At 37.0% G+C, this 43,496-nt stretch carries 42 protein-coding genes and 1 pseudogene; 21 read left to right on the forward strand and 22 right to left on the reverse strand.

What is annotated here, in order from left to right:
• Positions 1 to 26: 26 nt before the first annotated feature.
• Positions 27 to 461 carry a globin domain-containing protein gene (locus C6H22_RS01665; RefSeq protein ID WP_104693604.1) on the forward strand — a complete coding sequence of 145 codons (435 nt, stop codon included), beginning with the start codon at positions 27 to 29 and terminating at the stop codon, positions 459 to 461.
• A gap of 154 nt (positions 462 to 615) precedes the next feature.
• Here the strand turns inward: C6H22_RS01665 and C6H22_RS09150 are convergent.
• Both C6H22_RS09150 and flgG read right to left on the reverse strand, forming a co-directional pair.
• Positions 616 to 687 (reverse strand): annotated as a pseudogene (locus tag C6H22_RS09150) (flagellar basal body rod C-terminal domain-containing protein); the annotation flags it as partial.
• Positions 688 to 1,470: 783 nt separating this feature from the next.
• Positions 1,471 to 2,259, reverse strand: a complete 789-nt coding sequence (flgG, locus tag C6H22_RS01680; protein ID WP_104693645.1) for a flagellar basal-body rod protein FlgG — start codon at positions 2,257 to 2,259, stop codon at positions 1,471 to 1,473.
• A gap of 138 nt (positions 2,260 to 2,397) precedes the next feature.
• Here flgG and C6H22_RS01685 point away from each other — a divergent pair, with 138 nt between their 5' ends.
• From C6H22_RS01685 to C6H22_RS08590, 6 genes are all read left to right on the forward strand, one after another.
• Positions 2,398 to 3,051, forward strand: a complete 654-nt coding sequence (locus tag C6H22_RS01685; RefSeq protein WP_104693605.1) for a trimeric intracellular cation channel family protein — start codon at positions 2,398 to 2,400, stop codon at positions 3,049 to 3,051.
• A gap of 18 nt (positions 3,052 to 3,069) precedes the next feature.
• Entirely contained in the window at positions 3,070 to 4,686 is a 1,617-nt protein-coding gene (locus tag C6H22_RS01690) for a DNA polymerase III subunit gamma/tau (RefSeq protein WP_104693606.1), read from the forward strand.
• A gap of 23 nt (positions 4,687 to 4,709) precedes the next feature.
• Positions 4,710 to 5,147, forward strand: coding sequence for a tRNA (adenosine(37)-N6)-threonylcarbamoyltransferase complex ATPase subunit type 1 TsaE (gene tsaE, locus C6H22_RS01695; protein ID WP_158654583.1), 438 nt, complete (start codon positions 4,710 to 4,712; stop codon positions 5,145 to 5,147).
• On the forward strand, positions 5,119 to 5,841 hold the full coding sequence (gene lptB / locus C6H22_RS01700; RefSeq protein ID WP_104693608.1) for an LPS export ABC transporter ATP-binding protein: 723 nt from the start codon (positions 5,119 to 5,121) through the stop codon (positions 5,839 to 5,841). Before tsaE ends, lptB begins: the two co-directional genes overlap by 29 nt.
• Positions 5,838 to 7,184: an RNA polymerase factor sigma-54 gene (locus C6H22_RS01705; RefSeq protein ID WP_104693609.1), complete on the forward strand. Its 1,347-nt coding sequence runs from the start codon at positions 5,838 to 5,840 to the stop codon at positions 7,182 to 7,184. The genes lptB and C6H22_RS01705 overlap by 4 nt, the downstream gene beginning before the upstream one ends.
• 63 nt (positions 7,185 to 7,247) lie before the next feature.
• Positions 7,248 to 8,444 (forward strand): ATP-grasp fold amidoligase family protein, encoded by a 1,197-nt coding sequence (locus C6H22_RS08590; RefSeq protein WP_158654584.1) that lies wholly within the window; start codon positions 7,248 to 7,250, stop codon positions 8,442 to 8,444.
• Between the two features lie 15 nt (positions 8,445 to 8,459).
• Here the strand turns inward: C6H22_RS08590 and C6H22_RS01720 are convergent, their stop codons facing one another.
• Positions 8,460 to 8,912, reverse strand: a complete 453-nt coding sequence (locus C6H22_RS01720; RefSeq protein WP_104693610.1) for an ATP-grasp fold amidoligase family protein — start codon at positions 8,910 to 8,912, stop codon at positions 8,460 to 8,462.
• An 84-nt stretch (positions 8,913 to 8,996) separates the two neighbouring features.
• Here C6H22_RS01720 and C6H22_RS01725 point away from each other — a divergent pair, with 84 nt between their 5' ends.
• Complete coding sequence (locus C6H22_RS01725) at positions 8,997 to 9,224, forward strand: hypothetical protein (RefSeq protein WP_104693611.1); 228 nt, start codon at positions 8,997 to 8,999, stop codon at positions 9,222 to 9,224.
• A 244-nt stretch (positions 9,225 to 9,468) separates the two neighbouring features.
• On the opposite strand, the gene C6H22_RS01730 is transcribed toward C6H22_RS01725, so the two are convergent.
• The 13 genes from C6H22_RS01730 to C6H22_RS01790 form a co-directional block, all read right to left on the reverse strand.
• Positions 9,469 to 10,020, reverse strand: a complete 552-nt coding sequence (locus tag C6H22_RS01730) for an ATP-grasp fold amidoligase family protein (protein WP_104693612.1) — start codon at positions 10,018 to 10,020, stop codon at positions 9,469 to 9,471.
• Entirely contained in the window at positions 9,971 to 10,621 is a 651-nt protein-coding gene (locus C6H22_RS01735) for an HAD-IB family hydrolase (RefSeq protein ID WP_104693613.1), read from the reverse strand. Before C6H22_RS01735 ends, C6H22_RS01730 begins: the two co-directional genes overlap by 50 nt.
• 82 nt (positions 10,622 to 10,703) lie before the next feature.
• The gene (locus C6H22_RS01740) at positions 10,704 to 11,873 is read right to left on the reverse strand and encodes a pyridoxal phosphate-dependent aminotransferase (protein ID WP_104693614.1); all 1,170 of its coding nucleotides are present in this window, start codon (positions 11,871 to 11,873) and stop codon (positions 10,704 to 10,706) included.
• 166 nt (positions 11,874 to 12,039) lie between these two features.
• Complete coding sequence (gene hisC, locus C6H22_RS01745; protein ID WP_233706987.1) at positions 12,040 to 13,212, reverse strand: histidinol-phosphate transaminase; 1,173 nt, start codon at positions 13,210 to 13,212, stop codon at positions 12,040 to 12,042.
• Positions 13,213 to 13,285: 73 nt separating this feature from the next.
• A complete protein-coding gene (locus C6H22_RS01750) occupies positions 13,286 to 14,239 on the reverse strand; it encodes a sugar-transfer associated ATP-grasp domain-containing protein (protein WP_104693615.1) in 954 nt (317 codons plus the stop codon).
• Complete coding sequence (locus C6H22_RS01755; RefSeq protein ID WP_104693616.1) at positions 14,223 to 14,426, reverse strand: hypothetical protein; 204 nt, start codon at positions 14,424 to 14,426, stop codon at positions 14,223 to 14,225. The genes C6H22_RS01750 and C6H22_RS01755 overlap by 17 nt, the downstream gene beginning before the upstream one ends.
• 104 nt (positions 14,427 to 14,530) lie before the next feature.
• Positions 14,531 to 15,262 carry a fumarate reductase iron-sulfur subunit gene (locus C6H22_RS01760; RefSeq protein WP_104693617.1) on the reverse strand — a complete coding sequence of 244 codons (732 nt, stop codon included), beginning with the start codon at positions 15,260 to 15,262 and terminating at the stop codon, positions 14,531 to 14,533.
• A complete protein-coding gene (locus C6H22_RS01765) occupies positions 15,262 to 17,244 on the reverse strand; it encodes a fumarate reductase flavoprotein subunit (protein ID WP_104693618.1) in 1,983 nt (660 codons plus the stop codon). Before C6H22_RS01765 ends, C6H22_RS01760 begins: the two co-directional genes overlap by 1 nt.
• An 11-nt stretch (positions 17,245 to 17,255) precedes the next feature.
• Positions 17,256 to 18,017 (reverse strand): fumarate reductase cytochrome b subunit, encoded by a 762-nt coding sequence (locus tag C6H22_RS01770; RefSeq protein ID WP_104693619.1) that lies wholly within the window; start codon positions 18,015 to 18,017, stop codon positions 17,256 to 17,258.
• Positions 18,018 to 18,111: 94 nt separating this feature from the next.
• Entirely contained in the window at positions 18,112 to 19,830 is a 1,719-nt protein-coding gene (locus C6H22_RS01775) for an ABC transporter ATP-binding protein (protein WP_104693620.1), read from the reverse strand.
• Positions 19,831 to 20,028 (reverse strand): copper ion binding protein, encoded by a 198-nt coding sequence (locus C6H22_RS01780; RefSeq protein WP_095627065.1) that lies wholly within the window; start codon positions 20,026 to 20,028, stop codon positions 19,831 to 19,833. It lies immediately after the preceding gene.
• A 23-nt stretch (positions 20,029 to 20,051) separates the two neighbouring features.
• Entirely contained in the window at positions 20,052 to 22,277 is a 2,226-nt protein-coding gene (locus tag C6H22_RS01785) for a heavy metal translocating P-type ATPase (RefSeq protein WP_104693621.1), read from the reverse strand.
• Between the two features lie 64 nt (positions 22,278 to 22,341).
• Complete coding sequence (locus tag C6H22_RS01790; protein WP_104693622.1) at positions 22,342 to 23,769, reverse strand: mannose-1-phosphate guanylyltransferase/mannose-6-phosphate isomerase; 1,428 nt, start codon at positions 23,767 to 23,769, stop codon at positions 22,342 to 22,344.
• Between the two features lie 111 nt (positions 23,770 to 23,880).
• On the opposite strand from C6H22_RS01790, the gene C6H22_RS01795 reads away from it, so the two are divergent.
• The 9 genes from C6H22_RS01795 to C6H22_RS01835 all read left to right on the forward strand — a co-directional run bounded on the left by C6H22_RS01795 (position 23,881) and on the right by C6H22_RS01835 (position 33,691).
• Positions 23,881 to 25,269 carry a M20/M25/M40 family metallo-hydrolase gene (locus tag C6H22_RS01795; RefSeq protein ID WP_158654585.1) on the forward strand — a complete coding sequence of 463 codons (1,389 nt, stop codon included), beginning with the start codon at positions 23,881 to 23,883 and terminating at the stop codon, positions 25,267 to 25,269.
• On the forward strand, positions 25,266 to 26,291 hold the full coding sequence (gene argC / locus C6H22_RS01800) for an N-acetyl-gamma-glutamyl-phosphate reductase (protein ID WP_104693624.1): 1,026 nt from the start codon (positions 25,266 to 25,268) through the stop codon (positions 26,289 to 26,291). Before C6H22_RS01795 ends, argC begins: the two co-directional genes overlap by 4 nt.
• Before the next feature lies 1 nt (position 26,292).
• Positions 26,293 to 27,036: a metallophosphoesterase gene (locus C6H22_RS01805; protein WP_104693625.1), complete on the forward strand. Its 744-nt coding sequence runs from the start codon at positions 26,293 to 26,295 to the stop codon at positions 27,034 to 27,036.
• 16 nt (positions 27,037 to 27,052) lie between these two features.
• Positions 27,053 to 27,997, forward strand: coding sequence for a chemotaxis protein CheV (locus C6H22_RS01810; RefSeq protein ID WP_104693626.1), 945 nt, complete (start codon positions 27,053 to 27,055; stop codon positions 27,995 to 27,997).
• A 55-nt stretch (positions 27,998 to 28,052) separates the two neighbouring features.
• Positions 28,053 to 30,443 carry a chemotaxis protein CheW gene (locus C6H22_RS01815; RefSeq protein WP_104693627.1) on the forward strand — a complete coding sequence of 797 codons (2,391 nt, stop codon included), beginning with the start codon at positions 28,053 to 28,055 and terminating at the stop codon, positions 30,441 to 30,443.
• A gap of 4 nt (positions 30,444 to 30,447) precedes the next feature.
• On the forward strand, positions 30,448 to 30,948 hold the full coding sequence (locus C6H22_RS01820) for a chemotaxis protein CheW (protein ID WP_095627057.1): 501 nt from the start codon (positions 30,448 to 30,450) through the stop codon (positions 30,946 to 30,948).
• A gap of 106 nt (positions 30,949 to 31,054) precedes the next feature.
• Positions 31,055 to 31,330, forward strand: coding sequence for a DUF362 domain-containing protein (locus C6H22_RS01825; protein WP_104693628.1), 276 nt, complete (start codon positions 31,055 to 31,057; stop codon positions 31,328 to 31,330).
• Positions 31,331 to 31,667: 337 nt separating this feature from the next.
• The gene (locus tag C6H22_RS01830) at positions 31,668 to 32,354 is read left to right on the forward strand and encodes a chemotaxis protein (protein WP_104693629.1); all 687 of its coding nucleotides are present in this window, start codon (positions 31,668 to 31,670) and stop codon (positions 32,352 to 32,354) included.
• Between the two features lie 8 nt (positions 32,355 to 32,362).
• Positions 32,363 to 33,691 carry a peptidase U32 family protein gene (locus C6H22_RS01835; RefSeq protein WP_104693630.1) on the forward strand — a complete coding sequence of 443 codons (1,329 nt, stop codon included), beginning with the start codon at positions 32,363 to 32,365 and terminating at the stop codon, positions 33,689 to 33,691.
• A 6-nt stretch (positions 33,692 to 33,697) separates the two neighbouring features.
• Here C6H22_RS01835 and C6H22_RS01840 read toward each other — a convergent pair whose 3' ends face one another.
• The 3 genes from C6H22_RS01840 to C6H22_RS01850 are packed head-to-tail and all read right to left on the reverse strand — an operon-like array spanning position 33,698 to position 35,731.
• Entirely contained in the window at positions 33,698 to 34,513 is an 816-nt protein-coding gene (locus C6H22_RS01840; protein ID WP_104693631.1) for a DUF58 domain-containing protein, read from the reverse strand.
• A gap of 20 nt (positions 34,514 to 34,533) precedes the next feature.
• Positions 34,534 to 35,472: an AAA family ATPase gene (locus tag C6H22_RS01845; protein WP_104693632.1), complete on the reverse strand. Its 939-nt coding sequence runs from the start codon at positions 35,470 to 35,472 to the stop codon at positions 34,534 to 34,536.
• Positions 35,473 to 35,521: 49 nt separating this feature from the next.
• Complete coding sequence (locus C6H22_RS01850; RefSeq protein WP_104693647.1) at positions 35,522 to 35,731, reverse strand: helix-turn-helix domain-containing protein; 210 nt, start codon at positions 35,729 to 35,731, stop codon at positions 35,522 to 35,524.
• Between the two features lie 160 nt (positions 35,732 to 35,891).
• Between C6H22_RS01850 and C6H22_RS01855 the strand changes: the two genes are divergently transcribed.
• Together C6H22_RS01855 and htpG are read left to right on the forward strand one after the other, a co-directional pair.
• Positions 35,892 to 36,095, forward strand: coding sequence for a hypothetical protein (locus C6H22_RS01855; RefSeq protein WP_095627051.1), 204 nt, complete (start codon positions 35,892 to 35,894; stop codon positions 36,093 to 36,095).
• A gap of 114 nt (positions 36,096 to 36,209) precedes the next feature.
• Positions 36,210 to 38,078, forward strand: coding sequence for a molecular chaperone HtpG (gene htpG / locus C6H22_RS01860; RefSeq protein ID WP_104693633.1), 1,869 nt, complete (start codon positions 36,210 to 36,212; stop codon positions 38,076 to 38,078).
• On the opposite strand, the gene C6H22_RS01865 is transcribed toward htpG, so the two are convergent.
• The gene (locus tag C6H22_RS01865) at positions 38,053 to 38,265 is read right to left on the reverse strand and encodes a hypothetical protein (protein WP_104693634.1); all 213 of its coding nucleotides are present in this window, start codon (positions 38,263 to 38,265) and stop codon (positions 38,053 to 38,055) included. The two genes, htpG and C6H22_RS01865, sit on opposite strands and share 26 nt — an antisense overlap.
• A 122-nt stretch (positions 38,266 to 38,387) precedes the next feature.
• Here C6H22_RS01865 and C6H22_RS01870 point away from each other — a divergent pair, with 122 nt between their 5' ends.
• The gene (locus C6H22_RS01870) at positions 38,388 to 39,152 is read left to right on the forward strand and encodes a pseudouridine synthase (protein ID WP_104693635.1); all 765 of its coding nucleotides are present in this window, start codon (positions 38,388 to 38,390) and stop codon (positions 39,150 to 39,152) included.
• Positions 39,153 to 39,223: 71 nt separating this feature from the next.
• Here C6H22_RS01870 and C6H22_RS01875 read toward each other — a convergent pair whose 3' ends face one another.
• Positions 39,224 to 39,718, reverse strand: coding sequence for an NAD(P)H-dependent oxidoreductase (locus C6H22_RS01875; protein ID WP_104693636.1), 495 nt, complete (start codon positions 39,716 to 39,718; stop codon positions 39,224 to 39,226).
• Positions 39,719 to 39,834: 116 nt separating this feature from the next.
• Here C6H22_RS01875 and C6H22_RS01880 point away from each other — a divergent pair, with 116 nt between their 5' ends.
• Positions 39,835 to 41,787, forward strand: coding sequence for an Lnb N-terminal periplasmic domain-containing protein (locus C6H22_RS01880; RefSeq protein WP_104693637.1), 1,953 nt, complete (start codon positions 39,835 to 39,837; stop codon positions 41,785 to 41,787).
• Here the strand turns inward: C6H22_RS01880 and C6H22_RS01885 are convergent.
• A partial coding sequence (locus tag C6H22_RS01885; protein ID WP_104693638.1) for a tetratricopeptide repeat protein occupies positions 41,784 to 43,496 on the reverse strand: 1,713 nt, incomplete at its 5' end. The genes C6H22_RS01880 and C6H22_RS01885 overlap by 4 nt on opposite strands.

Here is a 43,496-nt window from a genome sequence, read left to right on the forward strand (position 1 = left end):
AAATTTTAAGTTAGGAAAGGAATTTTATGTTAGAAACTCATACAAAAGAAATTGTAAAAAGCACAGTGCCACTCTTGAAAGAATATGGAGAAGACATCACCAAGGTATTTTATAGGGAGCTTTTTAGTCGCTATCCGGAAGTAAAGGGTATGTTTGATATGGAGAAACAAAAAAGTGGACAACAACCGAAAGCCTTGGCAATGGCTATCTTGAATGCTGCAAAGAATATTGATAATCTTGAAAAGATTCGCCCCTCTGTGGAGTCGATTGGTAAGATACATGTGGGATTGCATGTATTGCCAGAGCATTATCCATTAGTTGGAGAATGCCTACTTATTGCTATCAAAGAAGTCTTACAAGATGTGGCTAGTGATGAGGTTATAGAAGCGTGGGGCAAAGCTTATGGAGCGATTGCGGATTTTTATATCAATATAGAAGCAAAGATATATCAAAATACATAAGATATTGTGCCTTACACGCCACATACATTCATAGCGTATGTGGTTTTTAGGTTTTGTGAGGATAGGGTGTTGTATGGACACAATCAAAAGCTAGAATCTTTGATTGTGTAGAGTTTATGTAAGTATCAATTACTTATAAGGTTTTGTGCTATGCCTAGCGTTTTAATCCATTGACGGTTTGTAGCATAGCATCTGCTGTTTGGATTGTCTTAGAATTTGCCTCATGATGCTTAAGAGAAGCAAGATATTCTCTTGCTTTTTGTTGATTAGGCTTTCTACACGATAGATGAGTATAAAGTGAGAGTTCATCACTTATCCCAAAAAGAGATTTTTTGACAGAATCAAAGAAATAATGACATACCATAATGATTTCTGCTTGTGTATTGACATGCTCATAATTCATAATTACATCATAGTCTAATTTGTATTTTGTCCTGAATGCGATACCTGTTGATAATTTATATGCCATCGTCCATAAGAATCTACCCTGACTTGGAATAGCTGCTGAAAATACGCCATTATCCTTTAAGAGCAGACATGAATGTGCTACAACTTCTGGCAAATTTGTTATATGTTCTAATACCGCACAGGATATGATTCGGTCATAAAGTGTATTTTCATTAGTAATATATCCCCCCCCCCTTGTTGAATACGTGTTTTCTGTAATTTGTGTAATATCTTGATAGATTGCATTTACATATTGTAGCTTTGGGGAATCTTGATATAGCGTTTCGAATGGTTCAATAATATCATAATGGCTTAAATTATGCTCGTATGATATTTGATTTAGTGTTCCAGCGCCTATTTCTAGCGTTCTGTATCCACCTATGTCTTTTGTATCTTTTGCTACTTTATGGTGCAACCAACGTTCAAGTTTTTGAGCCATTCCGTTAGCTACTCCTTCTCCTGATCTATTGCTTTTGTAGTGTTCTTCATAGATGGCTTGATAAGCATCTGGTAGTGGATTTTTTACTTTTGGAAAATTATGAAACATTTACTCTCCTTTGTTTTAGCGTTTTAATCCATTGACGGTTTGTAGCATAGCATCTGCTGTTTGGATTGTCTTAGAATTTGCCTCATACGCTCTTTGACCTGTGATAAGATCTGTCATTTCCTCTACAAGTTTGACATTACTCAATTCTATAAAGCCTTGCCGTAGTTGTCCAAAGCCATCTATGCCCGGCACACCTGCAATAGGTTCTCCTGAGGCATTGGTATTGATAAGTAAATTATCACCAAGCGCGTGTAATCCAGCAGGATTGACAAAATTTACAATCTCAATTTGTCCTAATACGTTAACTTCTGTTTGATTGCCTTCTAGCACGCTCACCGTGCCATCTGTGCCTATGTTGATTTGTGTGGTATTTTCGGGAACTGCAATATTTGGAATGAGTTGATAGCCTTCAGGTGTTACGATATTGCCCTCGTTATCGAGCTTGAAACTTCCAGCGCGTGTGTAAGCGATATTGCCATCAGGGAGTTGGATTTGAAAAAATCCATTACCCGTGATTGCTATATCTAGGTTATTTTCTGTTTCTTTTGGGTGTCCTTGAGAAAACATTTTTTGCACCGAAATCGGACGCACACCAATGCCCACTTCTATACCTGTAGGAGAGATGGTTGTTTCACTCGTTGAAGTCCCAGCATATTGGAGCACTTGATGAAATAAGTCCGCAAATTCTGCGCGTTGTTTTTTAAAGCCTATGGTATTGACATTGGCGATATTATTAGAAGTTGTATCGATTTGTAATTGCTGTCCTAGCATACCTGTGGTAGCGGTATAAATAGACCTCATCATAGGCAATCCTTTGTTGTTTGTTGCGTCTTGGACGACATAAATACAGAATCTAAAAGCAAAAGTAATTCCTTTAATATCTTGTAAGAGAAAATACATTATAATCCTCGCCCATAGATTTACAACCAAAAAGGCACGGAAATGTCCTATCCTATCAGTGATACCACATTATTGCATACACTCTTTGTTGTTGGGATTATTGTTGAAGCAATAACGGGTGCTTTGGCTGCAGGTAGGCATAAAATGGATCTTTTTGGCGTGATGTTTATCGCACTTGTTACTGCCATTGGTGGAGGTTCTATCCGCGATGTATTGCTTGGGACTTATCCGCTTACATGGGTAGAGAATCCATCATATGTGATTATTATTTGTGTAAGTGCGATTCTTACGACACTTATTCCCAAAAAACTTGTGCGATTTGAAAAAGTTTTTTTAAGCCTTGATGCGTTGGGATTGGTGGTATTTAGTATTATTGGTGCGCAAGTAGCGATGAAAAATGGTCATGGTTTTATTATCGCTGTGAGTGCAGCGTGTATTACAGGGATTTTTGGTGGAATTTTGCGCGATATTTTTTGCAATCGCATTCCGCTTGTGTTTCAAAAGGAATTATATGCCGGGGTGAGTATGATTGCAGCGACTTTATATTATGTGCTCGTGGTGGGTGTTGGAGTGGATTCATTGCTTGCAGTGCTTATCACGCTTGTATTTGGCACACTTTTGCGCTTGTTTGCGATCGGTTATAAGCTAAATCTCCCCACATTTTCCTATGAAGATACGCATAGATCACATAAATAAAAAATAAAAGGAATTGCAATGTCATTAGCTCTTGCTTTGAAATATCGCCCCACTACCTTTGAGGATCTCATCGGACAGCACGCGGTTTCTCAAACACTTTCTCTCGCGCTAGATTCTAAACATATTTCACATGCCTATCTTTTTAGTGGTTTGCGTGGCAGTGGAAAAACGAGTTCAGCTAGAATCTTTTCACGATCGTTGCAATGCGATAAGGGACCTACTTCAAAGCCCTGTGGTGAATGTCAAAATTGTAAGGCTGCATTAGAGGGTAGGCATTTGGATATTATTGAAATGGATGCGGCTTCTAGTCGCAAGATTGATGATATTCGTGATCTTATCGAGCAGACTAAATATCGCCCAGCATTTGGACGATACAAGATTTTTATCATTGATGAAGTGCATATGCTTACACGCGAGGCGTTTAATGCTTTATTAAAAACGCTTGAAGAACCACCTGAGTATGTAAAATTTATTTTGGCTACGACAGATCCGCTCAAACTCCCACCCACAATTTTAAGTAGGACACAACATTTTAGATTTAAACAAATCCCACAAAGGCTTGTAGTAGAGCATATCGCCCATATTTTGGATAAAGAACAAGTGCGATATGACACACAGGCATTAGATATTATCGCACGTAGTGGATCTGGAAGTTTGCGAGATACATTAACGCTTCTTGATCAAGCAATCATTTTTTGTAAAAATGATATTGATACAAGTGGCGTTACGGATATGTTAGGTATCGTTGATCCACAGATTTTTAGTGAGCTCTTTAGCAATCTTTTAACAAATAATCTTAGCGATATTCAAGTAAGTATAGAGGTATTGCAAGAATACGAAAGTGAGATGATTATAGATGAAATGATACTTTTCCTTAAAGATAAGCTTTTAGCAAATGACAAAGCTTATCCGCCATTGCTTTTGGATAGATTTTTTAGAATCCTAACAGATTCTAAAATCCTTCTTGCACATAATACTGATGGGAGTTTTGTTCTTTTGCTAACCTTGCTCAAAATGCAAGAAGCCCTAAAAATAAAAGAAATTGATGCGATGATTGTGGATTTGGAACATCAAATTTTTGGTGCTTCAACTCCAAATGTTACACATACCACAGCAAATATTGTACCAAACCAACCTGCACACAGCCAATCTGCACAGAATCTAGCACAAAATTCCGCACAAGCAACCATTCCAAAGATCCAAAGTCCCTTTGAAATCCTTACGCAAAAGCTATATGATAGAAATTATGAGTTAGGGGAATGTTTTGCGCGGTGTGTGAAGTTTGTGAGTTTTGAAAGTGATACGCTTACTTGGTATTCAAGTGCGGATGGTGAGGACAAAGAGAGACTTACACGACATTTTGAGATTATAAAGGCATTTGTAGCACAAGTTTTTGGTGCGCATACCAAGATTAGTGTGCAAAAATCACAACCACAAACCACCAAGGCACAAGAAAATGGGACAAATCAAGATACTTTGATGAGCAAAGACACTCAAGCAGATCAAAATATGCCCACAAACCAAAACACTCCAAACAGCCAAAAAACTCAAGATAGAGAGTTTATACAACACAATAAAGAGATTGTGGCAAGTTTGGAGGAACACTTGGGGATTAAAGATTATTTTAAATCCTAAATATCACGCAACAAGGAGAAATGATGACATTTACACTAGGAGAAGAAGGTTTGGAGCCACTTTGTGGTTATCTAGATTCATATACAAAGGGACAAAAGCGAGTCTTTTTTTTGCTTAATGGTGATTTGGGGAGTGGCAAGACGACACTTGTGAAAAATTTCGTGCATTTTAGGGGTGGTAGAGATGATGTAACTTCGCCTACCTTTAGTCTTTCACAAGATTATGATGATGTATTTCATTATGATTTTTATCAAAAAGAATATAATCACCTCTTAGAACTTGGATTTATCGAGCTTTTTGAGCGTGAGGGTATACATTTTATCGAATGGGCTGATACTGGTATCAAAGATCTTTTGCAAAAATGTGGTTTTGCAATCGTGCGCGTGGATATTGTGCCTTTAGATTCTGGAGAAAGGGAGTATATAATCAACGATGAATACATTACAAGCACACAATCTTAGTAAGCAAATCAAAAAAATAAAAATTGTTAATGATATTTCTTTGGAAGTCAATAGCAAGGAAGTTGTGGGACTTTTGGGACCAAATGGTGCTGGAAAAACCACGACTTTTTACATGATATGCGGACTTTTACACCCAACCTCTGGGGCAGTGCATTTGAATGGATCTGATATTACAAAGCTTCCGTTACACGCACGATCTAATATGGGTATTGGCTATCTTCCGCAAGAATCAAGTATTTTTAAAGATTTAAGTGTAGAGGAAAATCTTCTTTTAGCAGCAGAGGCGAGTATAAAAAGTGTCAAAGATCGTAAGATCCGCATAGAAAAAATGCTAGAGGAATTTAATATCGAGCCAATTCGCACAAGAAAGGGCGTGAGTTTGAGCGGTGGGGAGCGTCGGCGTGTAGAAATCGCAAGAGCATTGGTAAAAAATCCTAAATTTGTTTTGCTTGATGAGCCATTTGCTGGAGTGGATCCCAAAGCGGTGGTAGATATCCAAAATATTATTTTGAAGCTTATTGAGCTTGATATAGGTGTGCTTATCACAGACCACAATGTGCGTGAGACGCTATCGGTTTGTCATAGAAGTTATGTTATCAAAAGTGGTGCGCTTTTAGCGAGTGGTAATGCGCAAGAGATTTATCAAAATGCCCTTGTGCGTAAATATTATTTGGGAGAGAATTTTAAAGCATGAGTGCAAGATCGGGTTTAGGAGGGAGATTACGCACCAATGTCGCTATCAAACCAAAGCTTTCGGCGACACTAAAAAATTGGCTACCTATCTTGCAAAGTGGAGCTGATAGTATAGAAGAAATTGTGCAAGAGTTTGCCCAAGAAAACCCTTATGTGCAGATTCAAAGCCAACGCACACAATCTCTGTCGCAAAAATCTAAGGTTACCTCCAAATCTCAATCGCAAAAAAATTCTATCACAGACAAGATAGAATCTCTAAGTACTACCACGCAGGATTTATATGAGAGTTTGCTTACACAAATAACACCACGCCTTTTCCCAAGCCAAACTTCTCAAGATATTGCCTATAGTATCATCGAAAATATCAATAATGAAGGATATTTGGATTGTGAAGTGGTAGAACTTGCAGAGGAAGTGGGTGTGAGCGTGGAGGAATTTGAGCGTGTGCGAGGGCGATTTGTGTATCTTGAGCCTTGTGGTGTGGGTGCAAAAGACATGAGAGAATCTTTGCACTTTCAGTTACAAGAGAGTGATTTACATGATGAAGCCTTTACTTTGGGATTAGAGATTATTAGTAATCTTCAAAACCACGCAATACACAAAAATCATCCATGTTATGATGAAGTAATGCGCACCATAAAACGCTTTAGAAATCCACCAACTTGTGATTTTGGTGTGAAGATTCCAGAGGTCATACCAGATATTTTTATTTTTGAGCGTCTAAAGGAAGATTCACTGCAGCATACTTATGAGCTTGAAGTGCGTGTGAATGATATGTATTATCCTAAAATCATTATCGAACATCAAGAAACATTAAACAAGCAGACAAAATCCCAAAGTGATGCACAAAAACAAGCCCAAAGTTTTATCCGTGATAAACTTAAAGAAGCAAAAGATCTTGTTGATGCGCTAGATATGCGTAAGGCTACAATTTTAAAAATCGCTTTGGCTTTGCGCGAAAATCAATATGATTTTTTTATGGGTGGAGAAATACGCCCAATGAAGCTTAAAGATATTGCCCAAGATTTGGGCTATGCACCTAGCACAATCTCTCGCGCTATTGCCAATAAATACTTAGAATGCGATCGGGGAATTTTCCCTATCAAGAGCTTTTTTACTGCAGCAGTAGATGGAGAAACTTCCAATGCTTCGATTAAAGATTTTATCCTTGATCTTGTCAAAAATGAAAATAAGAAAAAACCTTTAAGTGATGTGAAGATTCTAAAAAGTGTTGAAGAGAAGTTTGGTGTCAAAATGGTGCGTCGAACGATCACTAAATATAGGCAACAACTTAATATTGCAAGCTCCAGTGAGCGCAAGAAATTGTATGAAATGAGTGTGTAAGTCAGCCTTTAGCAAGTATGTGCGATAATATAGGAATTTTTGTAGAATGAATAAGGAGATGTAATGTCATTTAAATCTTTTGTACGTGAAAACCCCATATATCAACACTATATTTTACCCATGCGTAAAAAGTATAATGCTTATATAGAATCTAAGCTTGATGATGAAGCATATTTCATACGTAGACATAAAAAAATCTTCGGCTATACACCAGATTTTAGGAATCCACAAACATTTAACGAAAAAATCGTGCACAGAATCCTCTATGATAGAAATCCTCTTTATACTGCACTTGCCGATAAACTTAAGGCAAGGATTTACATTGCCGCAAAACTTGCAAATCTTGATTTAGAGAGTGAAGTAGCATGTGTGTCTCAAAATGCTACATCTAAGGAGCTTGAACAAAAATTTCAGGCTCTTGCAGATTCTCCGACATTTTTAGATTCTAAATCTTCTTCGCCATTATTTGCGCCCATCGATACCCTTACGGATCTTCTTTTTGATACTAATGTTTGCCCATTTTTACCAAAACTCTATGGTATTTATAAAGAAGTAGAAGATATTAACTTTGATGAATTACCCAATTCTTTTGTGCTTAAGACAAATCATGATGGAGGTGGGGTAGTTATTGTTCCGAATAAGGAAGCATTTTTGGGAGATTCCCAGGCATTTGGTGAAGCTATGGAAAAACTTACCAAACACCTTAACACAAATTTTTATACTCTTTTTAGAGAGTGGCATTACAAAGATATCGAACCTAGAGTTTTTGCCGAAGAGCTCTTGGGGGAAAGTGTGCAGATTCTACAACCCCAAGGCTTAGATTCACCAAAGATTGAAAATGGTAATTTTCATACATCCCTACAAAATTTCAAAGTGCCTGATGATTATAAGTTTCATTGTTTTGGGGATGAAATATTTTCTGAAACAATTATCGATAGAGGCATTAATACGCGATGCACATTTTTTGATAAAAATTGGAAATCCATACCTGTAAATATTACTTATGATTTTGCCCAAAGAGATATCCCAAAACCGCCATTCTTTAATACAATGTTTGCGATAAGCACAAGTTTTTATGAAAATATAGGTTATTTTAGGTGTGATTTTTATGTGCTAGATCGGCAACTTTACATTGGAGAGCTTACAATGACACCCGGTGGTGGTTGTTTACCTATTAGACCATATAAGTATGATGCGATTTTGGGAAATTTTTGGAGTGGTATTGATAACACATTAGAATCTAAATTTAACAAATATTGACAAATAAATATCATGTTATAGTCCCGAGTTAATTCCCATATGCCACAAACTTCCTAGCTTTGCATCCCATTCGTTTGGAGTAAATTTACCAGTCCCACCCTCTGGCGTAAAAGTTAGTTCGCCAACAATAATTTTCTGCCGTTTATCAAAAGGTATATGATACAAATCAATACGCACATAATCAAATATTTTAGCGAGTATAAAAGATATATTTTCTAGATATTCCAAAACATTAGGTTTTGGTGGAATAGGGCGATTTGTATTGTCATAAAAAAGACCAAATGGGGCAAGTTTCCATTCTTTGTTCAAGATAGTACGCCTATGATTTGTGAATCTATCAGTAGTTAGTTGGACATAATACTCTCGTAATCCATGAAAACAATGAAACTTATAATCATCAGGCACTTTGAAATTTTGTAGGGATGTATGAAAATTACCATTTTCATATAATTCCGAAATACTAATCATAAAAATTCTGCAAGAGAAATAACAAAAGCATTTAAATTAAAATTTAATTTAATAATCGGTCATATTTTATGCTATCATTTCATCATGGCAAAGATAGATGAACTTAAGGAACAATTAGGAATTTTAAAGTTTTGGCTTGGGATATTTGTCGCCACTTTTTTGGCTGTAATTGGTTGGGGAATTACAAATTATCAGAAGGCAGAGCTTTTTATACTTGTGGGTGCGGGAGTAGTTGCTGTTCTAGCACTTTTTGCTATTTACTTTCTTAGCAAAATGATTAATGCAAAGATTAAGCAAATCGGTAAAGAATAAAGGAAGTTAATATGGAGTATATTATTTTTGCAATAGCCTTTCTAGGAATTTTGACAATCCTTTATCTCGGTGTTAAAACAGCTTTGGAGTTTTCAGAAAAGTAGCATTGGGGTTTTCCATAGTATTCCTATTAGACCATATAAGTATGATGCAATTTTGGGAAATTTTTGGAGTGGCATTGATAAAGTATCAGAATCTAAATTTAAAAAATATTGACAAACAAATACAATGTTGCATTTCTAAGTCAATTTTCAATGTGCCACAAACTTCCTAGCTTTGCATCCCATTCATTTGGAGTAAATTTGTCAGTCCCACCAGCAGGAGTAAAGGTAAATTCACCTATATAAATTCGTGTTTTGATACAATATAAATCTATACGCACATATCTAAAGACTTGGGCTAAACGTAGTGATATTATAATCATTTTGTCTAGAAGCACAGGTTTTTGTGGAATTTTTGAAGCCTTTTTCTCATAATCAAAAGGTATTTTTTGCCATTTTGTATCCATTGCAATCTCTTGTTGCATCGTATACCTATTAGTAATGACCTCAATATGGCTAATATTGTTTTGCATCACATGCATCTTATAATCATCAGGCACTTTGAAATTTTGTAGCGATGTATGAAAATTACCATTTTCAATCTTTGGTGAATCTAAGCCTTGGGGTTGTAGAATCTGCACATTTTCGCCCAACAGCTCTTCAGCAAAAACTCTAGGTTCGATATCTTTGTAGTGGGAAAACTTATTATAAAATCTTATATCCCATGATTTTTGCCCATTGTATATCTTTCCCACATTCTATAGCTACACCATTTCCTACAAAAGAAAGCAATGGTATATCACTAGGGCAGTCACTGTATACATAGGAATTTTGGAGGTCAAACATATCCATATCAAACATTTGTGTAAGCTTATAGAGCTTGCGATGCTCCATGGTATGAATACCATCCATTTCACCATTTAAAATTCCATTTTGTTCTTGCAGACTAATTGCTACGATATTTTTTATACCAAAAAGCTTGGCAAATTCTGTGATATATATTTCTAGTCCCCCGGAAACTATAATGATAGTATGCCCACTTTCTTGATGAAATCGTAATCGTTTTAACACTTTTTCGTTAGTTTTATATATAAGCTCCTTTTGCACATATTCTTTTGCTAGTTCTTGAGCGCGCAACATATCCATTCCTTTTAATTGAGGATATCGAGGAGCTTTGAAATCAAATAAGGGGATTTTTGTGTATCTATGAAGGCGTGGCAATATTCTTTGCTGTAAGCGTAACATTCTCGCATTGTAGTGAGGATTTTCCTTACCAACCATTTCTAAATATGGCGGAATGCTTTGAATAGAAACTAGTGTCTCACAAAAATCAAAAATAGCTAATATTGTTTGCATTTTTATTCCCTATAGTACCAAGATAATAATTGAATGTTCTCTATATAGATTAGTATAGCAAAGATATGATAAATTTTTCTACTTAAGTATATCGAAAAATATCAGCTAGAGCCTGTATAATTTGGTTATTTTCACTTTTGCTTCTTGAAGCTAGACGTATAAATGATTCATTAAGTCCCACCTTATCACTACATGTGCGTATATAGACTCCATATCTGATAAGCATTGCCATTACAAAGTCTAAATCTTCTTTCCAATCCAAGATTTCTACAAGAGCAAAATTTGCTTTGCTCGGATAAACTTTAAGTTGAGGAATTTGAGAAAGACGCATAAAGAAATCTTGTGTTTGTTGAATATAGAGCTTTCTAACATTTTCGTATTTGTTTGTAAATGTGTCTTGTGCGTAGAGTCTGAAGAAATATTCACTAAGTCCATTTGAGTTCCATAAGTAGCCATTATTGAGAAGTTTGGAAACTTTGTTTCTTGCCATAACCCCATATCCTGCACGAATACCAGCTATACCAAAATCTTTTGACATGCTTTTTATTAAAATTACATTAGGAAATTCTGAAAAAAGTGTCCTATATGAAATGAACTTATATTCATCATCTTCAAAAGCAAAGTGTAGAAAACTTTCATCAATGATAATATTCTCTACTTCTGGTAGGTTTGCAATAATTGTTCGTAGATCTTCATAAGGTATGTAGCCACCATTTGGATTATTGGGATTGATGATAACGATACTTTGTGGTTTTTGAGTCTTTACAAATTCAATATAGGATGATATGTCTAGCATAAAGTTTTTATCTTTTTCTAATTGGTAGAATACCACTTCAGTTTTAGAATTGCTAAATTCATAGTAGGATGAAAATGTAGGGATGTTAACTATAATTTTGTGTTCCACAAAATTATGTAAAATAGCTTGGATAACTTCTATAGCCCCATTTCCGATAAATAAATATTCTTTATCAATTCCTAAGCGTTGTGCCAAGATCTCAGCAATCACATCATTTTGTGATGGGTAAAATTCCAATACATTTCTGATTGATTGTGTGCTAATTAGATCATGCTTCATGTAATCCATAAAAAGATCTGTAGCATATGGATTGGATAAAAAACATGCATCAATATTAATGGTCAGATTTGGTATTTGCTGTGTAAGCGTTAAGATACTTGGACTATGACTACCAGCAGCATGTTTTAATGTTTTAATGTTTTCTGCAATAACTCTCTGTTCTTTAGTGAATTGCATAAAATCTCCTTAGTATGGATTTCTAGATATGTGATTGGGCATAGAAGCTGTAGAATATACGTGATATAAATAAGAAACACTAATAAGATTTTTGAGGTAAAAAAATAGTATAAAATGGGGGTTTGATGTGTGGATAGATAGTAAAAATATTACATAGATGGTTTTGTTATCCCCCCCCCCTTAATACTTTAATGACTTTTTCCATTTGCATGCGTGTGCCAATAGTGATTCGAAAGTGATTAGGAATAATATGACGGTAGTCTCGTATAAAGATTTGATGTTGCCCTAAAAGTCTATAGAGATCCTCTGTGTGTGAGATGAGTATAAAATTTGCCGATGAAGGGTAAGTTTTAATATCGAGATCATAAAGTTGTGTACTAAACCACTCTCTAGCGTTTTTTATTTCTTCTACATATGCCCACATGTATTGTTCATCTTTAAGAGCATATGTTGCTGCTATTTGTGCAAATGCAGAGAGACTTTTGGGGTTGCGTAATTTGTTGATCAAAGCTATATTTTGTGCATGACTTATGCAATAGCCAATACGAAAGCTTGCTAAACCAAATGCTTTAGAAAATGTTCGTGTAACAATAAGGTTTTTATACGTGGTTGTGAGATAGGATAAAGTTTGACCACAAAATTCATAGTATGCTTCGTCAATAAGAAATATCGTATAAGGATGGGCTTGGATTAGATTTTGTAACTGAATACTACAATAGGTTGTTCCTGTAGGATTGTTTGGATTGCAAACATAGACCATCTGTGGAGCATAGTTTATAATGGCTTCATTTAAGGCTTCAAGGTTTAAACTAAAATCTGATGAGAGAGGGAAAAAACATGTGTTAATTCCAATGCCTTGTGCTCTGGCTCGGAAATTATCATATGTAGGGGAGACTATTAGAACTTTTGTATTCGCATCCAAAAAGACTTGAAGGATATACTCATGTGCACAATCTGAACCACCAAAAACTTCGATTTGATCCGAATCGACACCAACATATTGGGCGAGAAGTGTGTAGAGTTCTGTATTTTTTGTGTCAGGATACCACTGCAAAATACCTGTATTGAGATGCTCTTGTAAGGCTTGTGTAACCAGAGGTGATGGTGGTAGTGTGGATTCATTCCAATCAAGTTTTAAGATTTTTTCCTTATGTGGTTGCTCCCAAACTTTGTGTGAAGTAGGAATATATGGTTTGAGAGTTTGAACATAGTGATTAGAAGGTAGTGATGTATTTTTAGAATCTTGTTCCTGTAAATCCTCATCAAAGTGAGAATTCCTGTGTTCTTGTATTGTAACACGACTACCACTTATTATTCGAGATTTATAAGGTTTCATCATACTTAAGATCCTTAATGAATGATACAATTCTAGGTTTTTGCACGCTGATATTCTGCCTAGGGAAACACAGTTTTCAAAATCTGGTCTTTTGAGTGACTTCTGCAAAAATTTCATCGCTCAAATCACCAAATAATGGGGTATTACAAAGCTCTATAATTTCACACCCAGGATACATAGGATTAAACTCTATAAAAATAGGATTACCAACTTTATCAAGACTAAAATCCCAACCAACAAGCCCAATATGTGGAATACACATATGCATAGATCTAGCCATATCTAGGACATCTGAAAAGTGTGGAATTTGTGCATCAAAATCCCCTTTTATATTAGGCAGGGATGATATTGCCTCTCCCTTGCCCTTGATAATAAAGTTTCGTAAACTACCAGATTTATCAATACCAATTCGAAAAAATCCGCCATTAGATGTTGGACGCGTATCTCCTACAAGAAGACTACTAGGAAGTGTATGAATTTTACCCTTGTATAAAAGAGTCATAATTCTAAAGGTGTTAACTGAATTTTCATTGAGATTGCTAAGATAGGAGTGTTGTTGTATAAACTCTTGCACAATATAATCATTTTTGTAGTCTTGTAGGATTTGTATGAGTAGTGCTTCATCTTGTTGAGTATTAAGAATCTGCACATTTTTACCCGACCCTGTTGTATTAGATTCGGTAGGTTTCACTACCACCTTTTCATAGGGTTTCATAAGTTGTATGACAGAGTTTTTGTCTATTGGGATAAATATATTAGGATTATTGTCGTGTGGTTGGTAGAAATTGCCTCGAATATTTTTTATAATGCTTTTTGGTTTGTGGTGGTGTGGAAAAAGTGTGTCGTAATAGTTCTTATCGGCAAAAGCCGAAGCATAATTTTGAGGGTTGAAGTATGGAAGTATGTTGAGATAGTAAAATGGATTATCTAGATAACGGACATCTAATGGATGTGATTGATTAACATTATAGATGATCGTATGCCAATCCAGAGTGAGTTTAAGCCTTTGGGCATTACTCCCCCCCCCCATTTATAAAGTTGCTCCAATAACCCAACACAGATTCTTTGTGTTCCAAAGGTAAGGGTTTTAAGTTTTTGTGAAGAGCTATATATTGAGTAGTTTTATCAAAGAAATATTTTAATGATTGTGCTTGGTGATATGAATATATCATGCGTTTTGCATAAGTCTTAATTTGAGATTTGAGTCCTTCGAACATATAAATCCTTCGTGATAAAAATTGCGATATTATACGATATTTTTTGAAAAATCAAAAGTATTGGAGTTTCACTTCTCCTGCGTTACAAGAGAAGTGAATGGGGGCTATTTCATACCTACAGCTACCATTTTGCGTCTGAGATAGGCTATTTTACTTTGTAGTGGAAGCTCTTTTGGGCAGACATCATGACAAGCAATAAGACTCATACACCCAAAGACACCATTATCATTTCCTACGAGTTCATAATAGTCTTCATCGCTACGCTCATCATGTGGATCAATCATAAATCGCATGACGCGATTCATGCCAGCAGCTCCCAAGAAATCTTCACGCATTACTTTTGTTGCGCAACCAGCTATACAGCAACCGCATTCAATACAGCGATCAAGTTCAAAGACTTCTTGTGCGACTTCAGGCTCCACACGCTCCTCTAATACAGAGATATCTACTTCTTTTTGAGAATGTATCCAGCTTTCCACGCGTTTTGTCATTCCCTCAAACCACTCACCGGTATTAACACTCAAGTCTTTAATGAGCTTAAATGCCGGTAGAGGCATAAGCGTGATGATTTCAGGTAGATCTTTGGTGAGTGTGCGACATGCAAGGCGTGGGCGTCCATTGATCATCATACCACAGCTTCCACAAATCCCTGCACGACACACAAAGTCAAAACTCAAATCCGGATCTTGGTGTTCGCGAATGAGATTGAGCGCGATAAAAATAGTCATAGAATCTGTTTCTTGAAGTTTATATTCTCGAAAATGTGGCTTAGAAACAGCACTTTGTGGATCAAACTTTAATGCTTTAATAGTTAAGGTTCTTGCTTGTGTGCTCATTATTTATCTCCTAATCGTTGGTTTCTTGCCTTAAATTTGCTTTGTAGCTCAAAAGGCATTAGTGCTTCTTGGATAGCGTATCTATCACCACCTTTGCTTTGAATCTCTTGCGTGATAGCATCTATTTGTGTTTGTCTTTGTGCAGAGAGAGGGTTTTCTATCATATTGTCTTTGGCCCCATATCCGCGGAATCCAGGTGCAAGTTCCATGTTCATAATATCCAAATCTTCATAGGTAATGGTTGGTAGCGTTTGGTTTGGATCTTCCCAACTTGCAAGCGTGCGCTTAAGCCAATTAAGGTCATCTCGTTTTGGATAGTCCTCACGACTATGTGCACCTCTAGACTCTGTTCTTTGTAATGCTCCAAGTGCTACGCAAAGTGCTATTTTTAGCATTCTTGGCACACGATATGCATCTTCAAGTTCTGGATTGTCGTGAAGTTTTTTGTTTTTGACTTGGATATTTTTGCTACGTTTATAGAGTTCCTCTAGTCGTGTTACTGCATCTTGCAAGCCTTTGCCTTCGCGGAAAATCCCTACATCTTCTTCCATAATTTCTTTCATTTGGTTTTTGATGACATATACATCTTCATTACCAGAATTATTAAGAAGATTTTCAAGATAGCTTTGTTGCTTATTAAGAAAGGTCTCTACAACATTTGTAGAAATATCTGTTTGTGCGCTTTCACAGAACTGAGCAAAATAATCACCAATAATCATACCACTTACCACAGCTTCACTTACGGAGTTTCCACCTAAGCGGTTAAAGCCGTGTAAATCCCAACACGCAGACTCGCCAGCAGCAAAAAGCCCTTGTAGATATGTGTGCCCCTGGTAATTTGTCCGAATCCCACCCATTGAGTAGTGTTGCATAGGCTTCACAGGTGCCCAGCCTTTTCTTCCCTCATCAGCAGGATCGATACCAGCAAATACCTTACAAATATCTTGGACATCACGGAGATTGCGTTCAATATGTTCGCGTCCAAGAATAGAAATATCAAGCCACAAATGTTCTCCATATGGGGATTTAACGCCCTTACCCTCGCGAATTCTTTGAATCATTCTGCGTGAAACTACATCACGGCTTGCTAGTTCTTTTTTTTCAGGTTCATAATCAGGCATAAAGCGATACCCATCTACATCACGCAAGATCCCGCCATCACCGCGACAACCTTCGGTGAGCAAGATTCCAGATGGGAAAAGCGGGGTTGGGTGAAACTGCACCGCTTCCATATTACCGAGTTTTGCAACACCTGTTTCCATAGCAATCGCTAAACCTGTTCCCTCACAGATGACGGCATTTGTAGTGTTTTTGTAGATTCTGCCATAGCCACCAGTGGCGATAAGTGTGCCTTTAGAAATATACGCACTTAATTCACCACTCACAAGGTCGCGCACGATTGCACCATAGCATCTTCCATCTTTGTGGATAAGGCTTAATGCTTCTTTTCTATCTTGAATCTCTACACCATTTTTGTATGCCTCATTTGCCACAGCATAAAGCATTGTATGCCCAGTAGCATCAGCAGTGTAGCAAGTTCGCCATTTTTTTGTACCACCAAAGTCGCGTGAATGGATATAGCCATGTCTAAATTCTTCTTCGGTAATGGTAGTTTTTTGCGCATTGATGATAGCTGTTCTATCACCTTTTTTAATTCTTGTCCAAGGCACACCCCAAGATGCTAGTTCTCTAATAGCTTTTGGTGCAGTGGTTACAAACATTCTTGCCACATTTTGATCGCAACCCCAATCGCTCCCTTTTACTGTGTCGGCAAAATGCAAATCTTCATTATCCCCATCACTCATTTTTGAATTTCCAAGACTGGCTTGCATACCGCCCTGTGCTGCTGCGGAGTGCGATCTTTTTACAGGTACGAGGGATAAGACTATTGTATTTAAGCCTTTTTGTTTTGCTGCAATTGACGCTCTAAGTCCAGCCAATCCACCACCTATTACAAGTGCATCACAATATGTTATTTTCATCTGCTCTCCTTTTATTTACCAAAATCTCGCACATCTTGCGCTTTGTAATCTTGTATGCTTTTTTGTGGATCTAATTCTAAACCAATGGATACATATGCAATATATGTGCATATACCAAGTGCAAGGAAGAAAATTGTCATGCCCATTTTGATAGTGCGAAGTGTTTTGATACTGAGTCCTTCAAACCAACCCCATTTAATACAAAGTCTATACAGACCTACGGATCCATGAACTTCTACTGCAATAAGAAGCACTAAATACAAAAGCCAAAAATGATCTTGCACAAAGCGATATGATGAAGTACTTGGACCAATGGTTTCTGGTTTGGTAAGCATGATGTAGAGGTGAATGCTCCCCAAGAAAAAGAGTGCAAAGCCTGTAAGAACTTGTAAGCCCCAATAACTTGTATCCCCGTGTTTCATAAGGTTTTTATGCACCTTGAAAGACAAAAGTTGTCTGTAGTTAATAGGGAATTTTCGCACTGCCAAAAATGCGTGTGTAACAAATGCAATGATAACAATTGCAACTACGATACTGACGATAATCGTGTTGCCACCCTCAAATAAAAAATCTGCCTCAAAAAATTTGGTTACGGCATACATTGCTTCTTTGCCAAGCAAAATGCTTGAGACAAAAAACATATGCGCTATCATAAATAACGCCAAAAACAAGCCCGTAGCACTTTGGTAAAAATCCAGTTTTGCTGGAATCTTGCTATGCTTGCGTTCTGAAGTTACGCCTGTGTAACTCTCAATCACTTTTTCTTCTTGCATACTTTCTCCTTAGCATTATGTTATATTCCTCATTAAGTGAATATGCTCTGATTTTAGGACAAAATACTTTTAAAAAGATTAAGAAGCCAAAATGTTATAAGAAAGTTTTTTCTTGCTCGTGTATTTTTGTTACTTTTCCTTCACCAATTTCTACGACTTTATTAGCAAGTTCAATCGTGCTTGGTCTGTGAGCAATAAGAATAATAATTTTATCCTTGCGAATGAGATGAATAGCCTCTTTGATTAAATCTTCGGTTTGTGAATCTAGCGCACTTGTTACTTCATCAAGTATGAATACATCGGGATTTTTATACATTGCCCTAGCTATGGCTATGCGTTGGCGCTGACCACCACTTAAATTCGTGCCAAATTCATCTAATATCGTGTGAATCCCTTGAGGCATAGCTTGGACATATTCATACATTTGTGCATTCTTTAGGGCTTCTATTACGCGATTTTCATCTACTTCCATACCATAGGCGACATTTTTGGCAATCGTATCATTAAAAATAAAGATTCTCTGCGTCACAATGGCAATATTTTCTCTCAAACTCTTTTGTGTGTAATCTTTGATATTTTTATCATTAATGAGAATCTCACCACTATCGCATTCATAAAGACGCAGTATGAGATTTACCAATGTGCTTTTACCACTGCCACTTTTGCCTACCAAGGCGATGATTTCATTGCGTTTAAAGTCTAGGCTAACGCCTTGCAAGGCGTGTGTTTGCTCATATGAAAAAGTTGCATTTTTGATCTTTATAGAATCTACTGGTTTATGGAGGATGTGTGTACCATCTGTAATGTTTGAAGTTTTATTAAGAATTTCAAAGATTCTATCGCTTGCAACAATAGCATTTTGCATATTACCCCAAAGATTGACAAGTTTTTTAAATGGAGTAAAGATCATAAAAAGTGCAGCAGCAAATGATCCAAACTCTTCGGCGCTAAGATTCCCAGCATGAATTTCTATTGTCGCCATATAGATGATTACAGCCAATGCTACTGCCCCAAGGAATTCCATAAGTGGAGAGGTAAGTTCTCCTACGCGCACAGATTTCATACTGATTTTAAGAAATTGTTTGTTTTGTTCTTTGAAATGTTGCGCCTCAAGAGCTTCGCCATTGCTTACTTTGATAATTTCGATATTATTAAAAATTTCTGTAAGTTTGGAGGTAATGTCTGCATTTTTTTCTTGCAAGGATCGTGCATATCTTTTCATTTTTCGGATAATGATATTTATTGGTATGATTGCCAGAGGAATGACAATAAGTCCTATAATGGCAAGTTTTGGGCTTTGATAAAAGACAACAAAGATGAGTCCAATTATCGTGCTAAATTCTCGAATAAAATCAGTAATATAGTTGGACACTGCCATACGAATGATGCCAATATCATTTGTGATTCGAGACATAAGCTCCCCACCACGCATTTTATTAAAAAAGTTTAGCTCAAGACTTAGCATATGCGTAAGCATTTTATCGCGCACTTGGCGGACAATATCTTGCCCAATAAAATTCATAAAATAAGATTGGACATAGGTGCCACCAGCTTTACCAAAATAAATAAGGATAATCAAAAGTGGCATAGCAATCGCAAGAAGATTATTTTTTGCCATATTTTCAAAGCTAAAAAATGGCGTATCTTTTGGCACTTTTCCCATAAGTGTGCCTAGCAATGGTTCAATCATATAAGTTGCCCCTGCTGTGCAGAGTGCTGCCAACAACGATGCGCCAACAGCGATTAAAAATGAAGTGTAGTGCCCCTTGATGTAGGGCAAAAAGCGTCTAAAAAATTGAATAAGAGTTTTCACTTATAGCTCAAATCCAGCATCTAAGATAGCTTCACAAATTTGCTCTTTTGTAGCAGGAGCATTAAATTCTACTTTCACGCTTTTAGCAGGTAAATCTACTTGTATGCGTTCTATACCTTCTAACTCGCCTACAAACTTTTCAAGCTTATCGACACAACCTTGACATTTCATACCATTTACACTTAATGTGATTTCCATAATCACACTCCTTTAATAAAACTTTACAGAATTGAGAATCTTCGTAACCTCGAGGCATTAAGCACAACACTTATAGAGCTAAGACTCATAGCTAATGCACAAAACATCGGATCTAAGAATATTCCAAATCCTCCCAATGCCCCGCAAGCAATGGGAATAAAGACAATATTATACCCAAAAGCCCAAAATAAATTTCCTTTTATGTTTGCAATTGTCGCTTTGCTTAGGTTGTAGGCGTTGAGGATTGCCTTTGCATTGCGATTATAGATAATAATATCAGCACAATTTTGCGCTACATCATTGCCACTTGCATATGCCATACTAACATCTGAGCTTTTGAGTGCGGCAGCATCATTGACCCCATCACCAATCATAAGAATCTGTGCGTTTGGGTTTTGTGCTTTAGTGTGCGTGATAAAGTCTAGCTTATCTTTGGGTTTTGCCTGTGCTATAACTTCTTTAATACCTAGAGTTTGTGCGCTTTGTATCGCGCTTTGTTTGGTATCGCCACTTAGCATAGTGATATGAAGATTTTGTGTGCGTAATGAATCTAGTGTAGGGATAATGTCTTGGCGTAGTAAATCGCGTAAATACAACACTCCAATAATATTATATGAATCTGCTAGATATACAATGAGTTTGGCGGATTGTTGGTAGTTTTGGTACGGATTGTGGAGGTTTGGTATGTGTTGTTGGATATATTCGAGATTGCCCAAAAGATAGGTGTTATTTTCTATTTTGCCCCGTATCCCAAATCCAGTTACAGAGTTAAATTCTTGCGCCACTTTATATGTGGCATTGTGGGTTTTGGCATATGTAATAAGTGCTTGAGCGATGATATGAGTGCTATTAGATTCTAAGCTATATACAAGCGAGAGAAATTCTTGCCTATCTATGTGAGTTTGGATATCAAAAACTTCTAGCCCTTCAGAGAGTGTGCCAGTTTTATCAAAAACGATATGTGTGATTTTACTAAGAGATTCTAGGCAACTCGCGGTTTTAAAAAATACGCCCATTTTGAGAGCTTTTGCCTTAGCATGCAAAAATGCCATAGGCGTAGCCAGTCCAAGCGCACAAGGACAAGAAATTACAAGCGTAGCAATGCATATGTCAAGTCCAAAACTAAAATCACGCATAATCCACCAAAATATTCCAGCCACAAGCGCGATACATATCACAAATGGCACAAAGACCCCAGCAATTTTATCGGCTAAAATTCCAATTGGGGCTTTAGATTGTGTGGCATTGTTGATGAGCGTAAAGATTTGGCTTAGGATTGTTTGTGCACCTACTTGCGTGGCTTGTATGATAAGTGCGCCATCAAGATTGATAGAGCCAGAAGAGAGTGAATCTCCAGCTTTTTTAAGCACAGGGATACTTTCACCATTGATGCTACTTTCATCAACGCTACTTTGCCCCTCCAACACAAACCCATCTACTACCACGACATCACCAGGTAGAATTTTAATTACATCATCTTTTTGTACCTCTTGTGCCAAGACTTCTATCCATTCATTATCTTGTGTGTGTTTAAGAATCTTTTTTTGGTTGATTTCAAGTAAAAAATTCGCACTCTTTTTAGCCTCGTCTTTGGAGGTATTTTCGATATATTTTCCAATCATCACAAAGCATAAAATCACGCTCACGCTTTCAAAATACAAATGCGCGTGAATCCCTAAGCCAAAAATATCAATCATGCCTTTGAGACTATATAAAAATGCTGCACTTGTGCCAAGTGCGATGAGTGAATCCATAGTGGGATTTCTCGCGATGAGAGCCTTAAAGCCTTTGAAATAAAAGTTTCGCCCCATATGCATAACAATGAGTGTGCTAATAAGCATAATAAGAGAATCTGCATTTATGGAAATAAGAAAATGTGAGTTAAGAAATCCAAACATCGCATTCAGCGCAAATATAAGTGTGATAAGTGTAAAAATACTAGCAAAAATGAGACGCCTTTTAGGTGGCAATAATGCAGAATCTAGAGCATTAAAACGCGCAAATATACCTTGCGGAGAATCTTGTACGCTATGGTTTGGAAGCATGCTAGGTGTATAACCAAGCTTAGCAATAAAGGTAAAAATCTCTTCTAAGCTTATTTGGGTTTCATCATAGGTAATTTGTGCTTGTTGGCTAACAAGATTAACTTGTATATCTTTGCAATAAGGTTTGCGTGAAAGTGCGCGCTCAATACCACTACTACACGCTGAACAACTCATGCCATCAATATAAAAATGTGCTTCTTTCATAATACGCCTCTAACAATATGATACATGGATATAAATTATATATAAGAGTATATAATATTACATTTTAGGAACGTTTATAATCATCTTCTAAACGCACAATATCATCTTCACCTAGATATTCACCCATTTGCACTTCTATAAGCACTAGAGGGATTTTACCCGGATTTTCTAGTCTATGTGAAGCACCCATAGGGATATATGTGGATTCATTAGCTTTTAAAAATACTTCTTTATCCCCAATTTGCACGAGCGCGCTACCACTTACTACAATCCAATGTTCGTTTCTGTGAAAGTGTTTTTGTAAGCTTAGTCTATGTTTTGGCTTAACGATAATTTGCTTGATTTTATATGTGTGAGATTCTAAAAGCACACTATAGGTTCCCCAAGGTCTGTGTGCTGTATTGTGAATCTGTGTAGATTCTGGATATGTTGTTTTGAGGATCGGGATAAGTTCTTTAATGCGTTGTGTTTGGTTTAGTGGGGCAATGAGCAAACAATCTCCACTATTGACTACCGCGAGGTTATCTATACCAATAGTTGCTACGAGTTTGTCAGAAAGAATAAAATTGTTTGTTGAATCTAATTGGACATACGCTCCTTTTGTAGCATTCCCTTTTTCATCGCTTTGCCACTCTTGTTTTAGTGCTTCAAATCCTCCCACATCATTCCATACAAAAGTCCCATCCACGCAAGCCACTTTTGTGCTTTTTTCCATGAGTGCATAATCTATACTAATTTCTTGTATATCCTCACATACTTTAGGCTCTAGGCGGATTGTGTGTGCATTTGGTGCAGTGTGTTTGCTTTGGATATAGGCTTTCGTGCAAGATTCAAGGAGTTTTGGTTCGTGGGCTTGTAATTCACGCAAAAATACATCAGCACGAAAACAAAACATACCACTATTCCAAAAATATTTACCACTTTGCAGATATTTTTGTGCTGTGGGAAGATCAGGTTTTTCGACAAATTGTTCTACAATACCATTTTGTGCCTTGATATAGCCATAGCCTGTGTGTGGTGCAGTGGGTGTAATCCCAAACGTCACAAGAAAACCTTTTTGTGCCAAATCCAAAGCTTTATATATGCATGCAAGATACTGATCTTCATCTTTGATGAGGTGATCGCTTGGCAGGGCAAGAATTATCTCATCTTCTTTTTTTTCTGTGGCTTGTAATGCAGCAAAACAAAGGGCAGGAGCAGTATTTTTGGCAAGAGATTCTAAAATATAAGAATCTATAGATATGCCAACTTCTTGTGCAATATCTTTGGCTAAAAAAAAGTGCTTGTCATTTGTGATGACACTAAAGGCGGCATTATGGGTTTTTGTGAGAATCTGATTGCGCTTTAGTGTGTGCGCAAAAAGTGTATTGCGTGAATCTGTAGCATCTTTTTGAGTGTTTGGAAGGATTGGTGCGAATTGTTTGGGAAGCAGTTCTCGTGAAAGTGGCCAAAGCCTCGTGCCAGATCCGCCACAAAGTATACTAATAGTCATAAAAAGTCTCCTTAAGATAACCGATATTGAGATACTCAATATTGCTTGAAGTTAAGTTATAATGGCAAAAATTATAGCAAACTTAGCGATAAAACGCCTTAAGGGGAGATGATGTATCAAAAAGTGTTGGCGTATTTTTCACAGATCTGTGCTATTCCTCATGGGAGCTTTCATACTCAAGAGCTTTTTTTGTATCTCACAAAGACTTTAGAAAACCTCGGATTTATAGTAAGTAGTGATGAGGCATATAATATCTATGCAAAAAAAGTAGATTCTCAAAGTACAAAGCCAGTGTGTTGTTTGCAGGGACACTATGATATGGTGTGTGTGGGTCGTGCAGCACAGAATCTAGCTATACAAACTTATGAGGAGGATATAAAAGGAGTGTCATATCTGTGCGCAAAAGATTCGAGTTTGGGCGCAGATAATGGGATTGCTTTGGCATGTATGTTGGCTCTTGGTGAGAGAATGAGTAATTTTGAAGTCCTCATCACTAGTAATGAAGAGGTAGGTATGCTAGGAGCAAAAAATCTCCATATGCTTATAGAATCTGATGTGCTACTAAATTTAGATTCTGAAGATATACATGAGATTGTGCTAGGGTGTGCAGGTGGTGTGGATATAAATGCAACGCTTCATTTAAACCCTTGTATGAGGACTTTTGATGAGATGTTTGTGATACGATCACATGGCTTTGTGGGTGGACATAGTGGTGTGGATATACACAAAAATATCCCTAATGCGATTGTGGAATTTGCGCATTTTCTTATGGACAAACCAGTGCAGATTCTTGCGTTGCATGCAGGAGAGAAGCGAAACTCTATCCCTGTGGGTGTGGAATGTGTGGTATATGGAGATAAAGATTTGTGTGCTTATGCAAATGCGCATTTTTCTATCACACGTATAGAATCTACAGAGGATTTGCAGCCTTTAGGCATTTCTATTCAAATGACACACAAAGTTTATGAAAGTAAAGACATTCTTTCGCCCATTATTGCGTTACATAGCGGAGTGTATGAAATAGAATCTAGCACCAAAAGTGTGGTAGATTCACTCAATCTCTCATGTGTGCATTTACAAGATGGGGTATTAACATTTGAGCTTTTTGCTCGTGCAAATGATGATACGAAATTAGTGCGTATGCAACGGCGTATTCACACGCTTTTAGGTGCATTTGGGTTTGGTGTGGCATATAGTGATTTTTATAGTGCGTGGCAACGCAGCATTAGCGATGATGATGCACTTTTGGCTGTACTTTTAAAGCTGTATAAGGCAAATGGGATTGCGCCATACATCACACAGATTCATGCAGGATTAGAATGTGGGATTTTGGGACAGAGGTTGCAAGAGTTACAAAAACCAAATGCTACAAAGATTCTTTCCATTGGTCCAACTATTGAGTTTCCTCATAGCACAAAGGAGCGATTGAATCTTGAAAGTTTAAGGGCTTTTGTGGCAATTTTGGAAGGGACATTACAAGCATTAGGATTGAGAGTATGAAAACATTGCGTGCAGGGATTGTTGGGGTAAGTGGCTACACAGGGGCAGATTTGGTAAAAATTCTTTATAAGCATCCTTATTTTAGATTAATCTATGTAGCAAACACCCAAGGTGGCATGCCATTAAGTGAGGTGCATAAAGAATTTTATAATGTCTTAGATTTAGAAGTTTCTAAGGCTTGTGTGCAAGATGTATGTGCGCAATGCGATGTAGTATTTTTGGCTTTACCACACAAAAGTGCTATGGAGTTTGTCAAGGCACTAAGGGCTTATGAGGGAGATTCTCAAAGGATAAAAATAGTGGATTTGAGCGCGGATTATCGTTTGAGTGCTAAGCATTATGAGGCAGTGTATTGTCCGCATATCGATATAGATGGGCTTACACATGCTGTATATGGGCTACCAGAATATGCACATAATGAAATTACTAAAGCTTCTTTGGTGGCAAATCCAGGTTGTTATCCCACTGCGACACTTTTGGCATTATTGCCATTTTTGGATTATATTGAGGGTGAGATTTTTGTTGATGCAAAAAGTGGTGTGAGTGGTGCGGGTAAAAAACTCACAGATGATACACATTATCCAAATATCAATGAAAATATTTTTAGTTATGCGCCCCTTACGCATCGCCATCAAATAGAGATTGAGGAAAAATGTGAGCGTTTTGGTAGGAAATGTGTGCGGGTGAATTTTATCCCGCATTTATGTCCCTTTACGCGCGGTATGCTTGTGAGTGTTTTTGCAACACTAAAGGAGGAATGTATGGATATAGAGCCTTTGGAGATTTTGAAGCAAACCTATAAAGATTCGCCATTTGTAAGAATCTGTTCTGAAAGTGTACGCATAAGTAATGTGCGTGGGAGTAATATGTGTGATGTGTATGCCCTCAAACGGGGTCGTGCATTGTATGTCAATAGTGCGATTGATAATCTTATGCGTGGAGCGAGTTCTCAAGCGGTAGTGAATGCAAACATAATGTGTGGTTTTGCGCCAGAATCTGGCATACCACAAGTGGGATGGTGAAATGAAAAGTGACATAAAGCCTATAGTGCTTCATGATGATGTGGTGTGCATTGCAGATTCGCATTGGAAAAATGGCGATGTAGAGCTTTTGGAATGTCTGAATGCTTTGCAAAATTCACAGGTGTTACTTATGGGTGATATTGCCCAAATGCTTGTAGGCAATCTCGCAACAAGCATAGAATCTAACAAAGCCTTGCTTGAGTGCATACAAAGACTTAGTGAACGCAGTTGTGTCTATTGGCTAGAGGGCAATCACGATTTTGGGTTACAAGCATTAGCACAGATTTTGCCACAAGTGATATTTGTGCCACGCAAACATCAGCCACTTATAGCGACTTATAAAGGTATGATAGTGAGTTTAGCACATGGCGATTTGTTTTTGAATGTCCGATATAGGTTGTATATTAATGTGCTAAATTCATGTTTTGGGTTATGGGCGTTGGGGTGTGTGGATTGGCTTTCGAATGGTTATGTATATCGCACTCTCCAAAAAAGTATAGATTCTAAGCGTATTCGTGGATTTTATGGAGAGTATGAAGCGTTTTGTGTGCGACGGGTAGAGGCTTATAAGAAATATTTTTGTAAGCGCAATGTGATGCCTCAAGCGATTATCGAGGGACATTTTCATTTGGATCATAGCACCTATGTCAATACAAAAGAAGAGAATACTTTATATGTGTGCTTACCTTCATTTTATGTTGATAGAAGAATTTTTGAGTTAGAATCCAAGATAACAGATCGTTAATGTTTTTGGAGTAGAAATGGCTAAGAAGAATCTTTTAAATCTTGCAACAAACGAAATGGAATTGGTAGATTTTCGAATCTATGAAATGCATAATAGCGAACATTATGAGGGTGTGTATGGAATTAATGTTTCTAAAGTTGATGGGGTAGTAGAATTCCCTGATCACATCTTTGATCTTCCTGCTGCACCCGATTATGTAGTTGGGACATTTGATTTGCGCGGAGAGATTCTGCCGTTAGTGGATTTGGGTAAATGGATGTGCGTGCAGACAGACCCATCACGAGTGCATAAAAAAGTGATTATAGCGAAGTTTAATAATATCAAGATTGGTTTTATTATCCACGAAGCAAAGAGAATCCGCCGTATTAATTGGAAAGATATCGAAGGTGCAGCATTTAGTGTGAGTAATGATAATCAGCGTGGGAAAATCACAGGAACAACGCGCATAGAGGATGGCAGGACATTGCTTATTCTTGATTTGGAGGGGATTTTAGATGATTGTAACTTCTATGATCCGATGAAAGCGATGATAAACGAAGATGGTAGCCAAAGAGAAGTACCAAAATTTAGCGGTACAGCTTTAATCTTAGATGATAGTCTCATAGCGCGTAAGCTTTTGCGAACCTCGCTTAAAGATGTTGGATTTGACATTGTGGAAGCTGTGAATGGTGAGGATGGCATAGAGAAATTAGAGCAGCTTTATGGGCAATATCATGATGAACTTGGTGAGCATCTAAAGATTATCGTTTCAGATGTGGAAATGCCAAAAATGGATGGCTTTCATTTTGCTGCACAAGTTAAAAACGATGATCGCTTTAAAAATATCCCAATTGTCTTTAATTCTTCTATTTGTGATAAACTTAGTGAGGAAAAAGGAAAAGAAATTGGGGCGGAGGCGTATTTGGTAAAATTTGATGCCGGATTATTTTATGACGAAATATCGCGGATTTTATCAAAATAAAAAAATTTTTTTGTTAGAATGGGAAAAGTTTAATTTTTGAAAGTGAGGTTTGGCAATGGATGATATGCAAGAAATAATGGAAGACTTTCTTATAGAAGCTTTCGAGATGGTCGAACAACTTGATCAGGATTTGGTAGAATTGGAGAGCAATCCTGAAGATTTAGATCTTCTCAATAGAATCTTCCGTGTAGCACACACAATCAAAGGCTCAAGTTCATTTTTAAATTTTGATATTTTGACAAGCCTAACTCACCATATGGAAGATGTGCTAAATAAGGCACGTCGCGCAGAATTAAAAATCACTCCCGATGTGATGGATGTAGTGTTGCAGTCTGTAGATCTTATGAAAGCGCTTTTAAGTGCGATTAGAGACAATGGGACAGATGCAAATAGTGGCATTGATATCACAGACATTGTTAAACGACTTCAAGAGGTTTCAGGAGATGGGGGTGAGCAAGAGGCTCCAGCACAAGAAGCAAGTAAGCAAGATTCTAAACCGGCCGATCAAGCACCACAAGCACCAAGTGCGCAAGCATCAGAGAATCCACTTTCTGATGAACCGGATTTAGATTATTCATCAATGAGTACTCAGCAAGTAGAAGCAGAGATTGAGAGACTTTTGAAAAAACGACAAGAAGCCGATAAGGCACGTCGAGAGGAACTCAAAAAACAGGGCGTAGCACCTAAGGTGCAGGCACCAAGTGAGCCTCAAGAAGCTCCAAAGACTGCTACTCCACAGACGCCAAAACCTGCCCCGCAAGTAGCTCCAAAAGTAGCCAAAAAAGAAGATGGTGGTGCTCCAGCAACCAATGTTGAACAAACAGTTCGCGTTGATGTGCGTCGCTTAGATCATTTGATGAATCTCATCGGAGAATTGGTGCTAGGTAAAAATAGGCTTATCCGAATCTATGGTGATGTAGAGGAACGCTATGATGGTGAAAAATTTCTCGAAGAGCTTAATCAAGTAGTGTCCTCTATATCTTCCGTGACTACGGATTTGCAACTTGCAGTTATGAAAACAAGAATGCAGCCAGTAGGCAAGGTATTTAATAAGTTTCCACGTATGGTGCGCGATCTTTCTAGAGAGCTTAATAAGAATATCGATCTCATTATCACAGGTGAAGAAACAGAGGTAGATAAGTCTATTGTGGAGGAGATTGGTGATCCATTGGTGCATATCATTAGAAACTCTTGCGATCATGGTATTGAATCTCCAGAGGATAGAGAGGCATTGGGCAAGTCTGCTATGGGAACTGTGCAACTTAAGGCTTACAATGAGGGCAATCATATTGTGATTGAAGTAACTGATGATGGTAAGGGTCTTGATGCACAAATACTTAAACAAAAAGCGATTGAAAAAGGTTTGATTAGCGAAAGAGAAGCGGATTCTATGTCGGATAAAGAGGCATTTGGAATCATTTTTAAACCAGGATTTTCTACCGCCAAAACTATCACTAATGTCTCTGGACGCGGTGTAGGAATGGATGTGGTAAAAACCAATATAGAAAAACTCAGTGGTATTATTGAAATAGAATCTGAAAAAGGCGTAGGGACAACACAGAAGCTAAAAATTCCTTTGACACTAGCAATTATGCAAGCATTGCTTGTTGGTGTGCAAGAAGAATACTATGCTATTCCGCTTTCATCAGTGATTGAAACGGTTCGCATTAGTCAAGATGAGATTTACACCGTTGATGGCAAGAGTGTGTTACGACTTCGTGATGAGGTTCTTTCGCTTGTCCGATTGGCAGATATTTTTAAGGTAGATTCTGTGCTTGAAGCGATGAGTGATGTATATGTGGTTATTATCGGATTAGCTGATCAAAAAATTGGTGTGATTGTGGATTATCTCGTAGGGCAAGAGGAAGTGGTGATTAAATCTCTTGGATATTATCTCAAAGGCATTGAAGGTATTACAGGGGCTACGGTGCGAGGCGATGGTAAGATCACATTGATTGTTGATGTTGCTGGTATGATGACGATGGCTAAGAGTGTGAAAGTGAGCATTAATAAATTGCTTGATGAGGTAGAGGCACAAAAAACCAAAAACTCGCCAAGCGACTATGTTGTCCTTGCTATTGATGATAGTAGCACCGATCGTGCTATTATGAAAAAATGTCTCAAAAAATTGGGTGTTACAGTGCTTGAGGCTTCAAATGGTTTGGAAGCCTTAGATATTGTTAAAAATGGCGATAAGCAACTTGATGCTGTGCTTGTTGATATTGAGATGCCAAAAATGGATGGTTACACATTTGCTTCAGAGGTTCGTAAATATAATAAATTTAGAAACTTGCCACTTATTGCTGTGACAAGTAGAAGTAGCAAAACTGACAGAATGCGTGGTGTAGAATCTGGTATGACAGAATATATTACAAAGCCATATACACCTGAATATCTTGCGAATGTGGTGAAGCGAAATATTAATCTTGTAACGGATGGGGAGTAAGATTATGAATGAAGAATTAAAAGAAGTATTTGAAAAACAACAAAAGAAAAAAACACAAGGCGAGGACAATACATTTTATGATGATACACTCCAAGCTATAAGCTTTATGGTAGGGAGTGAGGAGTTTGCGGTGCCTATTCTTAATGTTAAAGAAATCATTAAACCTATGGAATACACGAGAGTGCCAGGGACTCCAAATTATGTTATGGGTGTGTTTAACTTGCGCGGTGGCGTATTTCCACTTATAAACTTGCGTCTAAAATTTGGATTATCAGCTATCAAGCAAGATCAAGACACACGCTATCTTGTGGTAACATATAAAGATGAAGTTGCAGGTTTTGTGATAGACAAACTCAACGAGGCAGTGCGGATTAATCAAAGTGATATAGATCCTGTACCAGAGACTATTGGAGAAGGTGAGAATTTCATGCAAGGTATTGGTAAGCGTGAAGATAGGCTTATTACAATTTTGCGAGTTGAGAATCTTTTGAAGAAAGCTTTTTAGATTAAATAATATTTAACTTTCTTATTATTTAGTTTATTTTAAGATGAATGTTTTTATACTTTGATTTTGGTTACACCAAAATATAATACATGTAAGGGAGAAAAAGATGGCTGTTAAAATAACTGATATTTGTATTGCTTGTGGATCTTGCATTGATGAATGTCCGGTGGGAGCAATCGTAGATGATGATGATAACCCAACAGGTGAAGGCATTTATTATGTATATTCTAATAAATGCGTAGAATGCGTGGGACACAATGAACAACCTGCTTGTGCAAGTGCATGTCCCACCGATGGTTGCATTGTATGGAGTGAGCTTGGTTCAACAAACAGAGAGAATATTGGTACAGATATGAGAGATGGTACACATCCTTGTGTGTAATTTTGTAGAAACTACTTCTTTGGGGTTTTGAGATACTCAAAACCCTCCTTTTACTTTAACTTCACTTATAAAGTTCATTTTTCTAATTTCTAAATAAGTCATAAAATTAGATCTGTGTTGCTTATAGGATTCTGTGAAAAAATATTAAGAATTTTTTCTTATGTTTGTAAAGTTACTATCAATGTTGCATAGATATATGAGGTATGCTCTAAGAAAGTAGAGAGACATAAAGTGTAATGCTTGTTGATAAATTTATAAATTTATCATTTTTAACAAAAGCATAAAAGAAAATACATTATAATCTCGAAGGTATAAAACTTATGTTGAAGGTGTGTGTATGACACAAGAAGAACTCAATATGCTTATGAATAGTGATAATCTTGATGAAATTGCTACACAAGATAAAGAATCCACACCACAAGAATCTACAACAAATGAATCACCAGGTATTGATGTAGAAAATTATCGTGTGGAGGCAGATAAAAAATGGCCACCTCCGCCACCCACAGAGGATCACAAGGTCGTTCATCAGCTTGATGATGTTACTAAAGATTCTGAAGTTAAGGCTACACAGATTTTTGATCAGCTTGAAATTATGGGATCTGCAGCTGATAATGCCACAAAAAAACTCAAGCAGGTTAAGAAATTTCTAGAATCTCAAGAAGAGCTTTTTGGTAGACTTTGTGAAAGTTTTCCTCATGTGCAGACTTTTACAAAAACCATGGAGGAAATACTTAGCAATAAGAATGCAATTAAGGAAATTATAGGTTATTGCGATGATGTGAGTGATGCGTCTATGCAGGCTATGGATATTATGCAATATCAAGATATTCATCGTCAAAAAATTGAGCGTGTGATTAATGTGATGCGTGCTCTTGCACAATATATGAATTCTCTTTTTGAAGGGAAAATTGATGATAGTAAGCGTGTGAGTTCTGCTGTGTATATTTCGGGTGATAATAAAGATGATATCGCAAGTGATGATGACATTGAAGCATTAATTGCTTCGTTTGGTAATAGATAGATTTTCTCATGTTAGATTCTCAAAAAAAATGCGAACTCCTGTCTCCTGCAGGGAATTTTCAGAAATTAAAAATTGCCCTTGCGTATGGGGCAGATGTTGTGTATGGTGGTGTTAGTCATTTTTCATTGCGTTCAAGATCTGGCAAGGAATTTGATTTTGAAACTTTTGCAGAGGCAGTAAAATATACACATGCATTAGGTAAAAAAATCTATGTAACAATCAATGGTTTTCCTTTCAACGCTCAACTTAAGCTTTTAGAATCACACATTGCTAAAATGGCGGAATTACAACCTGATGCATTTATCATAGCGACTCCGGGTGTGCTTAAGCTCTCCAAAGCTATAGCACCTCAAATCCCTATCCATCTTTCCACTCAAGCCAATGTGTTAAATATTTTGGATGCGCAGGTTTTTTATGAAATGGGTGTGAAGCGCATTGTTGCGGCGCGTGAATTAAGCCTAAAAGATGCGATAGAAATAAAAAAGGCTTTACCGGATTTGGAATTAGAGATTTTTGTGCATGGTTCTATGTGTTTTGCTTTTTCTGGACGCTGTTTGATTTCTGCGTTGCAAAATGGTAGAGTTCCTAATCGTGGAAGTTGTGCTAATGATTGCCGTTTTGATTATGAATATTATGTGAGAAACCTTGAAAATAATGAGCTTGTGCGATTTGATGGACATGAATTTTATGTCAAAAATCCTGATAATGATGTGTTAATGAGACTTCAAGAGGAAGAAGGTGTAGGCACGCATATTTTTAACTCTAAGGATTTAAATCTTGCAAGCCATTTAAGAGAGATTTTGGATTCTAGCGCCATTGATGCACTTAAAATCGAGGGACGCACCAAGTCCGCGTATTATGCTGCTATCACTGCACGCACATATCGCAAAGCACTTGATGATTATTATAATGGTAGATTTGATGAAGATTGGTATCAATTTGAATTACACACATTGAAAAATCGAGGATTTAGCGATGGGTATCTTGTGCATCGTCCATATCAACGCTTTGACACACAAAATCACCAAAGCGCCATAAGTGAGGGAAGCTACCAAGTCAATGCACAAGTAGATGATAGTGGTAAGGTGGCGCTTTGTAAACATACTATTGTCCCAAACATGGCATTAGAAATTGTTGTGCCACTAGATTCAGAAATTATATGTGGTAAAAATGAGCTAGGTGAGATTTTTGAGCGTGATGGTAGATATTATATGCGATTTTTTAAGATTGTTTTAGAAAATGGCAAAGAGCTAGATTCTATCCATAGTGGCAATACAAATTCCTTCCTGTTACCATTACCGCTACCAGCACTTAGCTTTTTGCGCCAAGAGTTATAATAAGATTTAAGTATAAAAGATTTTTTGTAGTTGATTTAAGAGTGAATCTTGTGGATTAACATACGCGAGTTTTGCTCCCATACGCGAAAAATACGCACGGAGTTTTGTATCAAGGTGCGTTAAGCGCGTTTTGTATTGTGCAAGAGAGATTGTATCTTCACATGTTTCTTGTGTTTGTATATCACAAAATTGATATGTCTGCCCCAACTTTAGGAAATCTGGCTCCCATTCTTGCTTGGTTCGCACACAGAGTGCATACAATGCAAAATAATTTTTGAGAGAAATTTTTGAGATATGCGCGGTTTGTAGCTTGTAAAAATCTCCTATTATGACACCTAAGCCTTTTTTGTGTTTGTGTGCTACGATGTGATGAAAAATTTCTGTGCTATGATTGAGTTGATCTTTGGCTGAAAATGTTATATCTTGAAGTGAGTGTAGCATTGTATATATGTGCGTGGGTGTTGTGTAAATTTGTGGTGAGCGTGAGTGAAGATAATGCAATATGGGTTTTATGCCAAATTTTTGTGCGCTATGGACTAAGAGTGTGCTTAGTTGCACGATTGCAGAGAGTTTTGTAGGTGTGTATAGCAATAAACTTTGACTTGGAAGTAAAAAAATATGCAAATATGAAAGGGTTTCTTGTTGAAAGGTTTTTATCATTGGTTTGTGATATTTGAGACATGCTTTTGGAGCGAGTAATCTCGCATCTTGACCATATAGATATTCATCCAATTCAAGAAAATCACCATTTTGTGCTATGAGATTGTGCGTGTATGCATTTTGGAGATTGACAAAAGGGAGTTTTTTACCAAAGCGTAGCATATGATTTTGCTAGATTCTCTTTAGGGGATTGGCACATGCGCGATGATGGAGTCTAGGATTTTTTGTGAATCTATCCCCATGGCGAGTGCTTCAAAACTAGGCAAGATTCTGTGTGCAAATACAAAAGGTAGCACATGTAGCACATCGCTAGGACTTACATAGTCTTTGTCGTGCAAAAATGCATAGGTTTTTGCCGCAAGGCTTAGATCTAAACTTGCGCGTGGCGAAACCCCTAATCTTAATGCTTGGACATTTTCTATGAGGATATTTTGGCGTGTAGCATTGCTAAGTGCTACTATGTAGGCATATAGGCTTTCATCACAATACATTGCTTGTATCGCTTGTTTGATAGATTCTAATTCGTAGGCATCAAGGATTGGCAGAATCTCTTTGTTATGGTGTTTGTTTTGTAAGATTTGCACCTCACTTGCGCTATCAGGATAGCTTAGAGGAATTGTAAGCATAAATCGATCAAGCTGTGCTTCAGGGAGTGTGTAGACTCCTTCGGATTCTATAGGATTAGAAGTAGCGATAACTATAAAGGGATTTTGGAGTAGATAGGAATCTTCCCCTATAGTTACTTGACGCTCTTGCATAGCTTCTAGGAGGGCGGATTGGACTTTTGCGGGTGCTCTATTAATCTCATCTGCAAGCAAGATGTTGGTAAAGATTGGACCAAAACGCGTTTGCAAGTCATTTTGTTTGGGATTATACACTTGTGCTCCCAAAATATCGCTAGGGAGTAAATCTGGCGTGAATTGGATTCGCTTAAAATTAAGTTGAAGTGATTTGGCAAGGGTTTTGGCAAGAGTAGTTTTGGCAAGTCCTGGGACACTCTCTAAGAGTATATGTCCTTGTGCAAAAACACCTATAAGCACCATATCAATAAGTTTTTCTTGTCCCAATATACAGGCATTAAGCTGCTCTTTTAGCTGAAGAATCTTGTGTGTATATGTCATCAATAAGCCCCTTTTATCGCATCACATCTCGTATTGTAACATATGCTACTTAAATTATAACTTCTTTCAAACGCTCTTTGAGTGCCCTATACTCAAGCACTTCTATATAGTTTTGCAAATAACTTTGAACCCAATAGGGAAATTCTTTGCTACAACCCCAGTTATTAACGCTTTGTGGGGTAATCCCCACCATTTGGGCAAATTCTTTTTTGCTAAGGTTTGCGCGCGCTAGTAATGTTTTAAATGTTCGTTTATCCATACGCCCTATGTAGCAAAACATATTCCATAAAAAACTTAAAAAATACTCTAAAGAGTATAAATTATTATTTATAAATACTCTAAAGAGTATAAAATAAGTAATTTATAATAAAAATAATGTTATATTTTAATCATTAAAATTACCACAGGGAGAGGTTTTTATGGAATCCAAAAATACAAACGCATTAGATATGATGTCCAATCTTAAAATTAACACACAAGCACTTTTGCAGTTAGAAAAACAAGATATTGCGAAGCTAAAAAATATTGTTTTGGAATTAAAAAATAAACATTTACAAATCTTGGCTCAAACATATGAATTTCGCCAACAGCACGAATTGGAATCTAAATCTTATAATAATTAATAAAGAAACTTTATATATATACTATAAACTTTTTTTAGTATAAAACTATAAGAGTTAGGATATTTTTACTTTTTTTGGATACAATGCCACCGAAATTTTTTTAAGGAGTATTGTATGGCTACAAAACATTCTTTTCAAACTGAGATTACACAGCTTTTAGATTTGATGATACATTCTTTGTATTCTAATAAAGAGATCTTTTTGCGTGAGTTGGTAAGTAATGCCTCTGATGCGCTTGATAAGCTTTCTTATCTCACACTCACTGATGAAACATTTAAAAATCTTGCATTTAATCCGCGTATTGATATATCTTTTGATGAGAAAAAAGGTACGATTACAATCCAAGATAATGGTATTGGTATGAATGAATCTGATCTCAAAGAACATCTTGGGGTGATTGCAAAATCTGGCACCAAGAGTTTTCTCTCCCAACTCTCTGGTGATAAGAAAAAAGATTCTGCCTTGATAGGTCAATTTGGTGTAGGGTTTTATTCGGCATTTATGGTAGCAGATCGTGTAGTGGTGCAGAGCAAAAAAGCAGGAGAAGATAGGGCATATGCGTGGGTAAGTGAAGGTAAAGGTGAATATGAGATAGGCGAATGTGTGCAAGAAAATTTTGGCACACAAATCACTTTATATCTCAAAAAAGAAGAGAAACATTTTGCTTCTAGGTGGGAGATTCAAAATATTATCAATAAATATTCTGAACACATTGCTTTTCCGATTCATTTGCATTACACAGACATCGTGAGCGAAGGAGAGGGCGAAGAGAAAAAGGAAAAAAAAGAGCAAAAACAAGAACAAATTAACTCTGCAAAAGCCCTATGGACATTGCCAAAATCTGAATTAAAAGAACAAGATTATAAAGATTTTTATAAATCTTTTGCACACGATAATACAGATCCGTTGCGTTGGATTCATACCAAAGTAGAGGGCAATCTTGAATACACAACATTGTTTTATTTCCCAAAAACTGCACCTTTTGACCTCTATCGCGTGGATTATCAAAGTGGTGTGAAACTTTATGTTAAGCGCGTATTTATCACAGATGATGACAAAGAACTTTTGCCTCCATATTTGCGATTTGTGCGAGGGGTGATCGATAGTAGCGATTTACCACTAAATGTTAGCCGTGAGATTTTGCAACAAAACAAGATTCTTGCAAATATTAAATCTGCCTCTACCAAAAAGATTCTTTCTGAAATTATTTCGATGACAAAAGATGAGAATCTGTATAAAGAGTTTTATGTGCAATTTGGCAAAGTGCTAAAAGAAGGGTTGTATAATGATTATGAAAACAAAGAAAAGTTACTTGAGCTTTTGCGTTGTGATAGCCAAAATCGCGAATTTATTTCACTCAAAGCATACAAAGAATCTATGCCAAAAGAACAAAAAAGCATTTATTATGTTTTGGGCGAGCACAAAGAGATTCTAAAAAATTCACCACTTTTGGAAAAATTCAATAACAAAGGCTTTGAAGTTTTGCTTTTGAGTGATGAGATTGATGGTATGGTAATACCTATGATTGGAGAATATGACAAGACACCTCTTAAAAATATCAACGCAAAAGATGTCCTTAGCGAGATTGGTGATGAGGGCGTGAGTGATGAAGTGAAAAAAGAATTTGAATCTATCCTCAAAGGTTTTAAAGAGGCTTTGGGTGAAAAGATTGGTGAAGTAAGTCTTACAAACCTTATGCAACAAGCCCCTATAAGTCTTATCAAACAAGATGATAATCCTATGTTGGCACAACTTTTCGCACAAATGGGGCAACAAGCTCCTCAAAATAAGCCAAATGTTGAGATTAATGTCAATCACGAGATTTTTCAAAAACTCAAGGCTTCAAATGATGAGAGTAAAATCGCTAAGGTTGCTAACCTACTCTTTGGTAGTGCACTCATTGCTGAAGGAGGTAGCCTCGATCAAGGAAGTGAGTTTAGCAAACAACTCAATACACTTATGCTGGAGTGGTTAGACCAATAATAGCATAGTGTTTGTGCGAATCTAGGGCTATTTCATATGATGTGCCATTTTGTAAATCTATGAGATAGCACTGATCACTTCCTTCACGATCTATTCGCTCAGGCGGGTAATTTTTAAGACGCTCTAAGACTTCTTGTAAATTTACACATAATGCCGAAAATCCAAACATCATAAGCTTATATTGCATAGCTTCTCCCTTAGGTGATTGTGTGGCATTATGGATTGTTTTGTACAATGTCAAGATAATGAGCATAAGGGAATTAATAGGAATTTGTTACAATTGCTAGAATTTATTATACAAGGAATGCCGTGCGCCTCAATCAATACATTGCTCATAATTCAAAATTTTCACGTCGTGAGGCTGATAAGCTTATAGAATCTGGACGCGTGAAGCTCAATCACACACGAGCTACATTACAAAGTGTGTTTGGGCAACACGATAAGGTATTTATTGATGGTAAGCGTTTGTATCCAAATCAAAAATACACCGCCATTATTTATCACAAGCCCAAAGGTGAATTGGTAAGCAAAAGTGATGATAGGGGGCGAAAAGTTATTTATGATAGTCTAGATTCAAAGTTTAGGGGGTTTAGCTATGTTGGGCGATTAGATTATGCGAGTGAAGGCTTACTTATCTTAAGTGATAATAAGCAAGTTGTGCATAGCCTTAGTATGGCTCCTCTTGCACGCACTTATAATCTTAAACTCTCTGCCCCACTTACGCCAAAGCTTTTGGATTGCGTGCGTACAATGCTTGAAGAAGGTAAAAATTTTGAAATCACAAATACTAAAGGCGCACATATGCTTAATACAATTCACTCTCTTACACTTGCACCATTTTTGGATTTTGAAATTTTGCGTGATAGTGCCCTGCCACGCGTGCGTGTAGTTTTGGAGGAAGGGAAAAACCGAGAATTACGACGATTTTTTGCACAATTTGGGTATGAAATTTTAGATTTAAAGCGTGTGAGTTTTGGGTTTTGCAATCTCAATAGACTGCCTTGCGGTAAATGGCGATATTTTACAAAAGATGAATACAAGAAACTCCGCGTATTTTTAGAAAATACACAATAATATTTATGATAAACATATGCACTACACAAAAGTGTAAACTCTCCGCTAAGTAGCAGAGCTTACACAAAGTGTTACACACCTAGATACGCTTTGTATTTATCGATAGGGAGATTGGAGGCATCAGCACTAAAGATACAAAATGCTTCCTTAGGTTCTGTTCCCAAATAGTTAAAGCTATGGTAAATTGGCACAAAAATATCTTTTATTGTAGCTCCATGATGTCCATCATAGCTAGATTCTGCACCACCTGCTGTTGTTACAATCCCAAAAGTTTTACCATTTAGCATTTTTGGGTCATCGCCATATAAAATACCTGTTAAAACTCTATCTTGCCACTCTTTAAGCAAGCTTGGTGTGCTAAACCAAAAAAGCGGAAATTGGAAAATAATGGTATCTGCGTCTTTGAGAAGTGATTTTTGCGCATCTACATCGATTGTGGCGTTAGGACAAGTAAGGGTGAGATTTTCTATCGTGAGATTTGGTAACCCTTGCACAGATTCTAAAAGTGCCTTATTGACTTTGGAATTTTCCCAAAAAGTGTGGGCGAATAATATTAGCGTTTTCATAATGAGCTCCTTGGATATGTGAAATGGAAGTGGCATTATAAAAGTGGTGTGTTAATTTTTTGTTAATAGAGGCTTTAAGCTATAATTATGATGTAAATTACAAACAAAGAGTGTAAATGCGGTATGGTGTTATCTTAATATTATGCGTGGTGTATGCTTTTGGGCTTTCAAAAGATGAAGCAATACAAAAGGCGTTGAAGTTAGAGCTTTATAATCAAAAACAATGGAGAGATTTGCTACATTTTAATGGGCGAGAGAGCGAGATAGATTCACCAGAGTTTTTTTATGCCAAAGATGGTAAAAAAGATCCCAAAGCTGAGCTCATCGCGACCATACAAGCTTTTTATGCACCTATAGATTCTGTGGTGGTGCCAGAGGATTTTGTTAGTCGTGTTTCAAAGGCTAACACTCTTCTTGATGCTGCGGTTACCTCTTTGCCACGCCGATCAGCGAGCAAGGAAGATTATCACGGGATTTGTCGTTTTAGAGCAAGATTTTTTTATTTAGATTCGTTGCTACATTTTGAGGATTTACCAAATCCTGAATGCCAAGATTTTAAAGCAATGTTTGAATATGTGAATCCAAAAAGTGCAACTATTATTTTTCCCTCTGCACATATTAATTCTCCCGCTTCAATGTTTGGCCATACATTTTTGCTTTTAAACTCCGGATTTAATTCCCGCTTACTTTCTTTTGCGATTAACTACCAAGCATCGGCAGATCCCAATGTCGAAAATGGTTTTAGTTTCGCGTTTAAAGGATTACTTGGAATGTATGATGGGCGATTTTCTATCTTACCTTATTATGAAAAAATCAAAGAATATCGTGATTTTGAAAATCGTGATATATGGGAATTTGATTTAAACCTTAGCTATGATGAGGTGGTGCAAATGTATCGTCATATTTGGGAACTTGGCGATGCGTGGTCGTGGTATTATTTTTTTGATGAGAATTGTTCGTATAATATTTTGTGGCTTTTAGAGGTGGCACGTCCAAGCCTTGCATTACGCAAAAAATTTATCTACCAAGTTAATCCCCCTGAAACACTTTTTGTTATGCGTGATGCAGGGCTTATCACAAAGGAAACATATCGTCCTAGTAGGCGTTCTAAACTACTTGCGTATGAAAAGGTAATGAGTTTTGGTGATGTGAGAAAAGCAAAGCAGGTTGCTAAGGGTAAGCTTGCTCCAAGTGCTATCGCAAGTGATTCCACACTTACTTTAGATCAGAAACAATATATCTTAGAATCTAGTATTGAAATGAGTGAGTATTGGTATGCTAAAGACAAACTAGACAAAGAGGAATATACCCAAATTATTCATGATAGTGCATCTGTGCGATCGAAATTGGGCGCAAGTGAGGCAGTAGATATTCCTGTACCTAGTTCACCACTCATGGGGAATCGTGGGTTGCGCGTGAGTCCTATGTATTTTGTCAATACAGATTCTCAAAACCTCACACAACAAGGCTTAGGTTTAGATTTTCGCCTTGCTTATCATGATATTACCGACAATGATAGGGGTTATCTCACAGGTGCGCAAATTGAAGTTTTGAGAATCTTGGGTTTTAGCGGTGTAGATTCGAGGCATAAGGGTTATGCACACATTCATCAAGCAACGATTTTTTCTCTTGCATCGTTTGGTATGATGAGTAAGTTTTTTACGCCATTATCTTATCGCTTAGAGACTGGATTTTCTCGTCAATTTTTAGACAATAGCTTGCGGTATTACCTTGCGTTTGGTGGTGGTTTTTCCACTCGCATAGGAGATTATAGTTATGTCTATTATCTTTTAGAGCCCACATTATATTTTAATGTTTCTAATACTGCAGATTTTTTATTGGCTAATGCCTTTGGTATAGTGCTGGGCAATGATGGAGTGCTAAAACTTGCCCTTGAATACAAACTAAAGGGCTATGATATACATACTTTTGGGCATTATGTAAGCGCTACAGCCTCTATAAACCTCAAAGCAAACCTTGGGCTTTTTTTGACATTAGAATCTACTATGCTTCCACAGCCATACATTTCTCGCTATGGAATCCAAAGTGGCGTGAGAATCTATTTTTAGTTATAGTCTTTTAGTAGCGGATTGGTGTCAATCTCAAAATCAAAATATTCTGATACAAAATCGCTACTGCTTACTTGTTCATAATGATCCCGTGCAGCCTTAAAGTTTTTAATTTCTTGATAAAGTAAGCCTAGAGCAAATTTAGATTCTAAGTTTGTCGCAGACTCTATTTTGGAGATTTGTAGTAATGCCACGGCGTTTTCGTGTCTTCCTGCACCTAGAGCGGCTACTGCTCCCAAAAATCGCGTTTGGGGATCATCTTCTTTGAGATCATCAATAAGTGTGTTGTAATACACAAAGGCTTTTTCAAAATGCCCACTATAAATATTAAGTAGTCCCAAAACTTGCAAGATTCCGCCATTATCTGCATTAGCGCTAAGAAGTTTGCTTTCTAATTCGGGTTCGATAGTTAACAAAGTCCCTGTGATAAATGACACATAAATATACAATTCGCGTGCTAGCGAAGCTCCAAAATAAATATTTCCCATATCCAAGTCTTTTTTATAATAGAGCTCATTAAGCTCTAATGCCACTTCTTTAAGATCGCGTTTATAAAATCGCGCAAGTTCATACATGACATTTGCCACGACACCTTTTGGATATAATTTCTTAAGTGCTTCAAACCCTTCCATAACGAGTTTTGGGTCTTGCTTGGTGATACCATAGGCACTTTTTAGTGCATAATAGATAGGCTTTTTAGAATCTCCTACCCACAAAAAATCTTCAATAGGGACATTATTGAGATAGCGTAAGAATGAAAGTAAAAATGTCTTTTGCTCATCAGATTCAAAGTTAATATCTGAAAAGTCCGTGCTAATAGAGTTTAGGATTCTATCGACATTACGATATGTGAGTCTTCCTGATATGACTGCAAATAAGCCTGAAAGCACATCATTGGTGTCTAAATGATAGGCACGCAAAAAATGCGTATAGGCATTATCATAATCTCCCATTTGGGCATATATCACTCCCATATTGTAATGCAAAATTGCGTGATTTGGGTAGATTGTAAGAGCTTGAATCATATAATCTCTAGCTTTTCGTATGTTGTTTTGATATGCTTCTCTAAGTACTAGAGTGATATTTTGATTAACTTTAGCGATCCCGATACCTTCATCTAATGCGCTTTGTGCAAGTTCTATGTTATTTATTTTTGCTTGTATGCCACCTTCTTGAATCACTTCAAGGCTTTGTTTGGCATTAAAGATTTTAAGGGGTGCATAATAATACAAAATTTTGTATCCCAAAATTTGTTCATGTTCAAACCTACGATTCCAAAAATTCTCTTGTGCTTTATTGATGTCAAAAAGTTCATCTTTGAGTTTAACGTGTATAGGATAGATGCTAAGATCTGGATTTTTTTCATCTTGACGCATCATACGATTGAGAATACTAACACTTTCTTTGAAGTTACCTAGTTTTAATTCAATGAGTTGGAGGGACATAAGCGCATATGGATCTTTGGCAAATGTGCTTAGATACTCATAGAGATATTGTCGTGCTTGTTTGTATTCACCCAAACGTGCATGGAGTTGCGCAATAGCAAGATTATCCTGTTTAGTGGGTGTTTTTTTGAGTGCTGCAAGGGCATTATAATCATCATTAAATAGTAAGAAAACACGCGCAGCGAGTTTATTGTTGTGTGTTTGATAGCTTTGGGAATTTGGGTTTAATAACGAAGAGAGAGATTCAAAATAAAAACCCTTATA

Origin of the sequence: Helicobacter equorum (assembly GCF_900198655.1) — a bacterium.
Lineage (GTDB): Bacteria > Campylobacterota > Campylobacteria > Campylobacterales > Helicobacteraceae > Helicobacter_F > Helicobacter_F equorum.

What these genes read in the sequence shown, in the direction of transcription:
- C6H22_RS01665 (WP_104693604.1), top strand. Translation starts at nt 27, where the DNA reads ATGTTAGAAACTCATACAAAAGAAATTGTAAAAAGCACAGTGCCACTC.
- flgG (WP_104693645.1), bottom strand. Translation starts at nt 2,259, where the DNA reads ATGATGAGGTCTATTTATACCGCTACCACAGGTATGCTAGGACAGCAA.
- C6H22_RS01685 (WP_104693605.1), top strand. Translation starts at nt 2,398, where the DNA reads ATGTCCTATCCTATCAGTGATACCACATTATTGCATACACTCTTTGTT.
- C6H22_RS01690 (WP_104693606.1), top strand. Translation starts at nt 3,070, where the DNA reads ATGTCATTAGCTCTTGCTTTGAAATATCGCCCCACTACCTTTGAGGAT.
- tsaE (WP_158654583.1), top strand. Translation starts at nt 4,710, where the DNA reads ATGACATTTACACTAGGAGAAGAAGGTTTGGAGCCACTTTGTGGTTAT.
- lptB (WP_104693608.1), top strand. Translation starts at nt 5,119, where the DNA reads ATGAATACATTACAAGCACACAATCTTAGTAAGCAAATCAAAAAAATA.
- C6H22_RS01705 (WP_104693609.1), top strand. Translation starts at nt 5,838, where the DNA reads ATGAGTGCAAGATCGGGTTTAGGAGGGAGATTACGCACCAATGTCGCT.
- C6H22_RS08590 (WP_158654584.1), top strand. Translation starts at nt 7,248, where the DNA reads ATGTCATTTAAATCTTTTGTACGTGAAAACCCCATATATCAACACTAT.
- C6H22_RS01720 (WP_104693610.1), bottom strand. Translation starts at nt 8,912, where the DNA reads ATGATTAGTATTTCGGAATTATATGAAAATGGTAATTTTCATACATCC.
- C6H22_RS01725 (WP_104693611.1), top strand. Translation starts at nt 8,997, where the DNA reads ATGGCAAAGATAGATGAACTTAAGGAACAATTAGGAATTTTAAAGTTT.
- C6H22_RS01735 (WP_104693613.1), bottom strand. Translation starts at nt 10,621, where the DNA reads ATGCAAACAATATTAGCTATTTTTGATTTTTGTGAGACACTAGTTTCT.
- C6H22_RS01740 (WP_104693614.1), bottom strand. Translation starts at nt 11,873, where the DNA reads ATGCAATTCACTAAAGAACAGAGAGTTATTGCAGAAAACATTAAAACA.
- hisC (WP_233706987.1), bottom strand. Translation starts at nt 13,212, where the DNA reads ATGATGAAACCTTATAAATCTCGAATAATAAGTGGTAGTCGTGTTACA.
- C6H22_RS01750 (WP_104693615.1), bottom strand. Translation starts at nt 14,239, where the DNA reads ATGGGGGGGGGGAGTAATGCCCAAAGGCTTAAACTCACTCTGGATTGG.
- C6H22_RS01755 (WP_104693616.1), bottom strand. Translation starts at nt 14,426, where the DNA reads ATGTTCGAAGGACTCAAATCTCAAATTAAGACTTATGCAAAACGCATG.
- C6H22_RS01760 (WP_104693617.1), bottom strand. Translation starts at nt 15,262, where the DNA reads ATGAGCACACAAGCAAGAACCTTAACTATTAAAGCATTAAAGTTTGAT.
- C6H22_RS01765 (WP_104693618.1), bottom strand. Translation starts at nt 17,244, where the DNA reads ATGAAAATAACATATTGTGATGCACTTGTAATAGGTGGTGGATTGGCT.
- C6H22_RS01770 (WP_104693619.1), bottom strand. Translation starts at nt 18,017, where the DNA reads ATGCAAGAAGAAAAAGTGATTGAGAGTTACACAGGCGTAACTTCAGAA.
- C6H22_RS01780 (WP_095627065.1), bottom strand. Translation starts at nt 20,028, where the DNA reads ATGGAAATCACATTAAGTGTAAATGGTATGAAATGTCAAGGTTGTGTC.
- C6H22_RS01785 (WP_104693621.1), bottom strand. Translation starts at nt 22,277, where the DNA reads ATGAAAGAAGCACATTTTTATATTGATGGCATGAGTTGTTCAGCGTGT.
- C6H22_RS01790 (WP_104693622.1), bottom strand. Translation starts at nt 23,769, where the DNA reads ATGACTATTAGTATACTTTGTGGCGGATCTGGCACGAGGCTTTGGCCA.
- C6H22_RS01795 (WP_158654585.1), top strand. Translation starts at nt 23,881, where the DNA reads ATGTATCAAAAAGTGTTGGCGTATTTTTCACAGATCTGTGCTATTCCT.
- argC (WP_104693624.1), top strand. Translation starts at nt 25,266, where the DNA reads ATGAAAACATTGCGTGCAGGGATTGTTGGGGTAAGTGGCTACACAGGG.
- C6H22_RS01805 (WP_104693625.1), top strand. Translation starts at nt 26,293, where the DNA reads ATGAAAAGTGACATAAAGCCTATAGTGCTTCATGATGATGTGGTGTGC.
- C6H22_RS01810 (WP_104693626.1), top strand. Translation starts at nt 27,053, where the DNA reads ATGGCTAAGAAGAATCTTTTAAATCTTGCAACAAACGAAATGGAATTG.
- C6H22_RS01815 (WP_104693627.1), top strand. Translation starts at nt 28,053, where the DNA reads ATGGATGATATGCAAGAAATAATGGAAGACTTTCTTATAGAAGCTTTC.
- C6H22_RS01820 (WP_095627057.1), top strand. Translation starts at nt 30,448, where the DNA reads ATGAATGAAGAATTAAAAGAAGTATTTGAAAAACAACAAAAGAAAAAA.
- C6H22_RS01825 (WP_104693628.1), top strand. Translation starts at nt 31,055, where the DNA reads ATGGCTGTTAAAATAACTGATATTTGTATTGCTTGTGGATCTTGCATT.
- C6H22_RS01830 (WP_104693629.1), top strand. Translation starts at nt 31,668, where the DNA reads ATGACACAAGAAGAACTCAATATGCTTATGAATAGTGATAATCTTGAT.
- C6H22_RS01835 (WP_104693630.1), top strand. Translation starts at nt 32,363, where the DNA reads ATGTTAGATTCTCAAAAAAAATGCGAACTCCTGTCTCCTGCAGGGAAT.
- C6H22_RS01840 (WP_104693631.1), bottom strand. Translation starts at nt 34,513, where the DNA reads ATGCTACGCTTTGGTAAAAAACTCCCTTTTGTCAATCTCCAAAATGCA.
- C6H22_RS01845 (WP_104693632.1), bottom strand. Translation starts at nt 35,472, where the DNA reads ATGACATATACACACAAGATTCTTCAGCTAAAAGAGCAGCTTAATGCC.
- C6H22_RS01850 (WP_104693647.1), bottom strand. Translation starts at nt 35,731, where the DNA reads ATGGATAAACGAACATTTAAAACATTACTAGCGCGCGCAAACCTTAGC.
- C6H22_RS01855 (WP_095627051.1), top strand. Translation starts at nt 35,892, where the DNA reads ATGGAATCCAAAAATACAAACGCATTAGATATGATGTCCAATCTTAAA.
- htpG (WP_104693633.1), top strand. Translation starts at nt 36,210, where the DNA reads ATGGCTACAAAACATTCTTTTCAAACTGAGATTACACAGCTTTTAGAT.
- C6H22_RS01865 (WP_104693634.1), bottom strand. Translation starts at nt 38,265, where the DNA reads ATGCAATATAAGCTTATGATGTTTGGATTTTCGGCATTATGTGTAAAT.
- C6H22_RS01875 (WP_104693636.1), bottom strand. Translation starts at nt 39,718, where the DNA reads ATGAAAACGCTAATATTATTCGCCCACACTTTTTGGGAAAATTCCAAA.
- C6H22_RS01880 (WP_104693637.1), top strand. Translation starts at nt 39,835, where the DNA reads ATGCGGTATGGTGTTATCTTAATATTATGCGTGGTGTATGCTTTTGGG.